This window comes from Nocardia sp. NPDC041819, assembly GCF_055590505.1.
In genome coordinates, this window is the sequence record NZ_JBVJAP010000014.1 from 1 (window position 1) to 56181 (window position 56181).

Genomic DNA, 56181 nt, shown 5'->3' on the forward strand with positions numbered 1-56181 from the left:
TCGTGCCAGTGCAACCGCCCGGCCTGCTCGGCCCAGAATGCTTCCCGATCGGCCGCCGCCCGCTGGTAGAACCCCGCGTCGGCGTTCGCCTCAGCGGCGAACTCCGCGCTCGGCGGGTAGGCGGTGGTGGTGTCGCGGTCATCGGTGGTTGCGCTGGTCACGCGAGATCTCCTAACGAAAGAGCAAGGGGGACGAGGAAGGCCGGGCAGCGATCAGTGCATCACCGCCTTCTCCGCGCCGACGCCGGTGAGCGAGCGGACCTCCATCTCCGCAGCCTTGGCGGGGTCCTCGGACCTGCCGCCGACCAAGGTGCCGATGACGCCGAGCGCGAACGCCAACGGGATGGAGACGATGCCCGGGTTGGACAGCGGGAACCAGTCGAAATCCGATCCGGGGAGCATGGCGGTCTTGCTGCCGGAGACCGCGGGGGAGAACACGATCAGCACGATCGTCGAGATCAGGCCGCCGTACATGCTGAACAGCGCACCGGTGGTGTTGAACCGCCGCCAGAACAGCGAGAACAGGATGGTCGGCAGATTCGCCGACGCCGCGACCGCGAACGCCAGCGCCACCAGGAAGGCGACGTTCTGCCCGTTGGCCAGGATGCCCAGGGCGATGGCCAGCACGCCGATCACCACCGCGGTGATGCGGGACACCCGGACCTGTTCGCGCTCACCGGCTTTCCCGCGCTTGATGACGTTGGCGTAGATGTCATGGGCGAACGAGGCCGACGCCGTGATGGTCAGGCCCGCGACCACCGCGAGGATGGTGGCGAAGGCGACCGCGGAGATCACGCCGAGCAGCACCACGCCGCCGAGTTCGAAGGCCAGCAGCGGCGCCGCCGAATTCTGCCCGCCCGCGGCCGCGAGGATGCGGTCCGGGCCGACGATCGCCGCCGCGCCGTAGCCGAGCACCAGGGTGAACAGGTAGAACGCGCCGATCAGGCCGATCGCCCAGACCACCGAGCGCCGTGCCTCTTTGGCGGTGGGCACGGTGTAGAAGCGCATCAGCACATGCGGCAGGCCCGCGGTGCCGAGCACCAATGCCAGGCCGAGGGAGAGGAAGTTGAGCTTCGAGGTCTCGCTGCCGCCGTACTGCGCGCCGGGAGCGAGCACGTCGCGCGCGGCGACGGCCTTGTTCGCCGAGCCGGAGACCGCTTCCTGCGCGGAGCCCAGGATGTCGGAGAAGTTGAAACCGAACTTCGCGAACACCATGACGGTCATCAGCGCCGCGCCCACGATCAGCAGCACCGCCTTGATGATCTGCACCCACGTGGTGCCCTTCATCCCGCCGACCAGTACGTAGACGATCATCAGCACGCCGACCACGGCGATCACGATGGACTGCCCGGTCTTGTCGGAGATGTCCAGCAGCAGTGCGACCAGGCCGCCCGCGCCCGCCATCTGCGCGAGCAGGTAGAACAGCGACACGGTGAGCGTGGACAGCGCGGCGGCGGTGCGTACCGGGCCTTCCTTCAGCCGGAAGCTCAGCACGTCGGCCATGGTGAATTTGCCGGTGTTGCGGAGCATTTCGGCGACCAGCAGCAGCGCTACCAGCCAAGCGACCAGGAATCCGATGGAATAGAGGAAACCGTCGTAGCCGTAGACCGCGATGGCGCCCGCGATGCCGAGGAAGCTGGCGGCCGACAGGTAGTCGCCCGCGATGGCGACGCCGTTCTGCGGGCCGGAGAAGCCGCGCCCTCCGGTGAAGTAGTCGGCGGCGGTGGCGTTGTTGCGGCTGGCGCGGATCACCACGATCATCGTGAACACGACGAAGACGCCGAAGATGGCGATATTGGCGACCGGGTTGCCGACCGTCGCGGCGGCGGCGTAGGTGTGCACGGTGTTCACGCTCGGTCTCCCTCGAGGTAGCCGCGGATGGTCGCCGCGCGCGGATCCAGTTCCCGGTTGGCGAACCGGACGTACAGCGCGGTGATGGCGAAGGTGGATACGAATTGGCCGAGGCCGAGCAGCAACCCGACGTTGACGTCGCCGAACACCGGGCGGCTCATGAAGTCGTGGGCGTAGGCGCCGAGCAGGACGTAACCGAGGTACCAGAGCAGGAACAACGCGGTCATCGGAAACACGAAGCGGCGCAGGCGCATTCGCAGTTCCTGGAATTGGGGGCTCGCCTGCACTTCGGCGAATTCTGCTGCGCTCGGCGCTCGCCGCGGGGCGGTGTCGTCGAGTTCGGTACTGATCATGAGTGTCCTACCAAGTGACGTGGCTTACTTCTCGAGGACGGTAAGCCAGGCCCACGGCTCACCAGTAGGCTGTGGCGTGGGTCACTCTGTGAAGGTGCCCGAATCTGCGCTGAGCGGTCGATGTGACGCGATGAACGGTCGACCGCCCGGGGCCACGGTCAGTCCGAGCGCAGGCTGCGCTCGCGGTCGGCGCCCATGCCCAGTCGCTCCGGCGCGTGCATCCGGACGAAGATCCGGCTCACCGTCCTCGCGCCGAGTCCGCGGGTGAACGAGCTGACCAGCACCATGGTGGCGAACGCCAGCGGCACGCTGATCGCCGCCGGATAGCCGAGCAGCGCCGCGGGCCAGCCGCCCGCCACCGCGTCGGAGAATCCGCCGGTGACCGAGACGGCGGTCGCGGTGCCCGCGGCGAGCCCGCCCGCGATCAGGCCGGCCGCCGCGCCCGCCGCGGTCAGCCCGCGCCACCAGATGCCCAGCACCAGCAGCGGGCACAGCGTGGAGGCGGCCACCGCGAAGGCCAGGCCGACGGTGCGCGACAGGTCCAGCGACACGACGGTCAGCGACAGCGCCAGCGGAACCGAGCCCGCGACCAGCGCCGCCGCGCGGAAGTCCCGGATCCGCCCGCGCAGCATGTCGGTGCTGAGCACGCCCGCGATGCTCACCAGCAGTCCCGACGAGGTGGACAGGAACGCGGCGATCGCGCCCGCCGCGGCCAGCGCCGCGAGCAGCTGCCCTGGCAGTCCGGCGACCACCGAGCCGGGCAGCAGCACCACCGCGGCATCGGAGGTCCCGGTGATCAGCAGTTGCGGCACGTACAGCCGGGCGAAGACGCCCAGCAGGACGGGGAACAGGTAGAACAGTCCGACCAGGCCGATCACCGCGAGCGCCGTCGCGCGCGCGGCCCGCCCATCGGGGTTGGTGTAAAAGCGCACCAGCACGTGCGGCAGGCCCATGGTGCCGAGGAAGGTCGCGAGGATCAGCGAATAGACCTGGTAGGCCGGATGCGGTCCGCCCAAGCCGCCGCCCGGCGCCAGCCAGCCCGTGCCGTCGGCGGGTGCGCCCGCGACCACCGGCACGGCGGCCCCGGCTTCCAGCACCAGCCGCGTGCCCGCGGACAGCTCGTGGGTGCCGGGCGCCAGCGGCACCGGACCGTCGACCGCGCGGTCGTCGAGTGTTCCCGTGATCGAAACCTGCTGCGGCGCACCGACCCGCACCACCACGTCGGTGGTCACGTCGACGGTCGTGCGCTCGGACACCACCGGCGGGGCGGGCGCGCCCAATTCCCGCTCGTCGGCGAGGAAGTGCCCGAGCAACACCAGCGCGGGAAGGGCCACCGCGGTCAGCTTCAGCCAGTACTGGAACGCCTGGACCAGGGTGATCGAGCGCATCCCGCCGCCGACCACGTTGGCGAGCACGATCGCGCCCACCCCCACCGCGCCCACCCAGTCCGGCACCCCGAGCAGGATGTGCAGGGTCAGCCCGGCCCCTTGGAACTGCGGAATGAGATACACCGCGCAGATGAGCACCACGACGGTGGCCGCGAGCCTGCGCAAACGCAGTGAGCCCAGCCGGAATTCGGCGAAGTCGGGCACCGTGTACGCGCCGGAGCGGCGCAGCGGAGCGGCGACGAACAGCAGCAGCGCCAGGTATCCGGCGGTGAAGCCCACCGGGTACCACAGCGCGTCCGCGCCGTATTTCGCGATCAACCCGGCCACGCCGAGAAACGATGCGGCCGAGAGGTATTCACCGGAGATCGCGGCGGCGTTCCAGCGCGGTCCCACGCTGCGCGACGCGACGAGGAAGTCGGAGGTGGTGCGCGCGAGTCGCACGCCGTACGCGCCGATCGCGACGGTCGCCAGCGCCGCGAGGACCAGCGCGGCCACGGTGAGCGCAGGCGCCGTGCTCGAGGTCATGGAGCGCTCCGGGGCGGGCGCATCGGTTCGGCGGGCGATGTGGACGTGATCGACTTGTTCATGGTGGAGGGCGCACCATCAGTCCTCGGCCAGTTCGAGGAAGTCCTGTTCGTTGCGTTCGGCCAAGCGCACATAGGTGCGGCCGAGCAGGAACAGCAGCGGGTAGACGGCTCCGCCGAGCAGCAGCCACGGCAACCGGATGCCCAGCACCGCCATGGAGCCGATCGAGCCGGTCCGGAACAGCACCGGCAGCGCGCACAGCAGCGCGATGCTCACCAGGCCCACGCGTAGCGCGAGCCCGAGTTGGGCGCGGATCAGCCCCCCGATGAGCGCTTCGCCGAACTCGGTTTGCTCGGCGACCTCCACCCGCGTGCGCACCCGCCGTGCGCCACGTCGCTCGGAGAGCACGACACGCCTGCGGACCGGACGCTGCGGCCCGGTCACTGGTTGCCCCGGTGCTGCCGGGGCCGGTGCACCAGCCGTTGTTTCAGCTCACGAACCTGTCTTCGGCTGACCGGCAGCTCGACCGCTCGCGCGTCGCCCTCGGCCCGCAGGCAAACCACGGTCCCCGAACCCACGCTGCGCAGCCCGGTGACCAGCCGCAGCGCCACCAGGTACGACCGATGCACCCGGAGGAATCCCGCGTCGTGCCAGCGAGCCTCCAGCGCCGACAACGGAATCCGCACCAGGTGCGATCCGGCGCTGGTGTGCAGCCGCGCGTAGTCGCCGTCGGCTTCCACCCAGCTCACGCTCGATCGCGGTACCAGCGTGGTCACTCCGCCCAGTTCCACGGGGATGACCTCGTTCGGGTCGGTGCGGGCTTCGGCGGCGGGCGGGTGCGGCGCGCTGCGCGCCGCGGCGATCCGCCGCACCGCCTCCGCGAGCCGGTCCTCCCGCAGCGGCTTGAGCAGATAGTCCACCGCGCCCAGGTCGAACGCCGCGATCGCCCGGTCGTCGTGTGCGGTCACGAAGACCACGGCGGGCGCGGCGGCGAACTCCGAGAGGATGCCGGCCAGCTCCATGCCGTCCAGTCCCGGCATGTTGATGTCCAGGAACACCGCGTCGATCGGATGGGCGCGCAGCACCCGCAGTGCGCTGGTGGCGTCGCCAGCCGCGTGGATCTCGCCGATCTCGGTCCGCGCGCGCAGCAGATACACCAGCTCGTCCAGAGCGGGTTTCTCGTCGTCCACGGCGAGCACGCGCAGCGCGCCCGCCGGTTTGCCGGTAACGCGGGTCACAATCGCACCATCGTAAAGCTCCCCTGCGAGGCCGCCGACGGGTGCCGTCGGCGTGACGCCCTCAGCTCCGGGGCGGCACCTCGAGGGGCCGCGGCCGGACCCCGGAGTCGACCGACGCCCGCGACGAAGGCGCGCACTTCCGCGGCTGCGCGTCGAGCCGGTGCTCGCAGCGGCGCGGGGGTGGTGTGCCGGTTGCTGTCGTGTGCCGGTCTTATGCCCGGATGCCCGCGCGGAACTTGGGGACGCGCAGGCTGACCTTCGTGCCCGCGCCGGGCGCGGTTTCCACGACCAGGCCGTAGTCGTCGCCGAAGGCCGCGCGCAACCGGTCGTCGACATTGGCCAGCCCGACGTGCGCGGCCTCACCGGAGCCCGCGGGGCCCGTCCCGGCGTCGACGGCGTCCAGCGCCCCGGAGCGCAGCAGATCCGGGTCCATGCCGACGCCGTCGTCCTCGACGCTGATCACGCAGTCGGTGCCCGCGTCGGTGGCGACGATGCTGACGGTGCCGCCGTGCGCGGTGCCCGCCAGCCCATGCCGCACCGCGTTCTCCACCAGCGGCTGAAGCGCGAGGAAGGGCAGCACCACGCCGAGCACCTCGGGCGCGATCCGCAGCCGGACCTGGAGCGCGTCGCCGAAACGGGCGCGTTCCAGCGCGAGGTACCGCTCGATGTTGCGCAACTCGTCGGACAGCACCGTGAATTCGCCCGCGGCGCGGAAGGAGTACCTGGTGAAGTCGGCGAACTCGAGGATCAGCTCGCGGGCCCGCGCCGGGTCGGTGCGGACGAACGAGGCGATGGTGTTCAGCGCGTTGTAGATGAAGTGCGGGCTGATCTGGGCTCGTAGCGCGCGCACCTCGGCGCGGTCCAGCCGAGCCCGCGACGCGTCCAGCTCGGCCAGTTCGAGCTGCCCGCAGGCGTACCGAGCCACCTCGGCGACCGCACCCAGTCGGCCCGGTCCCGGCTGCCCGGCGCTCACGACTCCCAGCACGCCGGCCACGCCGTTGGATTCGACCAGCAGCGGTTGCGCGATCAGCGTGCGTCCCGCGTGTTCGCCGCGTCCGGGGCCGGCGACGAGCACCGGGCGCTCGCCCGCGACGGCGCGCACGGCGGCTTCGCCGAAGTATTCGGCCAGTTCGGCGTGCGGGCCGTCCCAGGCGAGCAACGTGCCGTCGGGGTCGGCCAGCGCGAGCGCTTCGGCGCCGGTGAGTGCGCGCAGGTGCGGCGCCGCTTCCCGCGCGGACTGCTCGGTCAGCCCGCGCCGCAGCGGGACCGCCGCCAGCGACGCGGTGTGCAACGCCGAATGCACCGCCCGCTCCGCGGGGGTGGTCACCACTCTGCGGGTGCGCGACCAGATCAGCAGCGCACCGGCGATCAGCGCCGCCACGGTCGCGACGGCGAGTGCGGTGGTCATGGCGGGCATCGGCGCACGGACTGCATGGGCTGATTATCGCGTCGGCCGCGAACGCACGCGGAGCGGTGGCGGACCCTGATGCGAGATCGGGCCTGGAGTATCGGCCGGATCTCGCATCAGGGTGGCGGAGCCGGGGCTCGCGATCGAGTCCCGGAGCGTCGATCCGATCGCGTGATGAACGCGGTCGTGGTCAGCGATTGCGGCCGGTCGCGGCGCGGTGGCGGTCCTGCGGCTGGTCGCGGTGCGGCGCGGTGGGGGCCTGCGGCCGTGATGGGGTGCCCCCCGGCGGTCCCGCCGATCTCACCGGTGCCGCGGCGCGGTCCGGTCCGCCGGAGTTCAGCCCTGGTACTGCGGGACCGTGAACTCGATGGTGCCGGGTTCGGGGAAGTGCGCCGCGCCGATGCTGACCGTCGCGGTGAACTTGCCGATGCCGGGAAGGAACAGTGCGGAGTGGCCGCTGTTGCCCCAGTAGCCGGGGCCCTGCGCGACCACTTGGAACGTACCTTCCTGGCCGGTGTCGACGTTGCGGTAGTTCAGCGTGACCGGCAGCGTGCACGGCCCGGCGCCGACCAGCGTCGCGCCCACGGTGAAGGCCGCCTGGTTGGGGTAGGCGTTGCCGTTGACCGACATCTCCACCTGACCCACGCACGGCCCCTGGGCCAGGGTGTACACGGTGGCGAACGCGGCGGGCGCGGCCGCGGCGGGCGCGGCCGTCGCGGCCAGTGCCGCCATCGCCGTAGCGGGGACCATCAAGAGCGCTGTCGTCGAATTCATCGACACCTCCACGATTTCGGGAAAATCCGGTCTGCCGTGCTGGCCCGTCCCCGAGAAGCGCCGGCATCGTCGTGGGGAGGGAAGCAGAGGTTACCGCCGAACCACGGCCGCCGTTCGGGTGTTCCCGAATTCGGCAAGACCCCGACACTCGCGGAAATCGGCCACTTACACGGCGAGTCCCCAGGACGCGCCGGTGATCTTCCCCACCGACACGCCGGACGCCCGAGTGGCGCCAGCGCGCCGGTCCGAAGCAGTCGGTGGGCACGCCTAGAATCGGTCCAGCCAACCCCCGTCGAGACCTTGGGAGGAAGGACCGTCTTGGCCGCCTCGTCCGGATCGTTCGTCCATCTGCACAACCACACCGAGTACTCCATGCTCGATGGTGCGGCCAAGATCTCGCCACTGTTCAGCGAGGCGAAACGGCTGGGGATGAACGCGGTCGGGATGACCGACCACGGCAACATGTACGGCGCCTCGGAGTTCTACAACTCGGCCAAGAAGCACGACATCAAGCCGATCATCGGCATCGAGGCCTACATCGCGCCCGCCTCCCGGTTCGAGACCAAGCGCGTGCAGTGGGGCGATCCGAGCCAGAAGGGCGACGACGTCTCCGGCTCGGGCGCCTACACGCACATGACCATGGTCGCCGAGAACGCGACCGGCCTGCGCAACCTGTTCAAACTCTCCTCGCTGGCCTCCATCGAGGGCCAGCTCGGCAAGTGGGCGCGCATGGACGCGGAGATCATCGCCCAGTACGCCGAGGGCATCATCGCGACGACCGGCTGCCCCTCCGGCGAGGTGCAGACCCGCCTGCGCCTGGGGCACGAGCGCGAGGCGCTCGAGGCCGCGGCCAAGTGGCAGGAGATCTTCGGCAAGGACAATTTCTTCCTCGAGATCATGGACCACGGCCTGTCCATCGAGCGCCGGGTCCGCGAGGGGTTGCTGAACGTCGGCAAGCAACTGGGCATCCCGGCGCTGGCCACGAACGACTGCCACTACGTCACCAAGGACCAGTCCGCCAACCACGAGGCGCTGTTGTGCGTGCAGACCGGCAAGACGCTGTCGGATCCCACGCGCTTCAAGTTCGACGGTGACGGCTACTACCTGAAGTCCGCCGAGGAGATGCGCGCGCTGTGGGACGCCGAGGTGCCCGGCGCGTGCGACAACACGGTGCTGATCGGCGAGCGGGTCCAGTCCTACGACGACGTGTGGGCCTTCAAGGACCGCATGCCGATCTTCCCGGTGCCCGAGGGCGAGGACCAGGATTCCTGGCTGCGCAAAGAGGTCGATCGCGGCCTGGCGCGCCGGTTCCCGGACGGCGTGCCCGAGGAGTACTACAGCCGCGCCTATTTCGAACTGGACGTCATCAAGCAGAAGGGCTTCCCCGCCTACTTCCTCGTCGTCGGCGACCTCGTCAAGCACGCTCGGGAGGTCGGCATCCGGGTCGGCCCCGGCCGTGGTTCGGCGGCCGGTTCGCTGGTGGCCTACGCGCTCGGCATCACCAATATCGACCCGCTGCCGCACGGCCTGCTGTTCGAGCGGTTCCTCAACCCGGAGCGCCCGTCCGCGCCCGATATCGATATCGACTTCGACGATCGCCGTCGCGGTGAGATGGTCCGCTACGCCACCGAGAAGTGGGGGACCGACCGGGTCGCCCAGGTGATCACCTTCGGCACGATTAAAACCAAGGCCGCGATCAAGGACTCCGCGCGCGTCCAGTTCGGCCAGCCCGGCTTCGCCATCGCCGACCAGATCTCCAAGGCGCTGCCGCCGCCGATCATGGCCAAGGACATCCCGCTGTCGGGCATCATGGATCCCGATCACGAGCGGTACAAAGAGGCCGCCGAGGTCCGCGAACTCATCGGCAACAACCCGGATGTGGCCAAGATCTACGAGACCGCGCGCGGACTCGAGGGCCTGATCCGCAACGCCGGTGTGCACGCCTGCGCGGTGATCATGTCCTCCGAACCGTTGATGGACGCCATCCCGGTGTGGAAGCGGCCCCAGGACGGGGCGATCATCACCGGCTGGGACTACCCGTCCTGCGAGGCCATCGGCCTGCTGAAGATGGACTTCCTCGGTCTGCGCAACCTCACCGTCATCGGTGACGCGCTGGACAACATCAAGGCCAACCGCGGCATCGACCTGGACATGGACAACCTGCCGCTGGACGACCCCGCGACCTACGAATTGCTCTCGCGCGGCGACACGCTCGGCGTCTTCCAGCTCGACGGCGGTCCCATGCGCGACCTGCTGCGCCGCATGCAGCCCACCGGCTTCAACGACATCGTCGCCGTGCTCGCGCTCTACCGCCCCGGCCCGATGGGCATGAACGCGCACAACGACTACGCCGACCGCAAGAACGGGCGGCAGCCGATCAAGCCGATCCACCCCGAGTTGGAGGAACCGCTCAAGGACATCCTCGCCGAGACCTACGGCCTGATCGTCTACCAAGAGCAGATCATGTTCATCGCGCAGAAGGTCGCCTCCTACTCGATGGGCAAGGCCGACGCGCTGCGCAAGGCCATGGGTAAGAAGAAACTCGAGGTGCTCGAGGCCGAGTACAAGGGCTTCCACGAGGGCATGACCACGAACGGCTTCTCCGAGGCCGCGGTGAAGGCGCTGTGGGACACCATCCTTCCGTTCGCCGGCTACGCGTTCAACAAGTCGCACGCCGCGGGCTACGGCCTGGTCTCGTTCTGGACCGCATACCTCAAGGCCAACTACCCGGCCGAGTACATGGCGGGCCTGCTCACTTCCGTGGGCGACGACAAGGACAAGGCCGCGGTCTACCTCTCCGACTGCCGCCGCCTCGGCATCACCGTGCTTCCGCCGGACGTCAACGAGTCCGAGCAGAACTTCGCCTCCGTCGGCAAGGACATCCGCTTCGGTCTAGGCGCGGTGCGCAACGTCGGCGCGAACGTCGTCTCCTCGATCATCCAGGCGCGCAAGGAGAAATCGAAGTTCACCGATTTCTCCGATTACCTGAACAAGATCGACGCCATCGCCGCGAGCAAGAAGGTCACCGAATCGCTGATCAAGGCAGGCGGTTTCGACTCCCTCGGGCATCCGCGCAAGGGCCTGATGCTGATCCACTCCGATGCCATCGACGCCGTGATGGCCACCAAGAAGGCCGAGGCGATCGGTCAATTCGACCTGTTCGGCGGCTTGGACGCGGACGAGTCGGTGACCTCGGTGTTCAACGTGAAGGTCCCCGACGAGGAGTGGGAGTCCAAGCACCGGCTCGCTCTGGAGCGGGAGATGCTCGGCCTGTACGTCTCCGGGCATCCGCTCAACGGCGTCGAGCACGTGCTCGCGGCGCAGGCCGACACGCAGATCCCCGCCATCCTGGAGGGCGACATCAAGGACGGCACCCAGGTGACCGTCGGCGGCATCCTGGCCTCGGTGAACCGGCGCATCAACAAGAACGGCCTGGCCTGGGCCTCCGCGCAGCTGGAAGACCTCACCGGTGGCATCGAGGTGCTGTTCTTCCCGCAGTCGTACTCGGTGTACGGGATGGACGTCGTGGAGGACGCCGTGGTGCTGGTCAAGGCACGCGTCTCGGTCCGCGACGACCGGATCTCGCTGATCGCCAACGATCTCGCCGTGCCCGACCTGTCCGCGGTCGGCGTCGCCAAGCCGCTCGCGGTCACCGTCACCACCCGGATGTGCACGCCGGACAAGATCGGCGAACTCAAGCGGGTCTTGTCCCGGCACCCCGGCACGTCGGATGTGCATATTCGGCACGTCGGCGCCCGAGACAAGACCACGCTGCTGAAACTCGACGAACGCCTGCGAGTCTCACCGTCCTCGGCACTGATGGGCGACCTCAAGGCACTGCTCGGCCCGGGCTGCTTGGCGAGTTGATCGGTGGGCTCCGCGCGGTGAGGAATCGGGCGGCTGCTCGGCCCGGACTGCTCGCGAGGTTCGGTGTCGTCGCGAGCCGAGCCGTTGTCGGCGGGCTGATCGGCAAGCTGGACGCGGTCACAAGTGGAGCGATCGATCGGCGTGTGTCGCTGCGCGAGTGAACGGCGAGCGGGGTGCCGTCTTCGGTGCTGTGGGGGGCGGCCTCGATGCGCTGCGTGACCGCCTGACAGCGGGCTGCGCGCGTTACGAATCGAGCCATTGCTCGATCTGGGTGAGATTCGCGGCGGTGACGACGGCATCGCCGTCTTCGGCGTCCACAAGTTGCCAGTCACGCGGTGACACTGGATCGCGCACCAGCCGGTAACCCCCGCGTGTGGCTCGATCGGTCAGTTCCCGGAGCCGTTCGGCGATCGGATCTCGTGCGGTTTCATTCATGAGTCAGGTCTCCACGGGCGTTGTTGTCGTGCGGAATCCGGCGTGACGCGCCCGGCGGTGACCAGCGCGGCGAATGCGGCGCGTTTGCGAGCGCAGTCGTGTTCGCGGTGTAGTTGCATGGCGCGGTGTGCGGCGGCGATGGTCAGCTGCTGGGCAGGTGTCGCGCATGTCCACTCTTCCGGCCATTGGATCGGGTGCGAGTGTCGCTGCCTAAGAGCTGATTTCCGTCCAGCGGCCGGTCGGCGAGGCTGATCGGTGGGCCACACACAGCCGATGACGAGGAGTACCGTGCCGCATCCAGCGAAGATCGCCACGATGCTCGACATCGCGGGCCATATTCCCACGCTCGCTCACCGCCGGCAGCCGTCGCCCGAACCGGTGCGCAGGTCCTCGGCGAGCCGACCGAGTCCATCGAGCACCTCCTGGAACGTTCGGGGTTCCGGCATGCTGTCGGCGGGCAGCGCGGGACCGGTGTGCTCGGTGGGGAAGTCGATGCCACGCCGGTGCGCGCGTTCGCGCGGGCTCGTTCCCTGCGGCACGATCCGGCCGTGCCGCACGAGGGTGTGAAAGGCGACCGCCTTCCACGCACACCGATCGATCCGGCATTCCCGATGCCGCCGCATCTGCCGATGCGCCAACTCCACCTCGGCCGAACCGCAAATACCCGGCGGCGCAACGAAAACGCCCCCGTCCCCGCCATTACGCAACATATTCCCAATTCCTCCATGGCCCACCGGGCCGATCATGTCGAGTGGCACACGGCTGCGGCATTTCGCGAGAAGGCCTCTCGACCAGGTGCCGTTGATCTTGAATGCGCGGGCGTCACGCCTTCGGGCTGCCGGATGGTTCGGCTGCCAGCGTGTTTCGGCCGCGCTGGATGATTTCGTAGCGGCCTCTTCGGGCTCCGGTCACGATGAGTTCGTGGCTGACCAGGTTCGCCAGCGCGTGGCGGGTCTTCCACTCGGTGAGGCAGGCCGACACCTTGATCTGATGTTCGGTGAGCATCCCTCCGCAGCTCAGCGCCCGCAGGATTCGGACTTGCGCGACGGAGAGGCTTCCCTGTTGCTTGGCCATGCGGCTATGTTGCTGCAGGCCAACAGCATCCGGGCTGGGAAAACGGGCGGTCCGATGAAGTCGGCCATTTACGCAGAGCCCGGACCGGTGCACACGTAGTTCGATGTCCGAACCGGACCGGATCCTGGGCCGTTTCGGACCGAGCAGGGGAAAGGGGAGCGATGGGGAAGGACGATCAGGCTGGTTCGACGTTGCCGCGTCGGCAACTCGGGCGGGCACTGCGGGAGGCGCGAGAAGGTGCCGGGTTCACGCTCGAGCGGGCCGCGCAGCTCATGGAGATGGGCAAGACCTCGGTCGGCCGGATCGAGAAGGGGCAGAACGACAAGGTCAAACTGCGCGATGTGGAGGCGTTCGGCAAGCTGTACGACCTGAGCTCGGAACGGATAGAGGAGCTGAAAACTCTCGCACAGCAGACGGCTACGAAGGGGTGGTGGCATGCATCGCATCACCTGATCGCGCCCGTGTTCAAGACATATCTTGGACTCGAGTCCAGCGTGTCAGGTGTGTCGGTTTACCAATCCATGATCGTTCCCGGTCTACTGCAGGTAGCCGATTACGCGAGTAATATTGAGCGGCCGTATTACGAGGGCGACACGCAAGAAGAACTTGAGCGTCGTGTGCAGCTGCGATTGCGCCGAGCGACGGCTTTGACCCGGAAGTACAGCCCGATCACTGCTGATTTCGTTGTGCACGAGAGTGTGTTGCATACGATCGTCGGATCGCGTGCGGTCATGTCCAAGCAGATGCGACATATGGCGGACGTGGGCACACTCCCCAACGTTACCGTGCGAATACTGCCGTTTTCGGCCGGGTTTCCAGTGGATAAGGGACCCATCCTGCCGTATATCATTCTCGACTTTCCGTTGAACAGTCGAGAGTTCGGGGCGGAGCCGCCTGTCGTTTATACCGAAACCTCGATCGGGTCAATGTTCTTCGAGAACGGCGAGGATGTGAAAAGCTATCGCGAAATCCACGATGTCCTTCGGCGCGCCGCACTGGAGGAGAATTCATCGAGGGACCTCCTCAGGCAGCTGGCAAGGAGATACGAACAGTGACCATCGACCTAAACAACGCACAGTGGTTCAAGTCATCACGTAGCACTTCGGCGCACGAATGTGTCGAAGTCGCCTGGCTGGACGCAGGGCATGTCGGTGTCCGCGATTCGAAGAACCCGACCGGCCCGGCGTTGACCTTCGCACCGGGACAGTGGGATGCCTTCGCCGCTGGCGTTCGTGACGGCGAATTAAGTTCAACCGACCGGCCTGAATAAAATTCTTACGCTGAACAACAGCGGCCCTGCACTCGATCTGCATCGTCGAGCCAGGGCCGCTGCCTGCGCGAGGAGGAGTTATCCCACGTCGGCCAGTGCCGGGGCGGGTGTCTCGACCGACGCTCGCGCCACCTCCTTGCGGTGCAAAGCGTGGCTGCACGCCACAACAGCGAGTGCGGCCACGCCGAGAACCACGCCGATCCAGGCCACCGCCGCGTAGCCGAGGCCCGCGCTGATGGCCAGGCCGCCTATCCAAGGCCCCGCGGTGATGCCGACGTTGAACGAGGAGATGTTCGTGGCTCCCGCCAGGGTGGGCGCGTCGCCCGCGAGGGTGAAGACGCGGCTGTTCAAGGTCGGGTTGATGCCGAACCCGAAGGCTCCCAACAGGAATGACAACAGCACGACGGGCGCGGGGTGTTCCATCGTGAGGGCGAGCAGCGCCGAGGTGAGCACGCCGCCGGTGATGCCGACGTACAAGGTGGTCAGCGGCCGATTGTCGGCGGTGCGCCCACCCACGACGATGCCGAGGAACGCGCCGAGCCCGTAGATGCCGAGTACCACCGGGATCCAGCTGTCCGCCATACCGGTGACGCGCGACAGCAGAGCGCCGAGGTAGGCGAAGGTGACCATCAGGGCGGCGATGGCGAGTGCGGTGGTGGCGTAGGACAGCCACAGCGCGGGGCGCGCCATCGTGCGCAGTTCGGTGCGCAGTCGCATCGGCGCGTCGGTCCGTCCGCCGGGGATCTTCGCCAGCACGCCGATGCCGGTCGCCGCCGACAGCAGCGCCACCGCCCAGAACGCCGCCCGCCAACCCAGTTGCTGCCCGATCACGGTGCCCGCCGGGAGCCCGATGATGATGGCCAGGGTGAGCCCGCCCGCGACGACGCTCATCGCCTTGCCGCGCGCGGTTGCGGGGACCAAGCCGATCGCCGTCGTCGCGGCCACCGCCCAGAACCCCGCATAGACGAACGCGCCGACCACCCGCGTCGCGAACAGCACCCAGTAGTCCGAGGTCAGCGCCCCGACCACGTGGGTGCCGACGAACACCGCGAGAAAGGCGAGCAGTGCGGTGCGCCGCGACCAGCGCAGCGTCGCCACGGCCAACACCGGCGCGCCCACCAGCATGCCCAGGGCGAACCCCGAGATGAGCAGGCCCGCGCGCGGCACGGAGACGCCCAGGTCCGCGGCCATCTCGGTGAGCAGGCCCGCGAGCATCAGCTCCGAGGTGCCCTGGGCGAAGATCGACAGACCCAGGACGTAGATCGCCACGGGCATCGGTACCTCCTTATATTGTACTGATCTATCCAAAATGAGGGCACGGCAAAGCCGTCGCCAAGGGGTGGAAGGTTCAGAGCGCGTCGAGCGCGGTAGTCGCGATGGCGGCCAGTGTCTCGCGATCCGCTCCGCCGCGCGCGGCCACGCGCATGCCGCCGATGGTGGCGATCACGAAATGGGCCAAGGCGGACGGGTTCTTGTCCGGTGCGATCTCGCCCGCGCGTCTGGCCGTTTCGAACGCGTCGGTCAGCACGGCGAGTCGTCGCTCCTGGTCGGCGGCGAGTACGGCGGCCAGTTCGGGGTCGCGCGGGGCCAACTCGATCGTCGAATTGACCACGAGACAGCCGAGCGGGTCCTCCTCGGGGGCTTCGACGATTTGCCACAGCAGTGCGTGGATCTTCGCGCGCACCTCCGTCCGGCTGGCGAGCAGGTCGAATGTCGCGGCGTTCTTGGTCGTCATGTAGCGGCGCAGGGCGCGCTCGAACAGGTCGCGTTTGCTGGTGAAGGTGTTGTAGATGCTGCTGCGGCCCAGTCCGGTCGCGGCGCACAGGTCTTCGGTGGAGGTCGCTTCGTACCCCGTGCGCCAGAACGCGTGCATCGCCGCGTCCAGCGCGCGGTCCTCGTCGAACAACCTGGGGCGTGGCATGGGTTCACGGTAGCACGGTTTTGGACAGGGCGTTACAGTATATTCCGGGCGGGGCTCCGACCTGTGGTTATCCGATGTCCAAGCGGCTGTTAAGCATTCGATTGGCGGGGTGGCGGACAGTTCTCGGCAAGTCGTCCACTCCAGGAAAGAGGATCGTCATGCAAGCCATACTCCGGAGCCTGCGCCTGCTCGTACTCGGCGCCACCGTGCTCGCGGCCGCGTTCGCCGTCGCGGCGGTCGGCGCGGGCGCCGCGAACGCGGGGTCGGTGTACGCGATCGAGTTCGCGCCGGGGAGCGACCACGCGTCCATCGACGGCGCGGTGGTTCGCGGCGACGCCGACACCTACGCGTTCGAGGCGCGGGCCGGGCAGACGCTGATCACGGAACTCACCTCGGTCGAGGGCAACGCGCGGTTCGCCACCACCGCCCCCGACGGAAGCGTCCTGTGCCTCGAGGAGACCTGGAGCCGGATCACCCTGCCGCGCAGCGGCTACTACACCATCTCGGTGGAGCCGAGTCGCGGCAACGCGACCTATACCTTGTCGGTCCGCATCGTCTGATCGTCAGGGCGACACCGCGACACCGAGCGTCTGGGCGACCAGGAAGCGGGGAGCGTGCTCCCCGTAGAACGACTCGGCGTCGCGGATCTCGAAACCGGCGTCTGTCACCAGGCCGCGAATATCGCGGTTCAGGTGGCAGCCGCCGAACAGTCGTTTCTGGACCGGGTTCAGCCGGTTCTGCCACGCCCGCACCTTCTCGTCCGGCGCCAGCCCGTGTTCGACGAAATGCAGGGTCCCACCGGGGACGAGCACCCGGCGCACCTCGGCGAGCGCGGCGGCGATGTCGGGAATGGTGCACATCGTCCAGGTCGACAGCGCGCAGTCGAAGGTGTCGTCCGGGAAGGGCAGCGCCTGCCCGTCCAGCCCGGCCCGCTCGATCGGCACGGTGGCGGCGGTGACGCGGTCGCTCGCCAGCCGCCAGCCCAGATCGGCGGGCTCGACCGCACGCACCGACGCGACCGTCGCCGGGTAGAACGGCACGTTCAATCCCGAACCGAAACCGACTTCCACGACCTGCCCGTGCAGATCGGCGCAGGCCCGCTCGCGCAGCGGATCCAGGTCCCGCATGCCGCAGGCCAGGTTGACGATCCGGGGAACCACGTGCTCCGCATAGACACCCACGCCTCCACTCTTGCAGGCATCGCCCGTCCGGGCCAGGGTCCTATGGCCACAACCCGGCGGGTGTCTGCGCCCGGCTCGGTCACCGTGGTCGCGCGGACCACGTGAAGCGACTTCAGCCGGTTGGCCGGGAAGCCGGGACCGCACAAGCGGCTGTGGCGTGGGTCGGGATCTGTGTCCGGCGGCTGCGCACGTCGCTGTGGCCGGGGGTCGGTGTCGGTGTCGTGCGCGTCGCTGCGACCAGGGTCGGGGTCTGTGTCCGGCGGCCCCGCGTCCCGCTGTGGCCGGGAGGTCGGTGTCGGTGGTCGTGCGCACGTCGCTGTGGTCGGGGTGGGCCTCCGTGTCCGGTGGCCGCGCAGGCCGCTGCGCCGAGGTCGGTGTCCGTATCCGGCGGGCCGGGCGCGCCCGTGCGATGCTGGCGCGGTGACTGTGTTCGAGGTGTGGGCGCCGCGGCCGGAGGCGGTGCGATTGGATCTGGAGGGTGTCGTCCACTCGATGACTCGGTCGCCGGACGGGTGGTGGCGCACCGATATTCCGGCCGCGAGCGGAGCCAGGTACGGCTTCCTGCTCGATGACGACCCGACCGTGCTGCCCGATCCCCGTTCGCCGCGCCAGCCCGACGGGGTGCACGCCCGCTCGGCGCTGCACACCCTCGATCCGGCGGGGTGGACGGACGCGAACTGGACCGGGCGGCCGCACGCCGGGGCGGTCTACTACGAGCTGCACATCGGAACGTTCACCCCCGAAGGCACCTTCGACGCCGCGATCGACCGGCTGGACCATCTCGTCGGACTGGGCGTCACCGTGGTCGAAGTGATGCCGGTGAACGCCTTCGACGGCACGCACAACTGGGGCTACGACGGCGTGCTCTGGTACGCGGTGCAGGAGAGCTACGGCGGGCCCGACGGCCTCCAGCGCTTCGTCAACGCCTGCCATCTCCGGGGGCTGGCGGTCTGCCTGGACGTGGTCTACAACCATCTCGGCCCGTCCGGCAACTACCTGCCGCGCTTCGCGCCCTACCTGACCGAGGGCCGCAACACCTGGGGGCAGAGTCTCAACCTCGACGGCCCGCAGTCCGACCATGTGCGCGGATACATCCTCGACAACGCGGTGCGCTGGTTGCGCGATTTCCATATCGACGCGCTGCGCCTGGACGCGGTGCACGCCCTGGTCGACCGCACGGCCACCCATCTGCTGGCCGAGCTGTCGGTCGCCGTCGAGCGGCTGGCCACTCACGTGCGCAGGCCGCTGACGCTGATCGCGGAGAGCGATCTCAACGACCCGAAGCTGATCACCCCGCGTGCGGCAGGCGGCTACGGCCTGACCGCGCAGTGGAACGACGACCTGCACCACGCCGTGCACACCGCCGTCTCCGGTGAGCGGCAGGGCTACTACGCCGACTTCGGCTCGCTGCGCTGCCTGGCCCGCACCCTGAAGCACGGGTTCTTCCACGCCGCAACGTATTCCAGCTTCCGGGGCCGCACGCACGGCAGGCCGATCGATCGCGGCCTGATCCCGGGCAGCGCCCTGCTGGCCTACACCTGCGACCACGATCAGATCGGCAACCGGGCGCTCGGTGACCGCCCCGGCGCCTACCTGACCGACGGCCAGCTCGCGATCAAAGCCGCCCTCGTCCTGTGCGGCCCGTTCACGCCGATGCTGTTCATGGGGGAGGAGTGGGGGGCGCGCACGCCGTTTCAGTTCTTCACCTCGCACACCGACCCAGAAATCGCCGCCGCCACCGCATCCGGGCGCAAGAAGGAGTTCGCCGCACACGGCTGGCCCGCAGGCGAGGTGCCCGACCCGCAGGAAGTGAAGACGTTCCTGCGCTCCAAGCTGGACTGGACCGAGGCCGACGAGCCGGAGCACGCCCGGCTGCTGTCCTGCTATCGCGCCCTGCTCGCCCTGCGCCGCGACCGGCCGGAGCTCAGCGACCCCTGGCTGACCCACGTTTCGGTGGACTACGACGAGGCCGCGCGATGGATCGTCGTGCGCCGGGGCACGCTGGCCCTGATGTGCAACCTCGGCGAGGACCAGGTCGCGATCCCGATCGCGGGCCTCCCGCTGCTGTCCTGGGAATCCCCGACGATCGGCCCTTCCGCCACAACCGTTCCCGGCCACTCCTTCACCCTGCTGGAGACCGCGCTGCCCGGCCTGCGCCGATAGCGTGGAATCCCAGCTCCGGGCCGCCTTTCGGGCGGTTTCGGATAACGGGCGGGCCACTGTCCGAGACAGGCACTTTGCCGGAATCGTCCCATGCCATTACCGTGGAGAGATGAGCAACGTCGCTTCCGGGGACCTCGCGGTTCTTCCCCCGGGGATGGGTGGCAGCGCCGCCGCCGAATTCGCACCGTTCGTGCGTGCTTTCGCACGGGCCTTCGGCACTCGCCGGGGTGCGGGCGCGGCGTTCACGCTGCACCGGCACGGAGAGCCGCTGATCGACATCTGGGTCGGTTCCGCTGGTGACGCTCCGTGGACCAGGGACACCGGCACGATCATCTTCTCGGCCACCAAGGGGATCGCCGCCACCGTCGTGCATCGTCTCGCCGACCGCGGGTTGCTCGACTATTCCGCCCCCGTCGCGGAGTACTGGCCGGAATTCGGCGCCAACGGCAAGCGCAAGATCACCGTCCGCCAGCTGCTCACCCACCGGGCGGGACTGTCCGCGCTGGCCCCGCTCGCCACCGGTGGACTGGCCGACGTGCTGGATCACGAGCTGATGGAGCAGCGCCTGGCCGCGGCGAAGCCCGACCGCCTGCTCGGCGTGCCCACCTACCACGCGCTCACCTTCGGCTGGCTGGTCGGCGGCTTGGCCCGCGCGATCACCGGCACGGGCCTGGCCCAACTGTTCCAGACCGAGGTCGCCGAGCCGCTCGGCATCGACGGCTTGCATCTGGGCAAGCCACCGGCCGACGCGGCGATCACCTACGCGCCGCTGGCGGGCACGCAGCTGAGCATGCTCGGAAGGCCGCTGGGGGCCGCGGTTCTCGGCCGTAGCCACCGGATTCCCGGCGCGCTCGGGGCCGCCACCCGCTGCCTGTTCCTGCCCGGTCTGGAGGCCATTCTCGAGGGCGCGAGCCCGCCGATCCTGGAGACCGAACTCGGTGCGGGCAACGGTGTGTGCACCGCGCCCGCGCTGGCCACGATGTACGGCGCGCTCGCCGGCGACGGCACCGTGGCGGGCGGCAGGTACCTCGGCCGCCGCACCATCAAGGCGCTGCGCCGGGTCGAGACCTATCAGCCCGACCGCGCGCTGTTCTATCTGCCGATGATGTGGCGGCTGGGCTACCACTCGCTGCCGGCGCCGGGCGCCCACGCCGGGTTCGGGCATATCGGCCTCGGCGGTTCCTTCGGCTGGGCCGAACCCCGGCTGGGCCTGTCGGTCGGCTTCGTGCACAACCGGTTGTCCGCCGCGCAGATCGGCTACGACCAGACGGCGGCATTCTGGCTGTTGCCGCTCATGATGAACTGTCTGCGCGCTTCCCGCCGCCGGATACCGGCGGCGGAATCGCCCAAGGCGGCCTGACCCGGCGGCGGTCCGGCCGAGGTGGGGTCGACCCGCCGAGGATGGGGCTCAGGCCCGGTCGACCCGCCGGACATCCCGCTCGGGTCGGCTCGAACCGCTGGACAATTCGCTCAGGTCAGGTAGCGGTAGGCCGGAGAATCGGGCTCGAGGCGCTCGCACTGGATCGGGGAATGGTGCATCCGCTCCAGCAGCGGCCCCAGGCCGTCCGGGGCGCCGAGTTCGATGCCGACCAGCGCCGCGCCCGTCTCCCGGTTGTTGCGCTTGACGTACTCGAACAGGGTGATGTCGTCCTCGGGGCCGAGCACCTCGTTGAGGAAACGGCGCAGCGCGCCGGGTTCCTGCGGGAAATCCACCAGGAAGTAGTGCTTGAGGCCGCTGTGCACGAGCGAGCGCTCGATGATCTCGCCGTAACGGGACACGTCGTTGTTGCCGCCGGACACCAGGCACACCACCGTCGACCCGGGATCCACGCTGATCTCCGCCAGCGCCGTCGTGGTGAGCGCGCCGGCGGGCTCGGCGATGATGCCCTCGTTCTGGTACAGATCGAGCATGGTCGTGCAGATCGCGCCCTCGTCGACCTGCATCATCTGGAAAGCGCCCGCGCCCCTGGGCGATTCGCTGACGGTCAGCAGCGGCAGCGAGGCGTGCGAGACCACTCGCCCACCGAATCCGGCCACCGCGGCGTACGGCACGGCGCCGACCCGGCGCACCGCGGCGCCGTCCACGAAGGGGTCGATCTCCGGCAGCGTGACCGGACCGCCCGCCACCAGGGCCGCTGTCATCGAGGCCGCGCCCGCGGGCTCCACGCCCAGGATGGCGGTACGCGGGGAACGCGCCCGCAGATAGGTGCCGATACCGGCCAGGCAGCCGCCGCCGCCCACCGGCACGATCACCAGGTCCGGCGTTCCGTCCAGTTGCTCCAGGATCTCCGCGGCGATGGTGCCCTGACCGGCGGCGGTGCGCGCGTCGTCGAACGGCGGCACCATGGTCGCGCCGGTGCGCTCCACGTCGGCGGCGGCGGCCGCGGCGGCGGCGTCGTAGGTCTCGCCGACCGCGATCAGCTCGACGAACTCGCCGCCGTGCACCCGGATGCGGTCGCGCTTCTGCTTCGGTGTCGTGGTCGGGACGTAGATGCGGCCCTTGATCCCCATCGTCTGACAGGCGAACGCGACGCCTTGGGCGTGGTTGCCCGCGCTGGCCGCGACCACGCCCACGGCGCGTTCGGCCTCGGTCAGCTGGATCACCAGGTTGTAGGCGCCGCGCAGCTTGTAGGAGCGGACCGCGCTGAGGTCTTCGCGTTTCAGATAGACGGTCGCCCCGGTGAGCTTGGACAGCCGCTCGCTGTGCTGGAGCGGGGTCGGATCGATGACGTCGGCAATTCGCTTGGCGGCAGTATCGATCTCGTCCGCGGTGAGCGCGGGGCGAGAAGCGGACAATGCGTCGAGGACATCAAGCGGATTGGACACCCCAATCATGGTGCCACCCGTCGCGCCGGTGAGCTGCGGCGGGTGGCCGTGACACGCGGGCCACCTGCGTAGGAAACTACCTGGGCGTGAGGACGAAGACGGGGATCTGACGGTCGGTCTTGGTCTGGTAGTTCGCATAGTCCGGCCACACCTCGACCGCGCGCTCCCACCACCGCGCCTTCTCCTCGCCGAAGACCTCGCGCGCGGTGTAGTCCTTGTTGACCGCGCCGTCGCGCAACTCCACGTGCGGTTCGGCCTTGATGTTGTAGTACCAGACGGGGTGCTTCGGCGCGCCGCCCAAGGAGGCGACGACGGCGTACTCGCCGTCGTGCTCGACTCGCATCAGCGGCGTCTTGCGCAGCTTGCCGCTCTTCGCGCCCTTGGTGGTGAGCAGGATGATGGGCTTGCCCTGCAAGGTCGCGCCCTCGGTGCCGCCGGAGTTCTCGTACTTCTCGGCTTGCTCGCGGGCCCAGTCGGATGTGCTCGGTTCGTATTCACCTATCAGTGGCATGTCTGCCGCAACACCGCGGCGAATCGGTGTGTTCCCTGCGACAAAAGTTCGCTGGCCCGAACTTCTTGTTCCGACTACCCTGAGGAGATGGCGGTCGTTCACTCTTCGGCGCGCGGCACCACGATCGACATCGCCGGTAGCGCGTGGCCGGCCTACAAGCTCGACGCGCTCGTCGTCGGGCTGGCGGCCTGCCTCGTCCTGGTCCTGATCACGGGCTCGCCGCAGATCGCGGTGCTGGCGGCGGCAGCGCTCGCGGCGGCGCGGTGGCTGATCGGCATGGCGCTCGCGGGTCTGGGCGAGCGGCCCGGCGACACGCCGTAGCTCCTCCCGCATTAACGCTTTCCCGTCCCACGCGATGAATTCGAGTAGTGGAATACGCGGGTTTCGGTGGGACAGCAGCGGGAGGATCAGCGCATGAAACGTCTCGTTGTATGTTGCGACGGCACCTGGAAGGCCGAATCGAGCAGCACGGTGTCGAACATCGTCAAGATCGCGCAGACGATCCGCTTCGACGCGCCGGGACCGGCGGGGGAGACGATCCAGCAGTGGGTCACCTACGTCTCCGGCCCGGGCGCCCGCGGTTTCCTCAGCGATCGCCTCCTGGGCGGCGCCTTCGGACTCGGACTCGAGGCGAACCTGTCGTCCGCCTACTGGCATCTCGCCCTGAACTGGGAAAAGGGCGATGAGATCTACATCTTCGGCTTCAGTCGCGGCGCCTTCACCGCGCGCAGCCTGGCCGGTCTGATCAGCCGGATCGGGATCATGACCCCGGAAGCGATGATCGCGGGCAAGTACCCGGACGCCTTGCGCATCTATCGGCAGCGCCCGCCCGCGCCGACGCCCGAGGACCCGGATCCGGCCGAGCCGGAGGAATGGCAGGAGTTCCGCCGGAAGAATTGCAGGAGAGCGAAGATCGACTTCCTCGGCGTGTTCGACACCGTCGGCGCGCTGGGCGTCCCCGGCGTCACCTCGCTGCGGCACCGCTTCCACGACGTCAAGCTCTCCCGCCACGTGCACTGCGCCCGCCAGGCGCTGGCCATCGATGAACGGCGGCGCAACTTCGAACCGTCCCTGTGGGAGGTGCCGGTCGAACCGACCGTGAAGTACCGGCGCGGTTTCGAGCGGGTCAAGCAGGTGTGGTTCCCCGGCGTGCACACCGATATCGGCGGCGGCTACGCCGAATGCGGCCTGTCCGACGCGACGTTGCAGTGGATGGTCCGGGAGGCGGAGTCGGTCGGGCTGGCCTTCGACCGGGATCGGCTGGACGCGCTGTCCAAGCGCTGCGACACCACCAAGGGCGATCACATGCGGCTGCACGATTCGCTGAGCATCGGCTACCGCGTCCTGAATCTGGTGCGCACCCTGCGCAATCCCCGCAGCCGCCGCTTCCACTGGGATTCCTGGCGGCGGATCGCCACGCCCACAGATCAGGGCGTCCGGCTGTCGGTCAGCACGCAGGACGCGCTGGACTACCAGCCCGCGAATCTGCGGCGCTGGCGCGAAGAGCTGGGCGGGGTGATCCCAGAGAAGACCTTCGAGCAGGTGCGCGGCGATTTCGCGAAGGAACTCGAGCGGGTTCCCGCGGTGCCCGATGCGCCCCCGCTCGAGCTCTCAGCGCACCAATAGCGCGACGGGCAGCCTGCCGAACATCTTCTCCAGCCTGGCCCGGCCCTGGAAGGTGTGGCCGGTCAACCGGTCGGTCCAGCTGCCAGCGGGCAGGTCGAGAAACGTATCGCCCCACCCGGTCTCGGCCAGGCTCACGCTGTGCCGGGTGGCGGCGACGATGACCTCGGGCGGCTCGCCGGTGCGGCCGCGGGCATACGACACCACCTTGGCCGCGTGGTCGCCGGTGGCGAACAGCGGCCGGTAGGTGCCGCCGACGAAGCAATCGGGACGTTCGCGGCGCAGCCACAGCGCGTAGGCGACGATCCACATCTTCGCCGCGCCGGTGGTGTCCAGCGCCGGTGTGCCGGTGAGCGACTGGAGCATGCCCGCGCGGCCGGCGAAGTCCACCGGCCTGCGGTTGTCCGGGTCGACGAGGGAGTCCTCCCACAGCTCACAGCCCTGGTAGACGTCCGGGATGCCCGGTCCGCACAGTTGCAGCAGTTTCTGCGACAGCGAGTCCGACCAGGCGTGCGGGGCCAGCTCGTGCACCAGGTCACCGAGTTCGGAGCCCACCGGCCCGTCGATCACCACATCCAGCCACGCGTGCACCGCGGACTCGAACTCGGCGTCCGGCTCCTCCCAGGAGGTCTTGGTGTTCGCCTCCCTGATCGCTTTCTCGGCGAACGCGTGCAGGCGTTCGCGCAGGCCGGGCACCGAGGCGGCGGGTCTGCCGTCCGCGGGCCACACCCCGAACATGTTCTGTAGCAGGAACAGCGCCGTCGCGCCGTCCGGCGCCGGAGCGGTCTCCAGCCAGGAGTCGACATTGCGCGCCCAGGTCTCCGCGGCCTGGGACAGGACGCCGATACGGGCGCGCACGTCCTCGCCGCGTTTGGTGTCGTGCGTGGACAGTGTGGTCAAGGTCGCGGGCCACAGCTGCGCGCGCTGGCTGTTGGACAGGTGGAACTCGTTGAGCGAGTGGCCGAAGCGCGCCGGATTGCCGCCGACCTCCTGCAACGAGATCAGCCGCGCGGCCTGATAGAACATGGTGTCCTCGACCGCCTTCGCGGTCACCGCGCCGCAGACCTGGCTGAAGCGCACCGCCGCGGCCCCGTCGGCGGCCAGCGCCGCGACCAGGACGGCCAGCGGCGCGGTGAGCTCGCTGTTGCGCTTCTCCACCTCGGCGATCACCGCGCCCGCCATCCCGGCCAGCGGCGCGTAGTCGGCCCGGTACACCGGCATGAACGCCAGCACCTCGATGGTGGCGTTGGTCAGCGCCATGGTGTCGAAGCTCTCGGCGTTCGCGTCCTGTTTGATGGCGGCGACCAGTCGCCGGATCTCCGGCGTCAGAATGGTTTCCGCGACCGCGCGCTTGATCCGGTGCTCGGTCTCGCCGATCCAGGCCCGGTCGCTGCCGTGCCCGGCGACCCGGCGCGAGAGTTCGGTGAGCGCGTGTTCCCCGCGCGGATCGACCAGCACGCCGCCGAAATCGGCCAGCGCCTCGTAGCCGGTGGTGCCGTCGATCGGCAGCGTCGCGTCCAACGGCTCGCGGTTGGCCAGGATCTTCTCCACCAGCAGCAACCGGTGCGGGCCGATCAGCCTGCGCAGCCGGGTCAGATAGCCTGCCGGATCGGCCAGACCGTCCGGGTGGTCGATGCGCACGCCGTCGATCAGGTCGTGCTCGCACCACGCGGCGAGTTCCCGGTGGGTGACCTCGAAGACCTCGGGGTTCTCCTGCCGGATCGCGGCCAGGCTGCTGACCGCGAAGAAGCGCCGGTAGGTGCACAGCCCGGCCTTCCAGCTCACCAGCCGGTAGTGCTGCTTGTCGTGGATGCGCAGGGCGTTGTCGCCGTCGGTGCCCGGCGCGATCGGGAAACGCAGATCGTGCAGCGCGAGCATGGGTTCGGCGCCGGAGCGGTCCACGGTCAAGGCGGCCGGATCGTTCTCGCTCTGCAACACCGGCAGCGCCAGCCGTCCGCCCGCGCCGTTGCCGGGACTCCAGTCGATGTCGAAGTACGGCGCGAACCTGGACTCTTGCCCGTTCCGCAGGACGTCCCACCACCAGGCGTTCTGTCGCGGATCGGCCACGCCGACGTGATTGGGCACCAAGTCCACGATCAGTCCCATGCCGCGGCTGCGCACCTCGTCGGCGAGGGCCTTGAGCCCGGTCGGGCCGCCCAGGGCGGCGGAGACCGTGGTCGGGTCGGTGACGTCGTAGCCGTGCGTCGAGCCGTGCGTGGCGGTCAGGATCGGTGAGAGGTAGAGGTGCGAAATGCCCAGCTGCTGGAGGTATTCCGCGATGGCGCGCGCTTCGGCGAAGGTCAGTGCGTCCGGTCGTAGCTGGAGCCGGTAGGCGCTGCGGATCGTCGTCTGGCGGGCGGGCTTGCGGCGCAGCGATACCGGGTCGGTCACGTGCATCTCGGTGGAATCGGGTGGGTTCATCGGCATTCTGGTCAGGAGGCCTGGCGGAGGACGAGGAGACAGCGAGCTTCGACGGTGACGGTCGCGCCACCGGGGTATCCGGCGTCGGCCAGACCGGTCGGCGTCGAGCAATCCAGTGCCACCGACCATTCCCCGCCGTCGCCGGTGCGAGGTAGCACGAAGTCGATGGCCTCGTCGTGGGCGTTGAAACACAGCAGGAACGAGTCATCGGTGATCCGTTCGCCGCGGGGGCCGGGCTCGGGAATCGCCTCGCCGTTGAGGTAGACCGCCAGCGACTTGCCGAATCCGCTGTCCCAATCCGCTTCGGTCATCTCCTCGCCGGAGGGGGTGAGCCAGGCGATGTCGCGGGCGTCGCCCGCCGAACGGGTCGGGCCGCCCGCCAGGAAGCGGCGGCGCCGGAAGACCGGGTGCTCGGTGCGCAACGCGATCACCGCGCGGGTGAATTCGAGCAGCTCGGCGTTCTCCTCCCGCAGCGACCAGTCCATCCAGGCCAGCGGCGAGTCCTGGCAGTAGACGTTGTTGTTGCCGTGCTGGGTGCGGCCCATCTCGTCGCCGTGCGCGAGCATCGGCACACCCTGGCTGAGCATCAGCGTCGCGAGCAGGTTGCGGCTCTGCCTGGCGCGCAGGGCGAGGATGTCCGGATCGTCGGTCGGCCCTTCGGCGCCGCAGTTCCACGAGCGGTTCCAGCTCTCGCCGTCCCGGTTGTCCTCGCCGTTGGCCTCGTTGTGTTTCTCGTTGTAGGACACCAGGTCGTGCAACGTGAATCCGTCGTGCGCGGTGACGAAGTTGATGCTCGCGCTCGGCCTGCGGCCGGTGGCCTCGTAGAGGTCCGAGGAGCCGGTGAGCCGAGAGGCGAACTCGCCCAGCGTCGCCGGTTCGCCGCGCCAGTAGTCGCGCACGGTGTCGCGGAACTTGCCGTTCCATTCCGTCCACAGGCCGGGAAAATTGCCGACCTGGTAGCCGCCCTCGCCGACATCCCACGGTTCGGCGATGAGCTTGACCTGGCTCACCACCGGATCCTGCTGCACCAGGTCGAAGAAGGTCGACAGCCGGTCCACGTCGTGCAGCTCCCGCGCCAGCGTCGCGGCCAGATCGAAGCGGAAGCCGTCGACGTGCATCTCCAGGACCCAGTAGCGCAGCGAGTCCATGATCAGCTGCAAGGTGTGCGGGTGGCGCACGTTGAGGCTGTTGCCGGTGCCCGTGTAATCCATGTAGTGCGAGGGATCGTCGTCGACCAGGCGGTAATAGGCGGCGTTGTCGATGCCGCGGAAGCCGATCGTCGGACCGCGATGGTTGCCCTCGGCGGTGTGGTTGTAGACCACGTCGAGGATCACCTCGATGCCCTCGGCGTGCAGTGCGCGCACCATCGCCTTGAACTCGGTGACCGCCGACCCGGCGCGGTCCATCGCCGCGTACCCGTTGTGCGGCGCGAGGTAGCCGAAGCTGTTGTAGCCCCAGTAATTGCGCAGTCCCTGGTCCAGCAGCACACGGTCGTGCAGGAACTGGTGCACCGGCATCAGCTCGATCGCGGTGACGCCCAACCCCTTCAAGTGATCCACGATCGCGGGGTGCGCGATGCCCGAGTAGGTGCCGCGCAATTCCTCGGGCACGTCGGGATGGGTCATCGTCATGCCTTTGACGTGCGCCTCGTAGATCACGGTCTCGTGGTAGGGGCGGTTGGGCGCGCGGTCGGCGCCCCAGTCGAAGTACGGGTTGATCACCACGCCGGTCATGGTGTGGCCGAGCGAGTCCAGTCCATAGGTGTAGAGCGAGGGATCATCGTCGAAGTCGCCGTCGAACGCCTTGCCGTACGGATCGAGCAGCAACTTGCTCGGGTCGCAGCGCAAGCCGCGGTCGGGGTCGTAGGGGCCGTGCACCCGGAATCCGTAGCGCTGACCGGGATCGATCGCGGGAAGGTAGGCATGCCATACATAGCCGTCGACCTCGTCGAGCGCGATCCGCGTCTCGGCGCCGTCCCCGTCGATCAGACAGAGTTCGACCGCGTCGGCAACCTCCGAGAACACCGAGAAATTGGTGCCCGCGCCGTCGTAGGTGGCCCCGAGGGGATAGGCGGTGCCGGGCCAGACACCCAGTGGGGTCGCGTCGCCGGGCGCTGCGTCGGGCTGAGCCATGGCAACGACAGTAGCGCCAGCGGGGCATTTCGCAGTGCGGGTGGTTCCGGCCGATCGGATCAGGGGAGGTCGGAGGCGTTTTCCGGCCAGGGGCGGCGGTAGCCGAGAAGTACCGCGATGCGCTGGAGACCGCTGGGTCCGGCCCGTTGCGGGAAGGCCGGACACCGGCCCGCTCGGGCGGGAAACGGCCGGACTCCGCCGACCTGCCCGAGGGAGTCGGCCAGCTCGGGTGCTAACTTGAACGGCGTTCAAGCCGCCCCGGACGGCCGGGGCCGTGACGCGAGGATTCCTGTGGCACTGACCCCCGACGAGATCACCGCACTCGACGCCGAACACGTCTGGCATCCCTACGGCGGTTTCCCCGCCACGACCGAACCGCTGGTGGTGACCGCCGCCGCCGGTACCAGGCTGACCTTGGCCGACGGCCGCGAGGTGGTCGACGGCATGAGTTCCTGGTGGGCCGCCATCCACGGTTACCGGCATCCGGTGCTCGACGCCGCGCTGGTCGACCAGTCGCGGCGGATGAGTCACGTGATGTTCGGCGGGCTCACCCACGAGCCCGCGGCCCGGCTGGCCGAACTGCTGGTCGAATCGACACCGGCCGGACTGGACAAAGTGTTCCTGTGCGACTCCGGGTCGGTGTCGGTCGAGGTCGCCGTGAAGATGTGCCTGCAGTACTGGCGCTCGCTGGGCAAACCGGAGAAGCGGCGGCTGCTCACCTGGCGCGGCGGGTACCACGGCGACACGTTCACGCCGATGAGCGTGTGCGACCCCGAGGGCGGCATGCACTCGCTGTGGACCGACATCCTGGTGAACCAGGTGTTCGCGCCGGTGCCGCCGAGCGAGTACCGGCCGGAGTACGCGGCGGAACTGGAGCGCCTGATCGCCGCGCACGCGGGCGAACTAGCGGCGGTCGTCGTGGAGCCGCTCGTCCAGGGTGCGGGCGGGATGCGCTGGCACCATCCCGGCTATCTCACCGACCTGCGCAGGCTGTGCGACGAACACGGAGTACTGCTGGTCTTCGACGAGATCGCGACCGGATTCGGCCGCACCGGAACGCTGTTCGCGGCGGACGTGGCAGGCGTGAGCCCGGATGTGATGTGCGTCGGCAAAGCGCTGACCGGCGGCTATCTCACCCTCGCCGCCGCGCTGTGCACCACGCGGATCGCCGAGACGATCAGCGCGGCGCACGGCGGGCTCATGCACGGTCCCACATTCATGGGCAACCCGCTGGCTTGCGCGGTCGCCGTCGCGTCGATCGAGTTGCTGCGCTCGCGCGACTGGCGCGGCGAGGTGGCCCGGATCGAGGCGAAGCTGGCGGCGGGCCTGGCTCCGGTGCGCGGCCTGCCCGGTGTGGTGGAGGCGCGGGTGCTCGGCGCGATCGGCGTGATCGAGCTGGACCGTCCGGTGGACATGCGCGCCGCGACCGACGCCGCGGTGGCCGCCGGGGTGTGGCTACGTCCGTTCCGCAACCTGGTGTACACCATGCCGCCGTTCATCAGCACCTCCGCCGACATCGCGACGATCACCGCCGGGATGCGCGCCGCGGTGGCCGCGCAGACCGCTCGGTGACCGGTCAGGCGATCCACGGCGGGACGATCGTGCCGTCGCCGTCCGGTGTTCCGGCGCGGGCGCCCGCCGGTGCGGTGACGATGGCGGTGAAGCCGTTCCCGGTGCGCACCTGCCGCAGGACGTTCGCCGGGAGGATCACCGTATCGCCCTCGGCGGCAGTGAGTTCCGTGCTGTCGAGGGCGATGTCGACGCGTCCGGCGAGGACGGTCCAGATCTGTTCGGCGTCGATGAAGTGCAGCGGTCCGGCCGTGTCCGCGGGGACCTCGACCCGCCACAGCGCGAGCCCGGAGCCGCCCTGGGTGGGGGAGGCGAGTGTGGTCATGACGCCGCTCGGGGTTTCGGTGCGGCGGGTGTCGGAGTGTCGGATGACGGTCATCGGGCTACCACCTAATATGGACAACATGGTTGTCCATATAGTCAACGAGGTTGTCCATCATGTCAAGTGACGCGGGTGGCTACGAGTTGCCGCTGCGCATGCTGCTCGGCTTCCGCGCCGTGGTCGACGAGGTGCACGCCGAACTGGCCGAGCACGGGCATGCCGAGTTGCGGCCGATGCACGGCTTCGTCTTCCAGGCGGTCGGCCGCGCGGGCGGACCCTACGGTTGCACGGCCGCGGATCTCGGGCGCGCGCTCGGCGTCTCGAAACAAGCCGCGGGCAAGCACATCGAGACGCTCGAGCGGCAGGGCTACCTGCGCCGTGGGCACGATCCGACCGACGCGCGCCGCAAGGTCTACGCGCTGACCGAGCGCGCCGAGGACGTCTTGACCCGATCGGCGCACGCCTTCGACCGGATCCACGACCGCTGGGCGAAGCTGCTCGGCGCGCACCGGCTGGCCGAGTTGGAACGCGATCTGCGCTTGCTGACGCCCGGCGAGGTGTTCCGGCTCGATACGCCGAATTGGTTCACCGGTCCGTGAGCTTGTCGTGCGGGGTGCCGGGGATATCCGGACGATCGCTGTCCGACACCATCTCCCACACCCGGAATATGCAGTGGTAATCGTCCGACCAGCCACGAACCATCAGCAAGTAGGTGTCGCCGTCGCGCAGGACGATGCGGCGGCCGCGCAGTTTGGGATGTTCCGGGGTGTAGGTGGGCAGCACGCCTGCCAGCTTCGCCAATGCCTGCGCGCGCGTGCCGACCACTTCGGTGAGAATCCGGGGTGACCAGCGCTTCTGCTCCCCCGAGCCCGTTGTTTCCTCGACGACTATCGCCCACCGCGGCATCCGGCCGTATTCCTCCCCGGTGAAACTTCGCCACCGCAGGCCGGTGACAACCACCAACGTTGGCTCAACGGTACCAGCGGCCGGTGGGCAGGCGTCCTGAACAGCGTTCAAGTATGCTGCGGAGCTGTGACTACCGATCCGCTGAGCTGGTTGGACGAACGCGCGTCCGCGCGCGTGGCCGCGGGACTGCGCCGCGAGCTGCGCCCGCGCGCCGCACAGGCGTCGTCGATCGATCTCGCCTCCAACGACTACCTGGGCCTGGTCCGCCACCCCGAGGTGATCGAAGGCGCCATCGACGCGGTGCGCCGCTGGGGCGCGGGGGCGACCGGGTCGCGCCTGGTCACCGGCACCACCGCGGAGCACGAACTGCTGGAGACGGAGCTGGCCGAATTCGTCGGCGCCGAAGCGGGACTCGTGTTCGCCTCCGGGTACGCGGCCAACCTGGGCGCGGTCACCGCGCTCGCCGGGCGCGGCTCGCTCGTGATCTCCGACGCCGGTAGTCACGCCTCACTGGTGGACGCGTGCAGGCTGTCGCGCGCCCGGGTGGAGATCGCGCCACATCGCGACGTCGCTGCGGTGGACCGGCTGCTGTCGGAGCGCACCGAGGAACGCGCGCTGGTCCTCACCGATTCGGTGTTCAGCGCCGACGGCGATCTCGCGCCACTGACCGAACTGCACCGGGTGACCAGGGCCAACGCGGCGGTGCTCGTGGTGGACGAGGCGCACGGTCTCGGCGTGCGCGGCGCGGGCGGGCGCGGGCTGGTGCACGAGTGCGGGCTGGCGGGGGCGCCGGACCTGGTGATCACCGCCACGCTGTCCAAATCCCTTGCCGCGCAGGGCGGTGTGGTGCTGGCCAGTGCGCGGGTGCGCGCCCACCTCATCGATGCCGCGCGTACGTTCATCTTCGATACCGGTCTCGCGCCCGCCGCCGTCGGCGCCGCGCGGGCCGCGCTGCGCCTGCTGCGCTCCGCACCGGAGCTGGCCGATCGGGTGCTGGACCGCGCCGCCGACATCGCCCGGATCGCCGGGGTGCCCACGCCGCCGTCGGCGGTGGTGTCGGTCGTGCTCGGCCCGGCGCAGGTGGCCTTCGACGCCGCTCAGGCCTGCCGGGCACGCGGGCTGGACGTGGGTTGCTTCCGTCCGCCGACGGTTCCGGAGGGCACGTCGCGACTGCGCCTGACCGCTCGGGCGAACCTCACCGCGGCCGAACTCGATGCCATCGCGGCGGTGCTCGGCGAGGTGCTGGCCGAGGCGCGAGAGGCGGTGCCCGCGTGACCGTCCTGCTGATCACCGGAACCTCCACCGACGTCGGCAAGACCGTCGTCACCGCGGCCGTCGCCGCCGTGGCGCGGGCAACCGGTCGTTCGGTGGCGGTGTGCAAGCCGGGCCAGACCGGTGTCGCGGCAGGCGAACCGGGTGACCTCGCGGAGATCGAGCGGCTGTCGGGCGTCACCCGGACGGTCGAACTCGCCCGCTACCCGGACCCGTTGGCGCCCGACACCGCCGCCCGCCGCGCCGGGCTGCCGGAGCTGACGCTCGCCGACACCGCCGCCGCCGTCGACTCCCTGGCGGACGCCGACCTGGTCCTGGTCGAGGGCGCGGGCGGACTGCTGGTGCGCCTGGGCGATTTCACCTTGCTCGACCTCGCCCAGAAACTCGGCGCACCCGTCCTGCTGGTCACCGCCGCGGGGCTGGGCACGCTCAACCACACCGAACTGACCACCCGCGCACTGCAATCGGCGGGCGTGCGGTGCGCGGGCCTGGTGATCGGCTCCTGGCCCGCCGAACCGGACCTCGCCGCCGAGTGCAACCGTACCGATCTGCCCCGCGTCACCGGCGTCGACCTGGTGGGTTCGGTGCCGGAAGGCGCGGGCGGCTGGCAGCGCGCGCGATTCACCGCCGCCGCCGCGGGGTGGTTCGATCCCGCCTGGTCGCCTTTTCGCTGACGAGCCGGGCCGTTTGGCGACATACCTACGACGAACCCACCGGCACCGGCAAGACCACCGCGCGCAGTGACACCCACCACGGTGCGTTTCGCACGGCTGGTTCCGTACGAACAGTGAGGCAGATCATCTCGTGCGAACCCGTCGACCCTGCGGCGACCGGTGAGCAAAACCATCACCTGCTCGCTGCACGACCCCGGGGGCGGCACCGATGTCGAAGTCAGTGCCCGCCGCTGTTGCCGGAAGCCGTCGCACCCGAAGACAAAGACCCGGTCGGTGCGTCTCGTCGGGCAAACTCGTGGCCGTGCGCGCGGCGGCACGCTGAGCGGTAGCGGGTACGTGGCGACCCTCCGCACCCGTGCCTACAGTGGGATGGATGTCGCCGATGGACGCCCGGCACCCGTCCACCGTCTCCGACTGGGACGACGCGCGACGCCGAGCTCGGCTGCGGGACACGAGCCTGGGGCACGGGTGGAAGACGTTGCGCCGTACCAAGGTGACGCTGCTTCGGGTGGCCGCACTGCTGCTGGCCGGACTCGTGGTGTTCGCGCAGTACTGGAAGTACGATGTCGCGCCGGAACAAGCGCGACTGGCGCGCACCGAGCCCGCCATCCTGCCCGTCGCCCCGCCGGCGGACTCGCAGAACTGGGACACCGTCGTGGTGGACCTGGTCGGGCTCGGCGGGCTCGATGCCAGTGACACCGCCGCCGCGCTGCCCGCGCTGCGCCGGATGGGCATGGTGTGGGCGATCCGCTACGACAACCAGGGCATCGACACCAAGGTGATCGCCGACCTCATCGTCCGCGCCGCCGAACTGTCCGGCCTGCGCAACGTCGTGCTCGTCGGCCACAGCATGGGCGGCGTGATCGCGCTCGAGGTGGCCGAGCACATCCACCGCGACAGCGACCGCAGGCTGGCCGGGGTCATCCTGGACTGCACACCGGTGGACTTGAACGCGGTCCGTCCGGAGAGCCGCGGTCGCGGGGAGGACATGCTGCGCTGGATGGGCTGGCTGCCCGGCGCCCGGGAAAGCCGCAGCCTGCGGCTGGCCGTGGAGACCTACGCCCGCCGGGACCGTTTCCTCGACCGCGGCGACGGGCCGTTCGGGCTCGAGTTCGGCAAGCTCGGCGAGGTGCTGGCGGAAGTGATGCGGGACAAGATCGTCTCACGCGACGCCGCGAGCAACGGTCTCATCGAATCCCAGTTCACCGCGATCGTGGCCGGTGGCGCGACCGACGACTTGCGCACTCTGGCCCAGCCCGTCGCGGACAAGCCGCGACCCGCCATCGTCTTCATCCGGCCGCGCGACGCGAGCTCCGACCGCGTGGTCGACGTCGAGTACTCCCACCGGGCGCTGATCGAGCGATCCGGCGGCGTGGACGGCACACTGCTGGTGGTGCTCGCGCGAAACACCGGGCACGCCAACCCGATGCAGCGCCCACGGGAATACAACACGGTGATCGAGCAGCAGATTCTGCCGTTCCTGCAGCGCTACCAGCAGCAGGTCCGGTCGACGATGGTGGCCGCGCCGCCGCGCTGAGGGGTTCGAACCAGGCTGAGACAAACCGTATCCCGGCCGGTTTCCCCTTGCTGTAATTCGCCTATGTTCCGACCAAGTACGTTCCGGTCCGGCCGCCGCGGCCGCACGACCGCCGCATTGCTCGCCGTGGCAACCGTTGCGACACTCGGACTCACCGGCTGCGCGAAGGACGACGAGCCGGTCGGTCCCACCGCCGACGGACCACTGCCCACCGAGGTTCCCGCCGGGACCACTCTCGTGGTCGCCGACCAGTCCGAGCGCCTGCAGTCCGTGCTGCGCATCTCCGGCGAACTCGACAAGCTCCCGTTCAAGGTGGAGTTCGCAAACTTCGTCGGCGGCCCCGCCATCCTGGAGGCCTTCCGCGCAGGCGCCGCCGACGTCGCGCAGGTCGGCGACGTCCCGCCGATCCACGCACTGGTGGCGGGGCAGGACGTGCCGATCGTCGCGTCCTACCAGACCAGCACCACCGCCTTGAAACTCGCGGTGGCGCCGGGCAAGACGGTACCGAAGCTCACCGATCTGAAGGGCAGGAAGATCGCCTACGCCGAGGGCACGGCCCAGCAGGCCGCCGTGCTGCGCGCCATCGACAAGGCCGGGCTCACCACCTCCGACGTGCAGCTGATCCGGCTGCAACTGGCCGAGTTCCCCGACGCGGTGCGCACCGGCCAGGTCGATGTCGCGCCGCTGATCGAGCCGAACGTCACCCGATTCCTGCGCACACCGGGCGCCTCGCTGGTCCCCGATTCCGAGACCGCGGGCATCTACGGCGGCCTCGCCTACCTGTATGCCCGCCGCGCCGTCGTGCGGGACCCGGCGAAGGCGGCCGCCACCCGCGCATTGGTCGGTGCGTTCGTCCGGGCCTACCAGTGGGCCAACACCCACCCGGAGGAGTGGGCGCGCCGGTACTACGTGGAGAACCAGAAGGTGAGCGCCGACGACGCCAAGCGCATCGTGGACTCACTGGGCACCTATGTCTTCCCGCATCTGGACCAGCAGCTCGTCGACCGCCAGCAGTCCACCATCGACGCCATCGCCAAGGCGGGCGAACTGCCCAGGAAGGTGCGGGCGGCCAACGGTTTCGACCTGCGCTTCGACGCCGCGATCACGCAGGCGGTCACCGAGAGCGGCGCGTCGTTCGAACCGAAGGCACGCTGATGGCGACCCTGGACGCCGCGGTGCTGCGCCGCATCGGCCTCGGCCGCTCCGCGCAGCCGGTACTGGCGAAACGCAAACCGGCCCGGCCGCGCTTGGGGCCGGGCCGCCCGATCCCGTTCGGCATCGCCGTGGGACCCGCGCTGCTGGTCGCCGCGTGGGTGGTCGGTTCCGCCACGGGCACAGTGGATCCGGAAACCCTGCCCGCACCGTGGACGGTCGCCGAGACCGCCGGTGACCTGATCGCCGACGGCCGGCTACAGAGCAATCTGCTGACCTCCGTGCAGCGCGCCGCGATCGGGCTCGGGCTCGGCGTGGCGATCGGCCTGGTGCTGGCGCTGCTGGCCGGGCTGAGCCGCGTCGGTGAAGCGTTGGTGGACGGGCCCATCCAGATCAAGCGCGCCATTCCCACCCTGGCGCTGATCCCGCTGTTCATCGTGTGGTTCGGCATCGGCGAGGAGATGAAGCTGGTGGTGATCACCACCAGCGTGGCGATCCCGATCTACCTGAACACCCACGCGCACCTGCGCAGCGTCGACGCCAGGTACGTGGAACTCGCCCAGACGGTGGGGCTGTCGCGGTGGGCGTTCGTCCGGCGGATCGCGCTGCCCGGATCGCTGCCCGGCTTCTTCACCGGCCTGCGGCTGGCCGTCACCATCTCGTGGCTGGCGCTGGTCGTGGTGGAACAGGTCAACGCCACCAGCGGCATCGGCTATCTGATGACCCAGGCCCGCACCTACGGCCAGATCGACATCATCGTCGTCGGCCTGGTGATCTACGGCCTGCTCGGCTTGTTCGGCGACATCCTGGTGCGGGCGGCGGAAAGGAAGGCGCTGTCATGGCGGCAGACACTCGGGGACTGAACGTCGTGCGCGCCCGGCGGCTGCGCCGTGGCTTCGGCGACCGGGTGGTGCTGCGCGACCTCGATATCGACATCGCCCGCGGCGAGTTCGTCGCACTGCTCGGCCGCAGCGGGTCGGGCAAGAGCACCTTGCTGCGGGCGCTGGCCGAATTGGACTACGACGTGCCGGGATCCGGCGAGCTGAGCGTGCCCACCGAGCGTTCCGTGGTGTTCCAGGACTCCCGGTTGCTGCCCTGGGCGCGCGTGCTGGACAACGTGACCCTCGGTCTCGGTGGTCCGGACGCGGCCGGTCGCGGTCGTGCGGCGCTGGCCGAAGTCGGGCTCGCCGGCCGGGAGAATGCCTGGCCCAAGGAGCTGTCCGGCGGCGAGCAACAGCGCGTGGCCCTGGCGCGTTCGCTGGTGCGCGAACCCGAACTCCTGCTGGCGGACGAGCCGTTCGGCGCGCTGGACGCGCTCACCCGGATCAAGATGCACGCGCTGCTGCAAGACCTGTGCGCGAAGCATCGGCCCGCCGTCCTGCTGGTCACCCACGACGTGGACGAGGCGGTGCTGCTCGCCGACCGCGTCCTGGTGCTCGACGACGGGCGCATCGCGGTGGACCAGCGCATCGACCTGGAACGTCCACGCCGCCACGGCGATCCCGCGTTCCTGCGACACCGATCCCTGCTGCTGGCCAGCCTGGGAGTCGACGTCGCGCACACACCTACCGACGAGAAGAAAGCCTCATGACGACCGCACCGCGCCAACTCAGCCTCAACGCCTTCATCTACCCCTCCGGCCACCACGAGGCCGCCTGGCGCCATCCGTGGAGCAGCCCCGAGCGAATCTACGACGTCGCCTACTACCAAGAGATCGGACGCACCGCCGAAGCGGCGAAGCTGGACGCGGTGTTCTTCGCCGACGGTCCCGCGCTGCGCACCAATGTTCGGCACAACGCGGCCTCCGGCCTGGAACCGATCACCCTGCTCACCGCGATCGCCACGGCCACGACGCATCTCGGCCTCATCGCCACCGCCTCGACCACGTACTACGAGCCCTACAACCTGGCCAGGCTGTTCTCCACGCTGGATCACATCTCCGGCGGCCGCGCGGGCTGGAACATCGTCACCACCGGAACCGATCTCGCCGCGGCGAACTTCGGCCTGGACAAGCATCCCGACCACGCCGAACGGTACGCGCGGGCGCGGGAATTCGTGGACGCCGTGGTCGCGCTGTGGGACAGCTGGGAGGACGACGCCATCGTCGACGACCGGGCCTCCGGCGTGTACGCCGACCCGGACAAGATCCATCCGATCGACTTCGAGGGCGAATACCTGCGGGTGCGCGGGCCGTTCAACGCGCCGCGCACCCCGCAGGGCTACCCGGTGCTGGTGCAGGCGGGCGCGTCGAACGACGGCCGGGCGTTCGCGGGCAAGTACGCCGAGGCGATCTTCACCGCGCATCAGCGGCTCGGCGACGCGCAGGCGTTCTACACCGACATCAAGGAACGTGCCCGCGTTTTCGGGCGCAATCCCGAGCACGTCAAGGTCCTGCCCGGGATCAGCCCGTTCATCGCCGACACCGAGGCCGCGGCCAAGCGATTGGAACGGGAGTTCAACGAGCTCACCGTGCCGGAATACGGATTGGCGCAGCTGGAGGGCATCGTCGGGATCAGCCTGCGGCACCTGCCGCTGGACGAGCCGATCCCGGTCGAATTGTTCGACGCGGCGGGCGATGTGACCGACAACGGCCAGAGCCGGTTGCAGGTCGTCGCGGGCATCGTGCAGCGCGAACGCCCGACCGTGCGCGGTCTGCTGCACCGCCTCGCCGGTGCGCGCGGTCACCGGGTGTTCGCCGGAACCCCCGAACAGGTCGCCGACACCATCGAGGAATGGTTCCGCAACGGCGCCGCCGACGGCTTCAATGTGATGCCGCCGTACTACCCGGGCGGATTGGAAGTCTTCGCCGAAACGGTCGTGCCGATCCTCCAGGAGCGCGGGTTGTTCCGCACCGAGTACACCGGCACCACCTTGCGCGACCACTTCGGCTTGCCCCGCCCCGACAGCCGCTTCGCCCGCCGGCCCGCGCTGACGCGGTGATCGGCGCGGACGAAAAGGATTGTCCCACTGATCTATCGGTGCGTCGCGTGGTGGCACCGCACGGGGTGCCCGGCGGACGTGCGGCAACGCTCCGAGCCGACGGCGTCGACTTCGCCGAAGGTATCGGATCTGCGGCACGCACCCGGTGCGGGCTCGCTTCGAGGCTCGGTGGCGAGCGGCATACGACCGATCGGCGCGGAGCCTCGCAGTGGCGGGGCGGTTCCCGCCGATCGGGGCCACGGCGATGAGCGAGCGGTCCGTCCTGGTCGGCGAGGTCGCGCGGCCCGTGCGGTTGCGGTCGTTGACCTGGACCGTGTTCGTGCCGATGGTGGTGTACGGCGTCGGGTCCGGCGCGGCGGCGCCGATGTACGCGCTGCGCGCGCTGGACCTGGGTGCGTCGGCCGGACTGGCGGGGGTCATCGTCGCGCTGTCCGGATTGGGCATGGTGCTCACCGACCTGCCCGCGGGGCGGGTGGTCGCCCGGATCGGGGAACGCGGCGCGTTGGCGGTGGGGTCGGTGCTCGGGACGGTAGGGGTTTTCGCGGCGATCGTCGCGCCGAACGTCGGGGTGCTCGCGCTGGGGATGCTGCTCGGCGGCGCGGCGGGCGCGGTGTGGGGCCTGGCGCGTCAGACCTACCTCGTGGCCGTGGTGCCCGCGGGTGACCTCGGGCGCGCGATGTCGACGCTCGCCGGTTCCATGCGGCTGGGCTTCTTCTGCGGGCCGTTCCTCGGTGCGGCCGTGGTGCACTCGCTCGGCCCGAACGGCGGGCTGTGGTTGCAGCTGGTGACCACGGTGATCTCCGGCGCGGCCATGGCGGCGATCCGATCACCCGAGGCAGCGGCGGCGGGGGTGCGGCATTCGCTGGGAGCGGTCGTGGTCGAGCACCGCAGAACCCTCGGCACACTGGGCCTCGCGGCGTTGCTGGTCGGTGCGGCACGCGCCGCCCGGCTGGCGCTGCTGCCGCTGTGGGCGGCGCATATCGGTTTGAGCGCGTCGGCGACCAGCTTGGTGTTCGGCGTCGCGGGCGCGGTGGACGTGCTGATGTCCTATCCGGCGGGTGTGTGGCTGGATCGCTACGGCAGGCGTGCCACCGGCGTGCCGTCGATGATCCTGTTCGCCCTCGGTTTCGGCGCGCTGCCGTTCACCTCCTCGGTCCTGGGTCTAGGCTGCGCCGCCGTGCTGCTCGGGCTCGGCAACGGAATGAGCAACGGGCTGATCATGACCGTCGGCGCCGACGTCGCACCCGATGGGCAACGCGCGGAATTCCTCGGCGCCTGGCGGCTCACCCACGACATCGGCATGTTCGCCGGTCCGGTCGCGGTCGGCGCGATCAGCGCCCTCACCGTGCTCGGCGGGGCTGCCATCGCGCTCGCGGTCACCGCCGCGGCGGGCGCGTACACGATGCACCGCTGGTTCCCCGGGGCGGTGGGGGCGCAGACACGCCCGCGACGGTCCGCGGGTTAGCCGCAGGGCTTCGAGTTCCGGTCGGCGGAATTGTCATTGCTGGCGGGTGTCGATCGGGATGCTGTCCGGCCCGCGTCGGTATGGTTCTGCGGCGTGTCCCCATGGTTGCTTCGGCGGAACGGTCTTGCCGCCGCCGCGATGAGCATCTGCGTCGCGGCCGCTGTCGCGATGCCGTCGGCGGCGGCGGATGGTCCGGAAACCGGACGGCTGAGCAGCATCGAACTGCTCGATCCCGCTTGGTCGTTCGCCGCGGCCGCGGCGTCGTTCGGGGTCGTCTACACCACGACCGATCAGCACGGAATGCCCGCGCAGGCGTCCGGTGCGCTGTACCTGCCCGCGGGACTGCCGCCGCAGGGCGGGTGGCCGCTGGTGGTGTGGGCACATGGGACGGCGGGCATCGGCGATGCCTGCGCGCCGTCGCGCCGCCCGCAGTCCTCGCGGAATTCCGCCTACTTCGATCGGATTCTGGCCGACGGGTACGCGGTGCTGGCTCCCGACTATCAAGGGCTCGGCACCGCAGGGCAGTTCAGCTACTACAACTCGAACGTCGAGGGAGCGTCGATATCGGACGCGGTAGCGGCGATTCGCAACACCCCCTTTCCGCTGTCGCGTAGCTGGGTGGTGATCGGCCAGTCGGAAGGGGCGCACGCCGCGATGAGCGCGGCGGCCTCGAATGCCGAGAAGGGCGGTCCCGCCACGGGGTTGAGCGGGGTAGTAGCCACCGGTCTGCGCACCGACCCGAGCAAGAGCCTTCCGGAGATGTTCCGGCCGACCTCGACCGGCTCGAAGAACCAGATCGCCTACGCGGCGTACTTCCTGGCCTCGCTGGAGGAATGGAAACCCGGCAGCGTCACGCCGTATCTCTCCGATTTCGGCAGGGAATTCGTGGCGAAAGCCGCCCATGAATGCCTTTCCGATCTGGTCGCACGCGCGCAGGGCCGCCGACCGGCGGCGCTGTTCGCCGACCCCGACCGGCCGACGCCCACCTTCGCCGACGATGTCACCGCCTTGGCCGGATACCCGCAAGACCGGTTCACCAGTGATCTCATGATCGGCTACGGCACCGACGACGTCGATGTCCTTCCCACCGACACCGCCGATTACGGCAGGCGCCTGCGGGAGGCCAACCCCGGGATACGGGTCACGGTCGAGGAATACCCCGGCAGAGACCACAGCGGCGCGTTCCTGGCTTCGCTTCCGGATGCGCTGGCTTTCCTGAACGCGCACCTGCGCTGACGCCGGACGCGAACCCGCGAGCCGCGCCCGCCTCAGCGGACGCGGGTGCCGAGCAGGTGCCGCACGCCCGCCACGAACAGTTGCAGACCGAAGTCGAAACGGGCTGTGGCGTCCGTGGTTTCCTCCAGCGGCGACGCGCCGTCGGGCAGGGCGCCCGCCGAGTCCATCTGCATCCTCGACTGCTCGTCCACGGTCTCGCCGAGGACGTAGTAGAGCAGCGTGAACGCCGTGAGTTCGGCCTCCTGGCGCGGCATGCCCGCGCGAATCGTGGCGCTCACCAGTCGTTCTCGTCCCTTGCTCGTGGTGAGCCGGGAAGCGTACGTCGCCGAGACCAATTCGGCGCCGTCGCGATAGGCCAGCAGGCAGTCGCGCATCCGGTGGGCCAATTCGGTGATCTGCCCGGCCCATTCCTCGGCCTGGATCGGGTCCTCCATGGGCGCGAGGATCTTGTCCGCGACCGCGCCGAGCAGCGCCTGCTTGTTGGGGAAGTGCCAGTACAACGCGCCCGGCTGGACCTGGAGGGAACCGGCCAGCCTGCGCATGGTCAGGTCGGCCAGGCCGTATCGGTCCAGAATCGCGATGGCGCCGTCGACCACGTCCGCCCGGTGCAGCTGCACTCGATGCCCTTCCCGTCGTGCTTTGACTCACTCCTACCGCTACCCTAGCCTGAACACCGTTCAAGTTGCACGGCCACCTCGGCCGAACGAAGGGATGCGTTGCAGTGACCCAGGCACCCGTAGACACCGCTGCGCCAGGACCGACGCAGGTCGGGACGTCGCCGATTGCGCCAGGACCGACGCAGGTCGGGACGTCGCCCATTCTGTCGATCGCCCGCGAGCAGGTGCTCGAACGCGGGGAAGGGCTGAACCAGGAGCAGACCCTCGAGGTGCTGCGTCTGGGTGACGACCGGCTGGAGGAGTTGCTCGCCCTGGCCCACGAGGTGCGTATGAAGTGGTGCGGTCCCGAAGTGGAGGTCGAGGGCATCATCAGCCTCAAGACCGGCGGCTGCCCCGAGGACTGCCACTTCTGCTCGCAGTCGGGGCTGTTCCAGTCGCCGGTGCGCGCCGCGTGGCTGGACATCCCGAGCCTGGTCGAGGCCGCCAAGCAGACCGCGAAGACCGGCGCCACCGAGTTCTGCATCGTGGCCGCCGTGCGCGGCCCGGACGAGCGGCTGATGGCCCAGGTGGCCGCAGGCGTCGAGGCGATCCGCAACGAGGTCGACATCCAGGTCGCCTGCTCGCTGGGCATGCTCACCCAGGAGCAGGTCGACCAACTGGCCGCGATGGGCGTGCACCGCTACAACCACAACCTGGAGACCTCCCGCTCCTACTTCCCGAACGTGGTCACCACGCACAGCTGGGAGGAGCGCTGGGACACCCTGCGCATGGTTCGTGCGGCGGGCATGGAGGTCTGTAGCGGCGGCATCCTCGGCATGGGCGAGACGCTGGAGCAGCGCGCCGAGTTCGCCGCGAACCTGGCCGAGCTCGAGCCCGACGAGGTGCCGCTGAACTTCCTCAACCCGCGTCCGGGTACCCCGTTCGGCGACCTCGAGGTGCTGCCCGCCTCCGACGCGCTGCGCGCCGTCGCCGCGTTCCGGCTGGCGCTGCCGCGCACCATGCTGCGCTTCGCGGGCGGCCGCGAGATCACCCTGGGCGATCTCGGCGCCAAGCAGGGCATCCTGGGCGGCATCAACGCCGTCATCGTCGGCAACTACCTGACCACCCTCGGTCGCCCGGCCGAACAGGATCTGGATCTGCTCGGCGAGCTGAAGATGCCGATCAAGGCGCTCAACGAAACACTCTGACCCGGCTCGGTTGCGACGATGAGGCAGGCGAGCATGGGTACTGTCATGAATATGGACGAGCGCTACAACCCGTTCACCGGCAAGCGAATCGTGCCGGGTCTCGACGACGCGATCCCGGCCGCCGCCGCACTGGGCCTGGAACCGCCGCGCTTCTGCGAGCAGTGCGGTCGCCGCATGATCGTGCAGGTGAGCCCGGACGGCTGGTGGGCCAAGTGCTCCCGGCACGGCGTCACCGACTCGGCCGAACTGGAACGCCGCTAGTGGCGTCGCCGTTGCGGGGTGAGGCGCGCGCGGCGACGGTGATCGCCGTCGCCGTGGTGGCGGTGAGCGCGCTGGCCGGTGCCGGATGGGGCCTGCTGGCGCCGACCGAGCGGCTGCTGGTTGTCGAGCCGGGCCGCGGGGTCGCGCTGACCGGTGAGAGCGCGCATCAATTCGACGCCCTGGCGTTGTTCGTGCTCGCGGGCGCGGTGCTCGGTCTGCTCTGCGCGCTCGCCGTGTGGCGGTGGCGCTCGGCGCGCGGGCCGCTGCTGCAACTGGGCTTGCTGGTCGGTTCCGGCCTCGGCGCGGTGGTGATGGCACGGGTGGGGGAGCAGGTCGCCGAATGGCTGCATCCGCGCCCGCACGACCCGCCGGTCGGGCAGATCGTCACGTTGCCCATCGAACTGGGCAGTGCGCTCGCGTTCATCGTGCAGCCGCTGATCGCGTCGTTCGTCATGCTGTTCCTCGCCGCGCTCAGTACGTCCGAGGATCTCGGCAGCGGACGCCGCGCCGCCCGCGACGAGGAGGAAGCCTTCGGCTCCCTCCCGCCCTACGGTGACGCTGCGAGTGGGGCGCAGCTGCCCTATCGTGGCTACGAGCCTGCCGCGGAAGGGTATTCGGTACCCGAATACCGTCCGCGGTACTGACGCGTCGCCCGGCGGGCAGCCGCGGCGACGGAAGGCTTCCGAGCCCACCGTGGGTGTGGGAACGAAGCGTGCGCGGAAGGAACAGGACGTGACCTTTGTCGGTGGCGGACCGGTCGTCGAAGAGCTCGACGCCAAGTTCTGGCGGGTGGCCGAACCCTTCGTCTATCGCGGCGCGACCGAGGAATTCGTGGTTCCCGCCGGTTTCCGTACCGATTTCGCCTCGGTGCCGCGCGCGCTGGTCTGGCTGATCCCGCGCTACGGCAGCTACACCCGCGCCGCGATCCTGCACGACTACCTGCTCGGTTCGGACACGGTGAGCGTCGCCGACGCCGACGGCATCTTCCGCCGGAGCCTGCACGAACTCGGCGTATCGCTGCCGCGCCGCTGGATGATGTGGGCGGCCGTCCGCGCGGCCCACGGGTTGCGTGGCGCCGGCCCGGCCGACGTCGCCCGGTTCATCGTCGTCGCCGTTCCCTCGGTGCTCTTCCTGGCGGTGCCCGTCACCGTGGTGACGGTGTTCCTCCTGCTGTTCTGGTTGGTGGAACTGGTCTTCTGGGCCGCATCCCGGATGACTCGGCGGACCGAAGCCCCGCCCCCCGACCCGCAGATGAAAACCGCCTGACCGGTTCTCGGCGGATGCCGCGGCCATGCGCCGTTGATCTCGATTTCCCGGCGAGGATCAGGGACGTAGCGTGGGGTATGGCGGATTTGGTTTTGGGGCCGGTGTTGCGGCATGTCGACTCGACTTCGGCGACCGTCTGGGTGGAAACCGATGACGCGTGTGAGGTGGATGTCCTGGGAAGGCTCGCCCGCACGTTTCAGGTGGGGGAGCAGCATTTCGCGCTGGTCGCGATCGACGGACTGGAGCCCGGTGCGTCGATTCCCTACCAGGTGCGGCTCGATGGAGTGGCGGTGTGGCCGGAACCGGGATCCGATATGCCGCCCTGCCGGATTCGCACGCGGACCGTCGAGAAGATCCTGTTCGGGTCGTGCCGGGCGGCCAAGGCCGCGCCGGGCGTGCTGGAGGCCGACAAGCTGGGGGTGGACGCGCTGGACGCCTACGCCCGGCGCATGATGGGCTCGCCCGAGCGGGAATGGCCGGACGCACTGCTACTCCTCGGCGACCAGGTCTACGCCGACGAGCCGACGCCGCGGATGCGGGAGTGGCTCGCCCAGCGGCGCGACGGGCAGGAGCCCCGCGGCGAGGTCGTGTCGTTTTGCGAATACGCCGAGCTGTACCACGAGTCGTGGGCGGACCCGGAGATCCGCTGGCTGATGTCGACCGTGCCGACGTCGATGATCTTCGACGACCACGATGTCCGCGACGACTGGAACACCTCACGCGCATGGCGCAAGCAGATGGCGGCGAAGCCGTGGTGGCGCGAGCGCATCCGCGCCGGGCTCGCGTCCTACTGGGTGTACCAGCACCTCGGCAACCTCGGCCCCGACGAGCTGGCGCAGGACCCGCTCTACCGCCAGGTCACCGCGGCGGGGACGGACGTGCGGGAGCTGCTGGAGGATTTCGCTGAGCAGGCCGACAAGGAGGTCGACGGCCGCAAACCCGCCCGCTGGAGCTACTACCGCGACTTCGGCCGGGTCCGGCTGCTGGTGATCGACACCCGTAATGGCCGGATCCTCGACGGGCAGCGGCTGATGGTCGGGCCGGAGGAGTTCGACTGGATCGAGCGGAACGCCGCGGGCGACTTCGACCACCTGTTGATCGGATCATCGCTGCCGTGGCTGATGCCGCCCGCGCTGAGCCACTTCCAATCGCTCAACGAGCGCGCGGCGGATCTGCCGGGATGGCGCGGCCGGCTCGGCGAGAAGGTCAGGCAGGCAGCGGATCTGGAGCACTGGCCCGCGTTCCGCGCGTCTTTCGAACGGTTGGCCCGGCTGATCCATCGGCTGGGCGACGCGCCGGGCGCGCCGGGCACGATCTGCGTGCTGTCCGGGGACGTGCACCACAGCTACGTCGCACGCGCCACGTACGCGCGGCCGACGAAATCGCAAGTGCTGCAACTGGTGTGCTCGCCGGTGCACAACGAACCGCCCGAGATGTTCCATCCGGCGTTCGCGCTGTCGTGGGCGGCGCCGATCGCGTCGGCGCTGCGGTGGCTCGCGGATCGGCGTGGAATATCACCCGATCCGGTCCGATGGCAGAAGATCAGCGGCCCGCATTTCGGGAATTCGATCGCCTCCCTCGTCGTCCGTGGCCGCTCCGCACGGTTCACGCTGGAGACCGCACGATCGGAAGAGGGGCTGGTCGTGGTGGCCGAACTGGAACTCGCGCCACCACATGCAAAAGCCCCGCACCTCTAGAGGCGCGGGGCTCTTACCTAGCCACGTCGATCAGATCGCGCGGACGTCCTGAGCCTGCGGGCCCTTCTGTCCTTGGCCGATCTCGAACTCCACGCGCTGTCCCTCTTCAAGGGACTTGAATCCCGAGCCGGACACGGCGGAGTAATGAACGAAGACGTCGGCGCCGCCGCCGTCCTGCGCGATGAAGCCGAAGCCTTTTTCGCTGTTAAACCACTTCACACTGCCTTGAGCCATTGCTTTACTTCATTCTTTTCTGTAGGTGAGCCGAGCGAATCACTTCGATAACCCGGTCTCAGAGGTCAACACTGCCACGAATCGGCACCGCGCGACACCACGGACCTCGGTTTGTGAGCTAACCGACACAAGCGGCCTTCGCCGGTCCCGTCGCGTGACCGCGCCGGATCCGGCCTTGGGGGCGGCCGACGCGCTCGCTCCAGCGATTCCGGCCGAATCGGCTGTCCCGAGCCGTGATGCTGGGGCCACGGCGCACAGACGGCGCCGGAAATCGCGAGCGAGGCCTCCGCCTGGTCGGCGTATCCGGGCCATGGTCGGGGGAGTCGCCGTGGGGACCTGTTCCGCGGAGAAAATGAATGGAGGTGAGGCCGATAGCGCGGATAGGGTGGGCGCCCGGATGTCGAGAGGAGGCGGGCGATGAATCGAGCACAGGAAGCGGTGGCCGAGACGCCTCCTGGCGCGAAGGAGCGCGCGGATCTAGCGGCTTGGCGACGGCGAGATGCCTTGCGCCGCAGCAACGCCGCGCGCCCGGTGCGGAGCAAGCGGCAGTATCGCCGCCAGGACAAGCACCGGAAAGCGGCCACCGACCATTGACCCGAGCCCCTTTCCGCATATGCCGGCAGTACGACAGGGTCGTTCACGAAAGGCGCGCGAGCGTGGAAAGCGCCCGTCACGGCGGCCGCCGTTGATCAGGACGGGCCGGGTGGGCGCAGTGCCGCGAATTCGTCGGTGACGCGCAAGCCCGAGTCGGTGAAGCGGTAGACCGCGGCGGGGCGTCCGCCCGCGCGGCCGGGGGCCGCGGTGGCTCCGGTGGGGGTGATCACCCCGCGGCGGGAGAGGACTCGTTGGAGGTTTGTCGTGTCGACGTCGTATCCGAGGGCCGCGCAGTAGATTTCACGCAAGGTCGACATCGTGAACCGGTCCGGCGCGAGGGCGAAGGCGATGTTGGTGTAGGACAGTTTCGCCGCCAGGCGGGTGCGGGCGTGGTCGACCACCGTGCGGTGGTCGAAGGACATGTCCGGCAGCGCCGAGACGGGGTGCCAGGCGGTGTCCGAGGGCAGGTGGGGGTCGGCGGTCAGCGGAACGAGGCCGAGGTAGGCCGAGGCGATGCGGCGCGGGCTCGGCACTCGGTCGGGGGCGCTGAACACCGAGAGCTGTTCCAGATGGCTCAGCTCGCGCACGTCGACCTTCTCGGCGAGCTGGCGGCGGGCGGAGGTGTCGAGATCCTCGTCGTCGCGCAGGCGGCCGCCGGGCAGCGACCAGGTGCCCTTCTGCGGGTCGAGCGCCCGTTCCCACAGCAACACCGCGAGTTCGGTCCGCTGATCGGGCGGGCAACGCCGCAACATGCTCTGCGCGCGGTCCACGGGGTGGTGACCTGCGGCGATGCCGCTGGGGAAGCGGCGAACCTGGAACACCGCGGTGAGCGATTCGTGGATGGTGCTACTATGGGCCACGTTTTCGATTGTAAGTCGAAAACCTGGTTTGGTGCGAATCGGCGCGCGGCCGACCGCACGAGGAAGGGAGCCATCCATGGCGACGACGGGTGCGAAACTGGCGCCCCCGCTGATGGGGCAGGTGTTCGACGGGCCCTCCGGGTTCGCGGGTGTCGAGGCAACGCCGGAGTGGGCGCAGGAAGTCAAGCGATTGGCTCGAGAGCGCAACGCGACGATCCTGGCGCACAACTACCAGCTGCCGGAGATCCAGGACGTGGCCGACCACGTCGGCGATTCGCTGGCGCTGTCACGGATCGCGGCCGAGGCGCCCGAGGACACCATCGTGTTCTGCGGCGTGCACTTCATGGCCGAGACCGCCAAGATTCTCAGCCCGGCCAAGACCGTGCTCATCCCGGACCAGCGCGCCGGATGTTCGCTCGCCGATTCCATCACGGCCGACGAACTGCGCGCGTGGAAGGCCGAGCACCCGAACGCGATGGTCGTGTCCTACGTCAACACCACGGCCGAGGTGAAGGCGCTCACCGACATCTGCTGCACCTCGTCCAACGCGGTGGACGTGGTCGCCTCGATCGACCCGGACCGCGAGGTGCTGTTCCTGCCGGACCAGTTCCTCGGCGCGCACGTCAAGCGGGTCACCGGCCGCGCGAACATGCACATCTGGGCCGGTGAGTGCCACGTGCACGCGGGCATCAACGGCGACGAGCTGACCGAGCAGGCGCGCACCCATCCGGACGCGGAACTGTTCGTGCACCCCGAATGCGGGTGCGCCACCTCGGCGCTGTACCTGGCGGGCGAGGGCGCGTTCCCGGCCGATCGGGTGCACATCCTGTCCACCGGAGGCATGATCGACGCGGCCAAGGCGGCGAAGTCGAGTCAGGTGCTGGTGGCCACCGAGGTCGGCATGCTGCACCAGCTGCGCAAGGCCGCCCCCGGCATCGACTTCCAGGCCGTGAACGACCGGGCGTCGTGCAAGTACATGAAGATGATCACCCCGGCGGCGCTGCTGCGCTGCCTGGTCGAAGGCCGTGACGAGGTGCACGTCGATCCCGAAACCGCCGCGCTGGGACGCAATTCGGTGCAGCGGATGATCGCGATCGGCAATCCCGGCGGCGGTGAATGAGTCCGACCGCTGCCCGTAGGGCGGTGGGTCGTTCTCCGGCGGAACACGGTGGCCACGGCGCTGACCATCGTGTCAGCGCGGGGGAACGTTCGCGGATCGGGAGACAGAGAGGCGCGGGCCGATGACAACCCGGGTTTCGATCGACTGGGAGGCCGAGGCCGATCTGGTCGTGATCGGCGGCGGCGTCGCGGGACTGACCGCGGCGCGCACCGCCTCGCTGCGTGGCCTGCGGGTGCTCACGCTCAGTAAGGGTGGCCCGACCGATACGTCCACCCAGTACGCCCAAGGCGGCATCGCCGTCGTGGCGCCGCACGGTGACTCGGTCGAATCGCACGTGTACGACACCGTGGAGGCGGGCGCCGGATTGTGCGAGGTGGACGCCGTGCGTTCCATCGTCGAGGGCGGGCAGGCCGCGGTGGCCGCGCTGACCGACCTGGGCGCGGTGTTCGACCTCGGCCGCGACGGCCAGATCTCGCGAACCCGCGAGGGGGGCCACAGCACCCGCCGGATCATCCATGCGGGCGGCGACGCCACCGGCGCGGAGGTGCAGCGCGCGCTGAACGAGGCCGGCCTGCCGGTGCTGTTCGGCGCGGCGGTCGGTGAGATCGTCACCGGGCCGAACGGTGTGCGAGGTGTGGTCGCGGTGTCGGAGAAGGGCTTCGGTGTCGTCCACGCGCCCGCCGTGCTGCTGGCGACCGGCGGCCTCGGTCAGTTGTACGCGCTGAGCACCAATCCGCCGGGCGCCACCGCGGACGGCATCGCGCTCGGGCTGTGGGCCGGTGCCGCCGTCGCCGATCTGGAGTTCGTGCAGTTCCACCCGACCGTGCTCTACACCCCGGGCGGCCTGGGACGCAGGCCGCTGATCAGTGAAGCGGTGCGCGGCGAGGGCGCGGCACTGGTCGACACCGAAGGCGATTCGGTGACCGCGGGGGTGCATCCGCGCGGCGACCTGGCTCCCCGCGATGTCGTCTCCCGTGCCATCGCCGCGCGCATGCGAGCTCTCGGCACCGAGCACGTCTACCTCGACGCGCGCTCGATAGACGGTTTCGCGCGACGATTTCCGACGATCACCGCCTCGTGCCTGGCGACGGGCATCGATCCGCGCACGGACCTCATCCCGGTCGCGCCCGCCGCGCACTACCAGTGCGGGGGAGTCGTCACCGACACCCACGGCCGTACCGGAGTTCCCGGCCTGTACGCGGCCGGTGAGGTCGCGCGCACCGGTTTGCACGGGGCGAACCGGTTGGCGTCCAACAGCCTGCTGGAGGGACTGGTGGTCGGCGAGCGCGCCGGGGCCGCCGCCGCCGAGCGGCTCGGTGAGCGGGCTGGGGTGAGCGAGATCTCCACTCGCACGGCCGAGTTCGCCGACCGTGCGGTGGTGCAGGGCCTGATGACCACGCACGCCTCGGTGGTCCGCGATCGCGCGGGCCTCGCCGAAGCGCTCAAGCGGCTCGACGACGTGGCCGTCCGCCGCGACCCGCACACCGCCGCCGCACACCCGATCGCCGGAATAGAGGACGCCGCGCTCACCCTCGCGGCACGCACCCTGCTGCTGGCCGCGCTCGCCCGCACCGAGAGCCGCGGCTGTCACACCCGGTCGGACCACCCGGACGCCGTGGACGAACTCCGCCGCAGCCTCCCGATCCGGCTGAACGGCGACGGCGTGCCCGAGTACGCATCACTTCCCTGACCACACGCGCCGAGCCGGACATGCCGCGAGCTGTCCACCGCACCGCTCGGCGAGAGAGGAACACTTCGATGGCTCTGGATGCCGCCCTGGACCGCGACGAGGTGCTGCGCCTCATCCGCGCCGCGCTGGACGAGGACCTGCGCTACGGCCCGGACGTCACGACCATGGCCACCGTGCCCGCGGACGCGGTGATCAAGGCGTCGGTGGTGTCGCGCGAACCGGGGACCGTGGCCGGGCTCGACGCCGGTGTACTGGCACTCGACGAGGTGATCGGCGCGGGCGAGTACGAGATCACCGATCGCGTCGCCGACGGTACCCGGGTGTCGCCGGGACAGCCCGTGCTGACGGTGATCGCGCCGACGCGCAAGCTGCTGACCGCCGAGCGCACCATGCTCAACCTGGTGTGTCATCTGTCCGGCATCGCGACGGCGACGGCCGCCTGGGTGGACGCCGTGGCCGGCACCCGCTGCCGCATCCGCGACAGCCGCAAAACGCTGCCCGGACTGCGCGGGCTGCAGAAGTACGCCGTGCGGGTCGGCGGCGGCGTCAACCACCGCATGGGCCTCGGCGACGCCGCGCTGATCAAGGACAACCACGTGGTCGCCGCCGGTTCGGTGGTCGAGGCGCTGCGCGCGGTCCGCGCCGCCGCCCCCGACATCGCCTGCGAGGTCGAGGTCGACAGCCTCGAACAACTCGACGCCGTGCTCGCCGAGAACGTGGAACTCGTGCTGCTGGACAACTTCCCGCTCTGGCAGACCCAGGCGGCCGTCCAGCGCCGCAACACCGCGTCCCCGCAGACGAAACTGGAGTCCTCCGGCGGCCTGAGCCTGGACGTCGCCGCCGACTACGCCCGCACCGGTGTCGACTACCTCGCGGTCGGCGCGCTCACCCACTCCGTCCGGGTGCTCGACCTCGGGCTGGACATGTAGGCGCCGGACAGGGGCGGGCCGGTATCGACCGAGCAGCGGTGGGCGGGTTCGCGAACAACCCGGCTCGGTCGCTTCGGGCGAATCCGCGAATCGCCATGCCGTCCGAGCTATCCGGTGCCGTTCGCTCAGGCGGTGAGCTCGCGTTCCAGCGGTGTCCGGAACCGTGGGATGGCGCGGACCTCGCCGAACCAGTCGGCGACGCGTTGCGCTTGCGCGGCGATCAGCGTTTCGGCGTCCGCGCCCACGTCTTCGAGCAGGCGGTAGACGATCTCGCCGTCCTTGCGCTGCGCCCAGCCGCCGACGACGCGTCCGTCCCACCAGACCGTGGGTCCGATGTTGCCGTTGCTGTCGAACACCCGCGGTGCGTGCGGGCCGAGGTACCACTCCCGCGCCTGCCAGCCCATCGGGGTCGGATCGAGGGCGGGCAGCAGCGCCGCCCACGGCTCCGGCGCGGCGACCGGGTCCACGTCGTCGGCCAGGAGCACGCCGGTCACGCCGTCCAGGTCGACCTCGACCAGATCCAGGGCGCCCAGCGCCGCGCGCACTTCGCCGAGCGTCCACCCGGTCCACCACTTGACGTCGGATACCGGTGCGGGACCGAAGGCGCGCAACCAGCGACGGACCAGTTCCACCCTGGCCTCGGCGGCGGGAAGAGCGGGAACGCCGTCCGGCAGCCACGATTCGATCGGCGCCCAGGTGTACTGGCTGCTGGTCCAGCCGCCGTTCGGCCTGCCGCGCACGATGCGGCCCTCGCAGCCGAGCGTTACCAGTACCCAGGTGGTGATGTTCGTCGGCTTCGAATACGCCTTGTCCGGTGCGGTGTTCACCTGGGTGCGCAGCCGCGGGACGTCCTTGCTCAGCTGCGCGCCGGTCGCCGCGCCGCGGGCCAGCAACGCTTTGTGCGTCTCGGCTTCGACCTCGGCCCACCAGCCGGCCGTATCGCCGTCCCCGATGCCCGCCTGCGTCAGGTATTTGCCGTAGGTGCGCCGCTGCTTGTGCGCCAGGGCGTCCGCGCACGAAGCCTGGAGAATCGGAACCGATTCCACCGGCACGACGAACATGGTGCGCCGCATGGCGAGCATTCGCAGCAGCGAACGATCCTCGTAGAGCGCCTGTTCGACGTCGGAGGGTGTGAGCCCGTCGGCACGGGCCGCGACGGAGAGGTACACGGTCGCCGGATCGGTCGCGTGCAGCGCGACCATCGAGCGGGCGATCTCCGCGACCTGCCCGGTGCGCTCCGGCATCGCCAACCGGTGCCGCACCGCCAGCCGAGCGCGCCGCTGCGCGGCATCAATCGAACGCATAGGCGAATCGTAACGTCCGCGCCGTGGCTCAGAGGCCGAAGCGCTCCGGGGCCAGGCGCAGCGCCCGGCAGGCGTCGCGCACTGCCTCGGTCGCTTCCGGGCCGCAGGCGCCGGCGTCCCTGCCGATCAGGATGCCGGTGCGGATCACCGCGTCCGCCTCGGCGGGTTTGCCGCCCGCTTCGGCGATCTGCCGCAGCACGTGCGCGCAGCCGCGGATCGGATCGTTCGCCAGCCGATTGCAGTTGTCCTCGAACAGGGCGCGCAAGTCGTCGACCGGGAAATTGCGCAGAACCGGATCGGCCGTGACCAGCTCGCCGACGGTGGCGCGGCCGGTAGCGGCGGTCGCCGCGTCGGCCACGGCGACCAGCGCGCACAGGGCGACGGCGGCGTCACGGAAACTCCCGCCGCGCAGCCGGTTCCGGTCGGCCAGCAATTGCGCTCGCCACGTCGCGGCGGTCTCGGCCGTGCTGATCGGGGTCGCGTCGGGGAGACGGCGGGGTGCGAAGGTCATGGCGGACTCCATGAGAAGACGTCCGAACGCGCGGACCCGTGCCATCCGGACTCGGAATGAATACCCGGACCGTAACAGGGCCGCGCTGCTGGGTCCTGCCCCCAAAAATCGGAATCAGCCCTCGGGTTCCCAGGCGCGGACCAGGTCGAGCAAGCCAGGGAAGCGCGCTTCGAGATCGGCGACGCGCACCTGGCTGCGGCGCTCCAGTCCGTAGCGCCGCTGCCGGGTGACGCCCGCCTCGCGCAGCACCCGGAAATGATGCGTCAGGGTGGATTTGGGCCGATCGATGCCGAACCAGGAGCAGGGCCGGTCGTCCTCGGGAGAGTCCAGCAAGAGCTTGCGGACCATGGCCAGGCGCAGTGGGTCGCTCAATGCGGCCAGGACGTGGTCGAGCCGCAGATCGGCGTGATCCGGCTCGGGCAGCACGGCGGTGTCGTCGGTGGCCGCTGGCATCGCGTCTCCTCGCTCTCGGCTCTGTAGTACGACTTCTATCGTACTACGGGCGTGGTTCGAGTATTGTCGTATCAGTACGAGAAAATTCGAACCAAGGAGTGGTGATGGGATCGACGGTGACGCGGCCCCGCGCGGAAGTGCGCCGAACGAGCGGCTCTTCGGTGTGGCATGCGGCCTGGCCGGTGTTCGCGGTGTTCGTGCTGTCGAACGCGCCGACGCCGCTGTATGTGGTGTGGCAGCGGACGATCGGTTTCTCCTCCGGGACGCTGACCGCGGTGTTCGCCTGCTACATCGTCGGATTGCTGGGAGCGCTGCTGGTCGCGGGCGTGGTGTCGGACCGGGTGGGGCGCAAGCCGGTCCTGCTGCCCGCGGTGGCGGCGGCGATGGCGGCCTGCGCGCTGTTCGCGATCGCGCAGTCGGTCGTGCTGCTGGCACTGGCACGGATGCTCACCGGTGTGGCGGTCGGCGCGGCCGTCTCCGCGGGCATGGCGGCGGTCACGGACGTGGGCGGGCCCGACCGCAGGCGCGTCGCCGCGCTGGCGGCCTCCACGGCGATGGTGCTCGGGGCCGGGAGCGGGCCATTGCTGGCGGGCATCCTGTCCGAAGCGCTGCCCGGCCCCACGGTGACGGTCTTCGTGGTCGAGATCGCCGTGCTGGCCACGGCTTTCGCGGTGACGGTCCGGCTGCCGTTGCCTGCGGGTTCCGGCGGGCGCGGGCCGTGGATCCGGATCCCTTCGGTCGCGCGGGAGGGCCGGACCGCTGTGCTGCTCGGGATCGCGGTGTTCGGACCGGGGATCACCGCGACGTCGTTCGTCCTGTCGCTGGGACCATCGGTGCTGACGCATCTGCTGGGCGCCGCCGACCGGGTGCTCGCCGGTGCGGTGGCGTTCACGATGTTCCTGGCCGCGACCGGAGTTCAGTTCGCCGCGCGGCGCTTCGGCGTGCGCGCCGTTCTGCTCGGCGGTGCGGTCGCGACCGTGACGAGCATGGTCGCGCTGGTGCTGTCGCTCGCCGCGACCTCGCTTGCCTGGTTCGTGACGTCGGCGGTGCTCGCCGGGGCCGGTCAAGGGCTCGGCCAGTTCGGGGGCCTGACGGCGATCAGTGCGAGCGTGCCGGGCGGGCGGCTGGCCGAGGCGAACGCCGCCCAGAACGTCGGAGGCTATCTTCCCGCCGCGGTGCTGCCGCTGACCGCCGGGTTCCTCGCGGACGCTCACGGGTTGGGCGCCGGAGTGGCCGCGTTCGGCGCGGTGGTGGGTCTCGCCGCGGCCGGGGGCGGGCTGCTCGTCCTTGCGCGCCTGCGCCGGGACGCCGCGACGCCGCTGACGGCGTGACATCATCCGAGGATGCGACGGGCCCATCCGGTACTGCTTCTCTGCTGCGCGCTGGCCGGCGTGCTCGTGACGACAATCGCTGCCGCGCCGCGTG

The 56181-nt window shown here is 69.8% G+C and carries 55 protein-coding genes (1 of these 55 only partly in view); 30 read left to right on the forward strand and 25 right to left on the reverse strand.

The genetic code is table 11. The features are described 5' to 3' along the window. Nucleotides 1-212: 212 nt before the first annotated feature. The 7 genes from ACZ6DL_RS29835 to ACZ6DL_RS29865 form a co-directional block, all read right to left on the reverse strand. A complete protein-coding gene (locus tag ACZ6DL_RS29835; protein ID WP_466056093.1) occupies nt 213-1850 on the reverse strand; it encodes a solute symporter family protein in 1638 nt (545 codons plus the stop codon). Further along, nucleotides 1847-2203, reverse strand: a complete 357-nt coding sequence (locus ACZ6DL_RS29840) for a DUF485 domain-containing protein (protein ID WP_040865967.1) — start codon at nt 2201-2203, stop codon at nt 1847-1849. The genes ACZ6DL_RS29835 and ACZ6DL_RS29840 overlap by 4 nt, the downstream gene beginning before the upstream one ends. 158 nt (nt 2204-2361) lie before the next feature. Continuing rightward, nucleotides 2362-4116, reverse strand: coding sequence for a sodium/solute symporter (locus tag ACZ6DL_RS29845; RefSeq protein WP_466056095.1), 1755 nt, complete (start codon nt 4114-4116; stop codon nt 2362-2364). A gap of 78 nt (nt 4117-4194) precedes the next feature. Next, nucleotides 4195-4560, reverse strand: coding sequence for a hypothetical protein (locus ACZ6DL_RS29850; RefSeq protein WP_062976980.1), 366 nt, complete (start codon nt 4558-4560; stop codon nt 4195-4197). Next, entirely contained in the window at nt 4557-5354 is a 798-nt protein-coding gene (locus ACZ6DL_RS29855) for a LytR/AlgR family response regulator transcription factor (RefSeq protein WP_466056096.1), read from the reverse strand. The genes ACZ6DL_RS29850 and ACZ6DL_RS29855 overlap by 4 nt, the downstream gene beginning before the upstream one ends. A gap of 211 nt (nt 5355-5565) precedes the next feature. Further along, the gene (locus ACZ6DL_RS29860; RefSeq protein ID WP_466056098.1) at nt 5566-6771 is read right to left on the reverse strand and encodes a sensor histidine kinase; all 1206 of its coding nucleotides are present in this window, start codon (nt 6769-6771) and stop codon (nt 5566-5568) included. A 327-nt stretch (nt 6772-7098) separates the two neighbouring features. Continuing rightward, nucleotides 7099-7536, reverse strand: a complete 438-nt coding sequence (locus ACZ6DL_RS29865; protein ID WP_466056100.1) for a hypothetical protein — start codon at nt 7534-7536, stop codon at nt 7099-7101. A 318-nt stretch (nt 7537-7854) separates the two neighbouring features. Here ACZ6DL_RS29865 and dnaE point away from each other — a divergent pair, with 318 nt between their 5' ends. After that, complete coding sequence (gene dnaE / locus ACZ6DL_RS29870) at nt 7855-11403, forward strand: DNA polymerase III subunit alpha (RefSeq protein ID WP_466056102.1); 3549 nt, start codon at nt 7855-7857, stop codon at nt 11401-11403. Between the two features lie 243 nt (nt 11404-11646). Here dnaE and ACZ6DL_RS29875 read toward each other — a convergent pair whose 3' ends face one another. From ACZ6DL_RS29875 to ACZ6DL_RS29885, 3 genes are all read right to left on the reverse strand, one after another. Then, nucleotides 11647-11838, reverse strand: coding sequence for a hypothetical protein (locus ACZ6DL_RS29875; RefSeq protein ID WP_466056104.1), 192 nt, complete (start codon nt 11836-11838; stop codon nt 11647-11649). A 350-nt stretch (nt 11839-12188) separates the two neighbouring features. Further along, nucleotides 12189-12548, reverse strand: a complete 360-nt coding sequence (locus ACZ6DL_RS29880; protein WP_466056106.1) for a hypothetical protein — start codon at nt 12546-12548, stop codon at nt 12189-12191. A 112-nt stretch (nt 12549-12660) separates the two neighbouring features. Continuing rightward, nucleotides 12661-12912 (reverse strand): hypothetical protein, encoded by a 252-nt coding sequence (locus tag ACZ6DL_RS29885; protein WP_466056107.1) that lies wholly within the window; start codon nt 12910-12912, stop codon nt 12661-12663. Nucleotides 12913-13073: 161 nt separating this feature from the next. Between ACZ6DL_RS29885 and ACZ6DL_RS29890 the strand changes: the two genes are divergently transcribed. Together ACZ6DL_RS29890 and ACZ6DL_RS29895 are read left to right on the forward strand one after the other, a co-directional pair. After that, on the forward strand, nt 13074-13967 hold the full coding sequence (locus tag ACZ6DL_RS29890; protein ID WP_466056109.1) for a helix-turn-helix domain-containing protein: 894 nt from the start codon (nt 13074-13076) through the stop codon (nt 13965-13967). After that, a complete protein-coding gene (locus ACZ6DL_RS29895) occupies nt 13964-14182 on the forward strand; it encodes a DUF397 domain-containing protein (RefSeq protein WP_466056111.1) in 219 nt (72 codons plus the stop codon). Before ACZ6DL_RS29890 ends, ACZ6DL_RS29895 begins: the two co-directional genes overlap by 4 nt. 78 nt (nt 14183-14260) lie before the next feature. Here the strand turns inward: ACZ6DL_RS29895 and ACZ6DL_RS29900 are convergent, their stop codons facing one another. Continuing rightward, nucleotides 14261-15457 carry a Cmx/CmrA family chloramphenicol efflux MFS transporter gene (locus tag ACZ6DL_RS29900; protein ID WP_466056113.1) on the reverse strand — a complete coding sequence of 399 codons (1197 nt, stop codon included), beginning with the start codon at nt 15455-15457 and terminating at the stop codon, nt 14261-14263. Nucleotides 15458-15530: 73 nt separating this feature from the next. Beyond that, on the reverse strand, nt 15531-16103 hold the full coding sequence (locus tag ACZ6DL_RS29905; protein ID WP_466056115.1) for a TetR/AcrR family transcriptional regulator: 573 nt from the start codon (nt 16101-16103) through the stop codon (nt 15531-15533). A 158-nt stretch (nt 16104-16261) separates the two neighbouring features. On the opposite strand from ACZ6DL_RS29905, the gene ACZ6DL_RS29910 reads away from it, so the two are divergent. Further along, the gene (locus ACZ6DL_RS29910) at nt 16262-16663 is read left to right on the forward strand and encodes a hypothetical protein (protein WP_393238370.1); all 402 of its coding nucleotides are present in this window, start codon (nt 16262-16264) and stop codon (nt 16661-16663) included. 3 nt (nt 16664-16666) lie between these two features. On the opposite strand, the gene ACZ6DL_RS29915 is transcribed toward ACZ6DL_RS29910, so the two are convergent. Beyond that, nucleotides 16667-17284 carry a class I SAM-dependent methyltransferase gene (locus ACZ6DL_RS29915; RefSeq protein ID WP_040865979.1) on the reverse strand — a complete coding sequence of 206 codons (618 nt, stop codon included), beginning with the start codon at nt 17282-17284 and terminating at the stop codon, nt 16667-16669. 420 nt (nt 17285-17704) lie between these two features. Here ACZ6DL_RS29915 and treZ point away from each other — a divergent pair, with 420 nt between their 5' ends. Together treZ and ACZ6DL_RS29925 are read left to right on the forward strand one after the other, a co-directional pair. Next, the gene (gene treZ, locus ACZ6DL_RS29920; RefSeq protein WP_466056118.1) at nt 17705-19447 is read left to right on the forward strand and encodes a malto-oligosyltrehalose trehalohydrolase; all 1743 of its coding nucleotides are present in this window, start codon (nt 17705-17707) and stop codon (nt 19445-19447) included. A gap of 109 nt (nt 19448-19556) precedes the next feature. Beyond that, nucleotides 19557-20807, forward strand: coding sequence for a serine hydrolase domain-containing protein (locus ACZ6DL_RS29925; RefSeq protein WP_466056120.1), 1251 nt, complete (start codon nt 19557-19559; stop codon nt 20805-20807). A gap of 110 nt (nt 20808-20917) precedes the next feature. On the opposite strand, the gene ilvA is transcribed toward ACZ6DL_RS29925, so the two are convergent. Continuing rightward, the gene (gene ilvA / locus ACZ6DL_RS29930; RefSeq protein ID WP_466056122.1) at nt 20918-22273 is read right to left on the reverse strand and encodes a threonine ammonia-lyase IlvA; all 1356 of its coding nucleotides are present in this window, start codon (nt 22271-22273) and stop codon (nt 20918-20920) included. A 76-nt stretch (nt 22274-22349) separates the two neighbouring features. Further along, nucleotides 22350-22784, reverse strand: coding sequence for a nitroreductase family deazaflavin-dependent oxidoreductase (locus ACZ6DL_RS29935; protein ID WP_466056123.1), 435 nt, complete (start codon nt 22782-22784; stop codon nt 22350-22352). Between the two features lie 87 nt (nt 22785-22871). On the opposite strand from ACZ6DL_RS29935, the gene ACZ6DL_RS29940 reads away from it, so the two are divergent. Both ACZ6DL_RS29940 and ACZ6DL_RS29945 read left to right on the forward strand, forming a co-directional pair. Beyond that, on the forward strand, nt 22872-23105 hold the full coding sequence (locus tag ACZ6DL_RS29940) for a hypothetical protein (protein ID WP_466056124.1): 234 nt from the start codon (nt 22872-22874) through the stop codon (nt 23103-23105). Nucleotides 23106-23198: 93 nt separating this feature from the next. Further along, entirely contained in the window at nt 23199-24410 is a 1212-nt protein-coding gene (locus ACZ6DL_RS29945) for a DUF2235 domain-containing protein (protein ID WP_357120974.1), read from the forward strand. On the opposite strand, the gene treY is transcribed toward ACZ6DL_RS29945, so the two are convergent. Beyond that, nucleotides 24396-26804 (reverse strand): malto-oligosyltrehalose synthase, encoded by a 2409-nt coding sequence (gene treY, locus ACZ6DL_RS29950; protein ID WP_466056342.1) that lies wholly within the window; start codon nt 26802-26804, stop codon nt 24396-24398. The two genes, ACZ6DL_RS29945 and treY, sit on opposite strands and share 15 nt — an antisense overlap. Before the next feature lie 35 nt (nt 26805-26839). Then, entirely contained in the window at nt 26840-28960 is a 2121-nt protein-coding gene (gene glgX, locus ACZ6DL_RS29955; RefSeq protein WP_466056126.1) for a glycogen debranching protein GlgX, read from the reverse strand. 291 nt (nt 28961-29251) lie between these two features. Between glgX and ACZ6DL_RS29960 the strand changes: the two genes are divergently transcribed. Continuing rightward, entirely contained in the window at nt 29252-30532 is a 1281-nt protein-coding gene (locus ACZ6DL_RS29960) for an adenosylmethionine--8-amino-7-oxononanoate transaminase (RefSeq protein WP_466056128.1), read from the forward strand. A gap of 4 nt (nt 30533-30536) precedes the next feature. Here ACZ6DL_RS29960 and ACZ6DL_RS29965 read toward each other — a convergent pair whose 3' ends face one another. Next, a complete protein-coding gene (locus ACZ6DL_RS29965; RefSeq protein WP_466056130.1) occupies nt 30537-30908 on the reverse strand; it encodes a cupin domain-containing protein in 372 nt (123 codons plus the stop codon). A gap of 59 nt (nt 30909-30967) precedes the next feature. Between ACZ6DL_RS29965 and ACZ6DL_RS29970 the strand changes: the two genes are divergently transcribed. Continuing rightward, nucleotides 30968-31450: a MarR family winged helix-turn-helix transcriptional regulator gene (locus ACZ6DL_RS29970; protein WP_466056131.1), complete on the forward strand. Its 483-nt coding sequence runs from the start codon at nt 30968-30970 to the stop codon at nt 31448-31450. Here ACZ6DL_RS29970 and ACZ6DL_RS29975 read toward each other — a convergent pair. Further along, nucleotides 31437-31811 carry a hypothetical protein gene (locus ACZ6DL_RS29975; RefSeq protein ID WP_466056133.1) on the reverse strand — a complete coding sequence of 125 codons (375 nt, stop codon included), beginning with the start codon at nt 31809-31811 and terminating at the stop codon, nt 31437-31439. The genes ACZ6DL_RS29970 and ACZ6DL_RS29975 overlap by 14 nt on opposite strands. A gap of 72 nt (nt 31812-31883) precedes the next feature. Here ACZ6DL_RS29975 and ACZ6DL_RS29980 point away from each other — a divergent pair, with 72 nt between their 5' ends. From ACZ6DL_RS29980 to ACZ6DL_RS30020, 9 genes are all read left to right on the forward strand, one after another. Further along, nucleotides 31884-33032 carry an 8-amino-7-oxononanoate synthase gene (locus ACZ6DL_RS29980; RefSeq protein WP_466056135.1) on the forward strand — a complete coding sequence of 383 codons (1149 nt, stop codon included), beginning with the start codon at nt 31884-31886 and terminating at the stop codon, nt 33030-33032. Beyond that, entirely contained in the window at nt 33029-33703 is a 675-nt protein-coding gene (bioD, locus tag ACZ6DL_RS29985) for a dethiobiotin synthase (protein ID WP_466056137.1), read from the forward strand. Before ACZ6DL_RS29980 ends, bioD begins: the two co-directional genes overlap by 4 nt. A 373-nt stretch (nt 33704-34076) precedes the next feature. Further along, nucleotides 34077-35240, forward strand: coding sequence for an alpha/beta hydrolase (locus ACZ6DL_RS29990; protein WP_466056139.1), 1164 nt, complete (start codon nt 34077-34079; stop codon nt 35238-35240). Between the two features lie 63 nt (nt 35241-35303). Further along, a complete protein-coding gene (locus ACZ6DL_RS29995; RefSeq protein ID WP_466056140.1) occupies nt 35304-36395 on the forward strand; it encodes an ABC transporter substrate-binding protein in 1092 nt (363 codons plus the stop codon). Further along, on the forward strand, nt 36395-37255 hold the full coding sequence (locus ACZ6DL_RS30000) for an ABC transporter permease (protein WP_466056141.1): 861 nt from the start codon (nt 36395-36397) through the stop codon (nt 37253-37255). Before ACZ6DL_RS29995 ends, ACZ6DL_RS30000 begins: the two co-directional genes overlap by 1 nt. Continuing rightward, complete coding sequence (locus ACZ6DL_RS30005) at nt 37231-37983, forward strand: ABC transporter ATP-binding protein (protein WP_466056143.1); 753 nt, start codon at nt 37231-37233, stop codon at nt 37981-37983. The genes ACZ6DL_RS30000 and ACZ6DL_RS30005 overlap by 25 nt, the downstream gene beginning before the upstream one ends. After that, nucleotides 37980-39332, forward strand: coding sequence for an LLM class flavin-dependent oxidoreductase (locus ACZ6DL_RS30010; protein ID WP_466056145.1), 1353 nt, complete (start codon nt 37980-37982; stop codon nt 39330-39332). Before ACZ6DL_RS30005 ends, ACZ6DL_RS30010 begins: the two co-directional genes overlap by 4 nt. Nucleotides 39333-39576: 244 nt before the next feature. Further along, nucleotides 39577-40797: an MFS transporter gene (locus ACZ6DL_RS30015; protein ID WP_466056147.1), complete on the forward strand. Its 1221-nt coding sequence runs from the start codon at nt 39577-39579 to the stop codon at nt 40795-40797. A 93-nt stretch (nt 40798-40890) separates the two neighbouring features. Next, nucleotides 40891-42033 (forward strand): alpha/beta hydrolase family protein, encoded by a 1143-nt coding sequence (locus tag ACZ6DL_RS30020; RefSeq protein WP_466056149.1) that lies wholly within the window; start codon nt 40891-40893, stop codon nt 42031-42033. Nucleotides 42034-42065: 32 nt separating this feature from the next. Here ACZ6DL_RS30020 and ACZ6DL_RS30025 read toward each other — a convergent pair whose 3' ends face one another. Then, nucleotides 42066-42650 (reverse strand): TetR/AcrR family transcriptional regulator C-terminal domain-containing protein, encoded by a 585-nt coding sequence (locus ACZ6DL_RS30025; protein WP_357041585.1) that lies wholly within the window; start codon nt 42648-42650, stop codon nt 42066-42068. 164 nt (nt 42651-42814) lie between these two features. Here ACZ6DL_RS30025 and bioB point away from each other — a divergent pair, with 164 nt between their 5' ends. The 5 genes from bioB (at nt 42815) to ACZ6DL_RS30050 (ending at nt 47061) form a co-directional block, all read left to right on the forward strand. Next, nucleotides 42815-43837, forward strand: coding sequence for a biotin synthase BioB (gene bioB / locus ACZ6DL_RS30030; RefSeq protein WP_466056344.1), 1023 nt, complete (start codon nt 42815-42817; stop codon nt 43835-43837). Nucleotides 43838-43870: 33 nt separating this feature from the next. Beyond that, a complete protein-coding gene (gene bsaP, locus ACZ6DL_RS30035) occupies nt 43871-44098 on the forward strand; it encodes a biotin synthase auxiliary protein BsaP (RefSeq protein ID WP_062970925.1) in 228 nt (75 codons plus the stop codon). After that, nucleotides 44098-44742: a DUF2567 domain-containing protein gene (locus ACZ6DL_RS30040; protein ID WP_466056151.1), complete on the forward strand. Its 645-nt coding sequence runs from the start codon at nt 44098-44100 to the stop codon at nt 44740-44742. The genes bsaP and ACZ6DL_RS30040 overlap by 1 nt, the downstream gene beginning before the upstream one ends. A gap of 88 nt (nt 44743-44830) precedes the next feature. Next, a complete protein-coding gene (locus ACZ6DL_RS30045) occupies nt 44831-45364 on the forward strand; it encodes a DUF1353 domain-containing protein (protein WP_466056153.1) in 534 nt (177 codons plus the stop codon). 77 nt (nt 45365-45441) lie between these two features. After that, nucleotides 45442-47061 (forward strand): alkaline phosphatase D family protein, encoded by a 1620-nt coding sequence (locus tag ACZ6DL_RS30050; protein ID WP_466056155.1) that lies wholly within the window; start codon nt 45442-45444, stop codon nt 47059-47061. 30 nt (nt 47062-47091) lie between these two features. Here the strand turns inward: ACZ6DL_RS30050 and ACZ6DL_RS30055 are convergent, their stop codons facing one another. Next, complete coding sequence (locus ACZ6DL_RS30055; RefSeq protein WP_040741190.1) at nt 47092-47295, reverse strand: cold-shock protein; 204 nt, start codon at nt 47293-47295, stop codon at nt 47092-47094. Nucleotides 47296-47712: 417 nt separating this feature from the next. On the opposite strand from ACZ6DL_RS30055, the gene ACZ6DL_RS30060 reads away from it, so the two are divergent. Continuing rightward, on the forward strand, nt 47713-47889 hold the full coding sequence (locus ACZ6DL_RS30060) for a hypothetical protein (RefSeq protein ID WP_466056156.1): 177 nt from the start codon (nt 47713-47715) through the stop codon (nt 47887-47889). A gap of 95 nt (nt 47890-47984) precedes the next feature. Here ACZ6DL_RS30060 and ACZ6DL_RS30065 read toward each other — a convergent pair whose 3' ends face one another. After that, a complete protein-coding gene (locus tag ACZ6DL_RS30065) occupies nt 47985-48749 on the reverse strand; it encodes an NUDIX hydrolase (RefSeq protein ID WP_466056158.1) in 765 nt (254 codons plus the stop codon). 76 nt (nt 48750-48825) lie between these two features. Between ACZ6DL_RS30065 and nadA the strand changes: the two genes are divergently transcribed. From nadA to nadC, 3 genes are all read left to right on the forward strand, one after another. Beyond that, a complete protein-coding gene (gene nadA, locus ACZ6DL_RS30070; protein WP_062970919.1) occupies nt 48826-49869 on the forward strand; it encodes a quinolinate synthase NadA in 1044 nt (347 codons plus the stop codon). 121 nt (nt 49870-49990) lie between these two features. Beyond that, the gene (locus ACZ6DL_RS30075) at nt 49991-51559 is read left to right on the forward strand and encodes an L-aspartate oxidase (protein WP_466056161.1); all 1569 of its coding nucleotides are present in this window, start codon (nt 49991-49993) and stop codon (nt 51557-51559) included. Between the two features lie 68 nt (nt 51560-51627). Next, nucleotides 51628-52488, forward strand: coding sequence for a carboxylating nicotinate-nucleotide diphosphorylase (gene nadC, locus ACZ6DL_RS30080; protein WP_466056163.1), 861 nt, complete (start codon nt 51628-51630; stop codon nt 52486-52488). A gap of 125 nt (nt 52489-52613) precedes the next feature. Here nadC and ACZ6DL_RS30085 read toward each other — a convergent pair whose 3' ends face one another. The 3 genes from ACZ6DL_RS30085 to ACZ6DL_RS30095 form a co-directional block, all read right to left on the reverse strand. Further along, nucleotides 52614-53792, reverse strand: coding sequence for a winged helix DNA-binding domain-containing protein (locus tag ACZ6DL_RS30085; protein ID WP_466056164.1), 1179 nt, complete (start codon nt 53790-53792; stop codon nt 52614-52616). Between the two features lie 28 nt (nt 53793-53820). Beyond that, on the reverse strand, nt 53821-54303 hold the full coding sequence (locus ACZ6DL_RS30090; protein ID WP_466056166.1) for a TerB family tellurite resistance protein: 483 nt from the start codon (nt 54301-54303) through the stop codon (nt 53821-53823). Between the two features lie 114 nt (nt 54304-54417). Beyond that, nucleotides 54418-54756, reverse strand: coding sequence for an ArsR/SmtB family transcription factor (locus ACZ6DL_RS30095; RefSeq protein ID WP_466056168.1), 339 nt, complete (start codon nt 54754-54756; stop codon nt 54418-54420). Nucleotides 54757-54860: 104 nt separating this feature from the next. Between ACZ6DL_RS30095 and ACZ6DL_RS30100 the strand changes: the two genes are divergently transcribed. Together ACZ6DL_RS30100 and ACZ6DL_RS30105 are read left to right on the forward strand one after the other, a co-directional pair. Beyond that, nucleotides 54861-56087 carry an MFS transporter gene (locus tag ACZ6DL_RS30100; RefSeq protein ID WP_466056170.1) on the forward strand — a complete coding sequence of 409 codons (1227 nt, stop codon included), beginning with the start codon at nt 54861-54863 and terminating at the stop codon, nt 56085-56087. A 12-nt stretch (nt 56088-56099) separates the two neighbouring features. Beyond that, nucleotides 56100-56181, forward strand: the start of a protein-coding gene (locus ACZ6DL_RS30105) for an alpha/beta hydrolase family protein (protein WP_466056171.1). 920 nt of this gene lie beyond the right edge of the window; 82 of the gene's 1002 nt are visible here — the first part of the coding sequence; its start codon is at nt 56100-56102; the stop codon falls past the right edge of the window.

Bases quoted from the DNA above. Each gene is read 5' to 3' on its own strand.
- ACZ6DL_RS29840 (WP_040865967.1), bottom strand. From the start codon at position 2,203: ATGATCAGTACCGAACTCGACGACACCGCCCCGCGGCGAGCGCCGAGC.
- nadA (WP_062970919.1), top strand. From the start codon at position 48,826: ATGGCGACGACGGGTGCGAAACTGGCGCCCCCGCTGATGGGGCAGGTG.
- ACZ6DL_RS30015 (WP_466056147.1), top strand. From the start codon at position 39,577: ATGAGCGAGCGGTCCGTCCTGGTCGGCGAGGTCGCGCGGCCCGTGCGG.
- ACZ6DL_RS29945 (WP_357120974.1), top strand. From the start codon at position 23,199: ATGAAACGTCTCGTTGTATGTTGCGACGGCACCTGGAAGGCCGAATCG.
- ACZ6DL_RS30090 (WP_466056166.1), bottom strand. From the start codon at position 54,303: ATGACCTTCGCACCCCGCCGTCTCCCCGACGCGACCCCGATCAGCACG.
- ACZ6DL_RS29925 (WP_466056120.1), top strand. From the start codon at position 19,557: ATGAGCAACGTCGCTTCCGGGGACCTCGCGGTTCTTCCCCCGGGGATG.
- ACZ6DL_RS29845 (WP_466056095.1), bottom strand. From the start codon at position 4,116: ATGACCTCGAGCACGGCGCCTGCGCTCACCGTGGCCGCGCTGGTCCTC.
- ACZ6DL_RS29875 (WP_466056104.1), bottom strand. From the start codon at position 11,838: ATGAATGAAACCGCACGAGATCCGATCGCCGAACGGCTCCGGGAACTG.
- ACZ6DL_RS30005 (WP_466056143.1), top strand. From the start codon at position 37,231: ATGGCGGCAGACACTCGGGGACTGAACGTCGTGCGCGCCCGGCGGCTG.
- bsaP (WP_062970925.1), top strand. From the start codon at position 43,871: ATGGGTACTGTCATGAATATGGACGAGCGCTACAACCCGTTCACCGGC.
- ACZ6DL_RS29990 (WP_466056139.1), top strand. From the start codon at position 34,077: ATGTCGCCGATGGACGCCCGGCACCCGTCCACCGTCTCCGACTGGGAC.
- glgX (WP_466056126.1), bottom strand. From the start codon at position 28,960: ATGGCTCAGCCCGACGCAGCGCCCGGCGACGCGACCCCACTGGGTGTC.
- ACZ6DL_RS29905 (WP_466056115.1), bottom strand. From the start codon at position 16,103: ATGCCACGCCCCAGGTTGTTCGACGAGGACCGCGCGCTGGACGCGGCG.
- ACZ6DL_RS29900 (WP_466056113.1), bottom strand. From the start codon at position 15,457: ATGCCCGTGGCGATCTACGTCCTGGGTCTGTCGATCTTCGCCCAGGGC.
- ACZ6DL_RS29965 (WP_466056130.1), bottom strand. From the start codon at position 30,908: ATGACCGTCATCCGACACTCCGACACCCGCCGCACCGAAACCCCGAGC.
- ACZ6DL_RS30060 (WP_466056156.1), top strand. From the start codon at position 47,713: ATGAATCGAGCACAGGAAGCGGTGGCCGAGACGCCTCCTGGCGCGAAG.
- ACZ6DL_RS30000 (WP_466056141.1), top strand. From the start codon at position 36,395: ATGGCGACCCTGGACGCCGCGGTGCTGCGCCGCATCGGCCTCGGCCGC.
- ACZ6DL_RS30075 (WP_466056161.1), top strand. From the start codon at position 49,991: ATGACAACCCGGGTTTCGATCGACTGGGAGGCCGAGGCCGATCTGGTC.
- ACZ6DL_RS29860 (WP_466056098.1), bottom strand. From the start codon at position 6,771: ATGCCCGCCATGACCACCGCACTCGCCGTCGCGACCGTGGCGGCGCTG.
- ACZ6DL_RS29885 (WP_466056107.1), bottom strand. From the start codon at position 12,912: ATGGCCAAGCAACAGGGAAGCCTCTCCGTCGCGCAAGTCCGAATCCTG.
- ACZ6DL_RS29880 (WP_466056106.1), bottom strand. From the start codon at position 12,548: ATGTTGCGTAATGGCGGGGACGGGGGCGTTTTCGTTGCGCCGCCGGGT.
- treY (WP_466056342.1), bottom strand. From the start codon at position 26,804: ATGCACGTGACCGACCCGGTATCGCTGCGCCGCAAGCCCGCCCGCCAG.
- ACZ6DL_RS29995 (WP_466056140.1), top strand. From the start codon at position 35,304: ATGTTCCGACCAAGTACGTTCCGGTCCGGCCGCCGCGGCCGCACGACC.
- ACZ6DL_RS29865 (WP_466056100.1), bottom strand. From the start codon at position 7,536: ATGAATTCGACGACAGCGCTCTTGATGGTCCCCGCTACGGCGATGGCG.
- ACZ6DL_RS30055 (WP_040741190.1), bottom strand. From the start codon at position 47,295: ATGGCTCAAGGCAGTGTGAAGTGGTTTAACAGCGAAAAAGGCTTCGGC.
- ACZ6DL_RS29940 (WP_466056124.1), top strand. From the start codon at position 22,872: ATGGCGGTCGTTCACTCTTCGGCGCGCGGCACCACGATCGACATCGCC.
- ACZ6DL_RS30100 (WP_466056170.1), top strand. From the start codon at position 54,861: ATGGGATCGACGGTGACGCGGCCCCGCGCGGAAGTGCGCCGAACGAGC.
- ACZ6DL_RS29910 (WP_393238370.1), top strand. From the start codon at position 16,262: ATGCAAGCCATACTCCGGAGCCTGCGCCTGCTCGTACTCGGCGCCACC.
- ACZ6DL_RS29890 (WP_466056109.1), top strand. From the start codon at position 13,074: ATGGGGAAGGACGATCAGGCTGGTTCGACGTTGCCGCGTCGGCAACTC.
- ACZ6DL_RS30095 (WP_466056168.1), bottom strand. From the start codon at position 54,756: ATGCCAGCGGCCACCGACGACACCGCCGTGCTGCCCGAGCCGGATCAC.
- ACZ6DL_RS30050 (WP_466056155.1), top strand. From the start codon at position 45,442: ATGGCGGATTTGGTTTTGGGGCCGGTGTTGCGGCATGTCGACTCGACT.
- ACZ6DL_RS29970 (WP_466056131.1), top strand. From the start codon at position 30,968: ATGTCAAGTGACGCGGGTGGCTACGAGTTGCCGCTGCGCATGCTGCTC.
- nadC (WP_466056163.1), top strand. From the start codon at position 51,628: ATGGCTCTGGATGCCGCCCTGGACCGCGACGAGGTGCTGCGCCTCATC.
- ACZ6DL_RS29935 (WP_466056123.1), bottom strand. From the start codon at position 22,784: ATGCCACTGATAGGTGAATACGAACCGAGCACATCCGACTGGGCCCGC.
- ACZ6DL_RS30010 (WP_466056145.1), top strand. From the start codon at position 37,980: ATGACGACCGCACCGCGCCAACTCAGCCTCAACGCCTTCATCTACCCC.
- ACZ6DL_RS30085 (WP_466056164.1), bottom strand. From the start codon at position 53,792: ATGCGTTCGATTGATGCCGCGCAGCGGCGCGCTCGGCTGGCGGTGCGG.